Below are 57671 nucleotides of genomic sequence, written 5' to 3' on the forward strand. Positions count from 1 at the left end.
GCTCATCATCGAGGCGTCCATGCCCCCATACTTTGCCCGCCACTTGTAAAAACTGGCACTGCTGATGCCATGCTCCCGGCAAAGCTCAGGTACGGGGACACCGCCTTCCGCCTGGCGCAACACAGCCTTGATTTGGGCTTCGGTAAATCGGCTCTTCTTCATCAAAATCTCCTCGAGCATCTTGCCGAGAAAATTCTACTTTTGAAGCCCCTTATTCGCGGGGAGGACTACCACACGACAAGCCACGCCAGCCTTCTCATCGCGGATCCACTAGGTTTCATGCTCGAGAATTGCTTCGGCGGCGTTACGCCGGCTTAGGAAATTCAAAATGCTGACCGCTTTTTAGGATCGGGTATTTCACTGTTTGGGTATCCTTCACCGTTTGTCCCGAGTCCGTGGTAGTAATGATTGTTGCTGTTACCGTGATCAAACCGGGCGGTTCAGGTGGTTTGCTCTTCTTGTCTTCCCTGACGGAGAACTCGTACTCTTCATTTTTACCGGCTCGGCCGCAGATTTGCCCGTCATCGTCCTCACACAGACTTGAAGCATACTCGTCAAAGATCGATAGCTGCTCGTATTCGTCCGGTATTTTTACGTAGACCACGAATGCCATGATGCTCTCCATCAATGCTTGATTAGTCGCGGGTAAGACGGCCGTCACGATGGGCCATCCTAAGGGTGATTGCGTAAGAACTTGGGGATCGCTTTCCTGGTAGATTGGCGTCTAGTATGAGTGTCTTTGCGTCGCCGAAGTTTGTGCATATCTCAAGCAACATATCGGATGCACGGATCCTCCACATCATATAGCCAAGATCATCAAATCCACATCCGACGGCGTCCCGGGGAGGATCACCCGTAACGAGAAATACGCGGTTTGAATCGAACCTGTAGCAATGCCCCTCAAAAGCATAACCATAGGCTAAAACGACTGAATATTCTCCGGACGCACTTCCGACATCGCCATGGAACAATTGCATTCGAAGATCGGTTAGGGATCCCTCTCCAACATCGAAGCGAGCATAATCGTTTCTGTCGTTGAGCTTGACGCCGTAAAGGATTAGGGCATCAGCTTCGTAGCGCTCGGTCGCCGGAGCGGGGACGCTGTCATTTATCATCGATACCTCCCGTCGTCTGGTTAAAGAATTCCACGCCACCTCATGCAATCTTCAAGTTGGTCAATATAAGCGACACCCCGCCCCTGACTGGCAGCTTCGAGGAAAGCCACTGCCGCAGCTTCAAAAGTCAGACTGTCCGGTTCGAGATATCTCCAGGAACGCACAACGGCTTCACCCACAATATCCCGTGCATCCTGCAGGGCCGCCTTCGTGGCGAAGTGCTTCAATTCATAGGATGCCTTCGGCGCTCGCAGGCCTTCTTCGATAAGCGCGGGCACCATTTGCCGACGAAGATCGCTGAATTCCCTGGGATTGATATTCGACGTTCCGCGTTCGAACTGCAGCGACTGGAAGACTTCGATCAGGCAATCGAAAAGGCCCGCCGCGAACGGCTTGGACTGGTCGTGAACATCGCTGCCGACATCACCGATACGAAGCGAGTTATTGAACGATCGCAATTGCTTCTCGTCGCTGAGTTCGGAAAATTTATCGAGTTCATTGTGCAAGAGCAGATTTCCGCTGGTGCGGCGAAGGAGTCGATCGACAGCAGTATCGAATTGCAGCAATCCCAGCAGCGATATGAAATCGGCTATCGCTTCGTGGTAGGAAAAGAAATCGGTGTCACGTCCGTCGCCCTGGAGGACTCCGAGTTCGCTCAACAGAATGAGATGTCCCATTTCGTGAGCAACGGCGTCGAAATTCAGCGCGAAACATGATGCCGAGTTTCCCGGCTCGCTTTCACCCAGTTCCAGAAAGCCAAAGCCGGATTGTGCATTCTCCCAATCGGGAATGCGGGGAACAATTTCCAACCGTTCCAGCGTTGGTTCGAAAAACCAGGGGATCGAGCGCCCGACATAGCTCTCACAGATATCGAGAACCCGGTGTGCGCAGGCAAAGCTGTGCGTCGAAAGGAATGCCGGCGAACCAGGCCCGATGTGATCGAAATGACCATCGGGACCGGGCTCTACAGGGGGCTGCAAAAGGCCGGCATAAGGAGGGATATATGGCGCGGCATAGGGAGACTTCGGTTCAACGGGGTTTGCCACATACATTCGGCTGTCCGATGGCCCCGCCAGGATCGGCCCGGCTGAAGCTCCGATCCACACTACTTCGGGCTTTTCATAGCCGGGGATGAAGGGGGGCTGGGGAAAGACAAGGAAACGGACTCCCAACGGCTGCCCTGAAGCTGCCCCGCTGCCTGCGCCCTCCGGATGTGTGATGGCATCCAATGCTGCCCCCACCGCTCATTGCCCCACGCCAAGCGAATTTTCTAATATACCAGTACTACGCGCCTTTCGACAATAGTGTATCGAGCAGATTGTAGTACTCCATGTCGTTGGCAAACGATTCCGTAAGTTTAAACTCAAAAGGAAAGCTCTCGTTTAGATTGCTGATATTTTGATTGGCCAGGTATTTCAGGAGATTTACCGCGTCGGTTCGCTTCTGGTTTGCAACTCCAGCTTTCAGCCACGCCTTTAGTGCTTCGAGCTGGTCGATAGGGCTGCGACTGTTTTCAGCCGCCGCAAAGAGCTTGGGAAACGACCTTTGGCTGAAGTGAAGCGAGCGTGCCAGTGACTCAAGGTCATGCCTGAGCCATTTTTCGATGACCCCAGCGCGTTCCGCGTTTCTCAGAGAGAGCCTGATGTCTATGAGAGCATCACCCAATGCGCTTGATCCCAGTTCAACGGGCGCCATTGGCACTGTGACGTCGGCATCATCGGCGAGCGGTTGCCTTCGGTACCACCGGTAGATCAGCCCATGCCCAATCATTCCTTGGGGAGCGAGTTCCGCGGCTCGTAGCGCGCCTATGCTTGACGCACCGTAGACGCGGACTCCTCGGGCCATCGCCCACAGAATTTCCTGGTGGCGAACAGCCGGAAACTGCGCGAAGACGCCGTCGATCAGCACGATCGCCGAGGGAGCGTATTGTGCCACGGCCCGTACGACATCTCCGCATCCGACGGGAGGAAGATAAATCGCGTCCAGGTGCCTCCGCGCTTCCGTCTCGGAGAGAGTGGGGCCGAGAAAAACCACGACGTCATCGCGCAAGGTCTGCCTCCGGATTTGTTTCCAATGGGGGCGCAACCACGCGGACGACATGAAGGGGTATGCGATCAGCCGAATGAAGAACCACAAGGATAGCCGCAGTCGCACCCGCCAGCTTTAACGCCTCAATGATCGATCGGATGGATTGGTCGTTGGCGGGAGGACACTCCTTCGCGACATATGAACTGCCTCCCTTTGCGAGTTGACCGCGCCATGCGGCCAGTTCCGCGGCATCCGGGTATCCATAAAGTTCGGTCCTGATATCTTCCCGCGCCGCTGAAATGACTCCCAGTCGAGATTGGCAGGCTTCAAGCAATGCACTCGTCAGCGCGCGGTCGTGGCTGAAGTCGCATCCGAAGCCTTCGGCTGGCAAGGGCGCGAATGGGGCTCTGCTTGCATCTTCCATGACATGGCACCAGTAGATCGGTAGCGCGTGCGGCGCCGGAATCTGCCAGATGCCCACGACAAGACCTGCCTTGGATAGTCGTCGCATGATTTCCCCAGCACTTCCCGAGTGAACTGACCGGCTGTCGATCTGAAAGCGGTCAAAGAAATGAGGGGTCTTCATTGCCGTGCATCGAGCCTGCCGTTCCAGAATCTCCAGGCAGGCATGGACTACGGCACTTTGAAGGCTCGTGCCGGCTGCCAGGCCCGTTGTGTCTCTGGCTATCCAATGTGGGTGAGGCGATGGGATGGTGTAGGCTGTGTCGACAAGGGCAAGTGGAACAGAGGTTTTCCGACCCGAAAAGAGATCCAATCCGTCAATCCAGGAAAGCGGCTCATCGTCTCGGCCGCCGCCAAGGTGCGACCAGTATTTCTGTTCGTTCATTTCGCGGAAGGTCGCCGTGAAGACGCGGTCCGGGGCAATCCGCTCCGAGGCCCATCCCTCCAGGGATTCCATCAGGCCCGATATCGCCGCAACTGGAAACGTCAAACCTTTCCCTTGGCTGACCGTGACAGAAAGCGACCGCGGCCGCACGACCTGGACAACGGGAACTCCGATCCAGTCGAGTTGCGTGACCGAACCGAGCCTGGTGATCCCGTATTCGTATTTACGCGCGAGGATGCGCCGCACCGTCTGCCACGGATCAGGGGGCGAGGGGGGAAGGGTATCGAAGATATTGTCGAGCATCCCTTCGTCCACCGCATCCTCCTGTCCCTGGGGCTACAATCTTGGCAGTCCGTCCAGGGCGCGCTTTGCTCTTTCTGCCAGCCAGGCCGCTTTTTGTCCTTCGGCGATCTGGATGGCTTTCGTCAGGTCTCTTTTTATCAATGAGGGAGCGTCGTTCAGATCGCGTCTCAGTTTTGCGCTGAGGTGATACAGTTCGGCGAGCCAGAACCACTGGCCGCTATTGCGGCCAACGTTGATCGCATTGTGAACGGTTGCGAGAGCTTCGGCAGGCTTGCCAAGCCGCCGCAGCACTTGCGCATGCATATCACTGTGTATGGAAAAATTGTCGTCGGTGCCCAATTGCTGCTGGAGCAGGAGGCCTCCTTGGAAGCGCTCTTCGCCGCGTTCTGCGGACGACGTCATCAACTCCGCCCAGCCGCAGTACATGTTGGCACGCGCCTGGCTTGCGGCGAGATCGTGTCGCTCGGCAAGCGATAGCATTTGTTCGCCGAGGGCATGGACATCGTCATATCTGCCTTGGCAGCGACGAAGGACTATTGCGTAATAAAGTGCATGAACCATGCTGCCTGCATGATCAGTCGAGGTTGCCCATTCCAGGCACTGTTTGATCGCGTTTTCACTGGCGTCGAGATCGTTCAGAAGCAGGTAGGAAAGGGCGCTCTCACCCAACCCGCATACCTTGGCATCATGTCCACCGAAGAAGGCTCGATTTCTTACGGCTCTTTCGGGGTCGTAGAGATCAAGGCCTTTGGCGACACAATCGAGACAGAAGTCGTGCTCGCCGGCATGGAAGCTCGTGGCCCATCCGCAGTGATAGGACTGAAGTCTCGTCTCCTGATCCTCGACGGCTTGCATGTCGCCTACCAGAATTCGCGCGCGAGACTGTTGTGTCAGAATGTTGGGCGCTGTGAACCACCATCCCCAGTAGACCGGGAAATGTTTTACCCGAACGACCGGCGATTGCTTCCTCAGCAGCTGCATTGCGCGGGAATAGATCCGCCGCGCGCTCTCCGAGCCCTCTCCCTCAAGTGCGGTCGCCACGACGCCTTGAAGTTCGAACAGGCCGAGTGCGAGTTCGGTGCGATCGGGATGGCGCTGGGAGACGCTATCGACCTCCCGCGCACAGAGTTCGAGTGACACGTTTGCCTCGTGCATGGCGGAGCGAAGAACGCTTGCTTCCGCCGCCGCCAAGGCAAACCTGGCAGCGGCGTCATGCAGGCCCGCTTCGGCGCATTGCCAGGCAGCGATCGCAGCCGGCAGGCTGGGCTCTCCTTCGCCGATCAAGAGATCCGCGATCCGCCTGTGTATGCGACGTCTGTCGCTCTTGAGAAGGCTGCTATAGGCAGCTTCTTGAGTGAGCACATGCCGGAACTGAAAAGAGCCACGCGCGGCGGAAGAACGCTCGATGATGCCTTGGGAAAGAAGCCGCTCAATGGCAACGTCAACAGTCTGCCGGCTGACCCCTTCGAGAAGGTAGGTGAGCAGCGAGATGCTGAATTCGCGGCCGATGACACTCGCAAATTGCGCCACTCGTCGGGCGGGACCGGTCTCAGCTAGCCTGGCGGAAAGCAGATCATTCAGCGACGTGACGCCACCTTCCAGCAGCAGCCCTTTCCATTCGGACAACGCCTTGCCCAAAGGCTGCCTTGTCAGGAAGAAGTTGGCCAGTTCTTCCGCATAGAGCGGCATGCCATCGCATTGATCCAGTATGAAATCCGACAGGCCGGGCGGAGGATGCTCACCCCAAATCGAGGCGACGAGATCCCGAACCGCAGCAGAGGCCAACCCGGATAATTCTATCTCGGTTGCAACTGCCAGGGATCGCCTGATTCTCGATGTCTGAATCACAAGGATCGGAAGCTTCTCGGCCAACAATCCCAATCGATCCATCAATTCCAACGTCATGCCGTCAGCCCAGTGAACATCCTCGAAGACGAGGAGCGTCGGAACAGCTGTTGCTTTGCATGTCAGGATGTGAGCAGCGGCTTCGATGACCTTCCGCCTGAACGCGCCCCCTGATAAATCGGGCACCCGGATATTGCGCGACGTTGCCGAGGACCGGTCGGCGGTAAATGAGAGAATTGTGTCGACTGTATCGGCCTCTACGTCTCGGCCGGATGCTTGAAGAGCCTCGGCAAAAGCGCCGTTGTCGCCATCCTTCAGAACCGAAGGTTCGGCGACGAGCCTCTCGAGAAATGCGACAAACGGATGCAGAGGCTGACTCTCCAAGCGCCTGCCGCACTGGAAGACCAAGGTCTCGTGCGTCGTTTCCCCTAAGTTTCGGGCGAATTCGCCAAACAGTCTGGATTTGCCGATGCCTGCCTCTCCAACCAGGGCGATCGAACACCCCTTGCCATCGAGAGCCGAATTCCAGGCACTCGAAAGAGCGGCAAGCTCTCTTTCTCTGCCTCTGATTGGCCTGTCCCACTCATGGGGTGGCGATGGCTCCAACGTTGATCGCTCACGCTCTTGCGGGCGCCAGAGCGCAATCGGCTCTTCAAACCCTTTGAGCCTAGCCTCTCGAAGCAGGCTATAGTCGAATTTGTGGCGGGTTAGTTGAACAGTCGAATCTGCGACAAGGACGGAATTGGGCTCGGCCTCTGCTTGCAGGCGAGCCGCCAGAACGGGTGCCGTGCCGACAATCTCATCACCTTCCGTGGAGAATACGACAAGGCCGGTGGCAACCCCGATCCGCAGCTTGAAAGGCGTCCGAGCTTTGGCTTTGGTCTTGGCGGCAATGCGCACGAGTTCCAAAGAAGCCTGCACCGCACTTTCAGCGGCATCTTCAGACTGGTCGGGATACCCGAAGAAACAGCATCCGCCGTCTCCGAGCCGCTGATGAAGAAACCCTCCATGCTCTTTTATGATAGCTTCGGCACTCTGATGCAGCGCTGACACCGATCGGAAGAATTGTTCCGGCTCACTGCGCAGCAAGATCTCGGTGGAGCCCACGATGTCATAGAAAAGGGCAGTGACCTGTCGCCGCTCACCCGTGAATCGAAATCGCGCGTCGAGGGTTTTCATAATGGGTCGCCCAACACCACAGAAGCCTTGTTAAGGACATCCGATTTATAGCGTTGATGCAAGCTTTTCGTGCAGCGATGCTAATATAAGACAGCTATATCGTGCGCCGCTTGATAGTGAACTATACTATTCGGCATCCAGCCGCCTGACCTGGCAATGGGCACCGGCCGATCGCCGTGGCGGCTCTTTCACCACCGCGGCGAGCGCCGGCCTTGCGGTGCCAGATGGCCTTTAGCCCCGATCAGCCAAAGAACGCACGAAGCTGAGCGAAGAACCCGCCTGGATTGTAATTTGCCATCTTTCGCAGACGGCGAGCGATGACTGCCGCGCTGACCTGTTCACCGAAATGGCAGAAGCAGACCAGATCATGCAGTTGCTCGTCGCTGAGTTCGAAGAAGCGTTTGGCCTCTCCATAGCTGTCATTTTCCATTCCTGCCGCCCGCAGAATGGGATCAGCGAATGCAACAGAGAGCGGCGTGCCGTCATCCCGCAGAGCAAGCCGATCTGCAATCGGCTTATATTCGGTTTCATGAAGCGTCCTCAGAAACGGCCTGGGACTGTGTTCAAGACTTTCGGCCCACCGTTCAAGCCGTTCGCGCCGCGTCAATTCGAGGCGCTTGCAGGTCGTGCTGACCTTTGCAATGTTTTTCAACTGATCGAGTGCGTACTGTTCCATCTCGGCCTCCTATCTCCGGAAAAATAGATGGTCCGCTCCCAAAAACAGCGTGGCTCAGGTGGCCGCCGATGTCCAATCACGATTGGGCTCGGCGTCTCGTTGGCGTTTCCGTAATCACTGGAGGCGCCTTTACTTGCTGACTGGCTCTTTTCTCATAGGATTTCTGCGCCATGTCATGCCAAGGCAACCAGACAGGTTCGGTATGGACGAGATATTCGAACAGCTTCTGCACCTTTCCGCACACACCGATACGCTCATTGCGGTCTACGATAGTAGTGACCGGCTCCAATATGCCAACAGCGCCTTTCGTTCGGTCTATTTCATCGAGCCGGATGAAACTCCCCTCTGGCCGGATCTCATGCGGCGCAACTTCCAGCTGCGGCAAGGCACAGTCATTCGGACGAGCAATTTCGAGGAGTGGCTGCGGTCGACACAGTCGCGCCGTGGCAAGATCGGTTATCGCGCCTTCGAGACGGATCTGTGGGATGGCCGATGGCTTTGGATGACCGAGGCGGTCCAGAAGAACGGTTGGATGTTGTGCATTGCGAGCGACATCACCAGTTTGCGAGCGCATGGCAGGACTGTTCGGCAAGATCGCGATCAGGCGATCAAGGCGTCTTACACCGATGAACTCACGGGTGTCGCCAACCGCCGCTTTGTGATGGCACGCGTCGATGACATGCTGGCAGCCGCCCGGCAAGGAAACGACGGGTGCCTTGCCGTGTTCGACATCGACAATTTCAAACACATCAACGATCGGCTCGGCCACCACGCAGGCGATGTCGTCCCGCGCGATTTTGCTCATCGCATTCATCAGAATGTGCGCCGCAACGATTGTTTTGGGCGGGTCGGCGGAGAAGAGTTCCTTCTCGTGATGCCGGCAACCGGGCCGGAAGACGCCATTGCCATAGTCGAGCGCATGCTGATGGTGATCCGGTTCTCCCGGCCCCTGCCGGAATCTCCCGACTTCGGCTACACCTGTTCTGCCGGCATCGCCGCTTGTGTCCCGTCCGACAGCGCGTCGGACCTTTACCGACGCGCCGATCAAGCACTCTATGCCGCCAAGCTAAGCGGCCGCGACAGGGTGCGCGCAGCGTAAGGCTCAGGCTGTATGGTTGAACCTCAATTTGGTGCGTCGGCGCGATTTCTCAGATCCCAGATCCGTGGAGCTCATGGTCATCGTCGCCCTCCCAGGGTGAGGGCATTGAGGTGCTAGTGCGGTTGGCCGCGGGCATAGGCATCCAACACTTCAATTCCGGCTCGGCATATTCGATGATGTGCCCGGGCGAGGAATCGGAGGCGCGCCAGCCTTCTCCACCGAACTGATCGCCATGCGACCAATAGGCGAGGTCAACTTCTGCCGGCCCCTGTTCGGACTGGCGGATCGTGACGAGGATCCGACTACCGTCTTTCGGAGCGCTTGCCATAAGGCGCCAGCGATCTGGCTCGTCCATTGTTCTTTCTCCTCCCTTGCCGTGGGGTTGAGTGTCGCCTCGGCATCGGAAGCGGTCAACTCAAACTTTGTGAGAACCATGTTCGGCGACACATCCTGAGGACGGCTCACTTGCAATTAAGGGATGGCGAGGACGGGAGCGTCGACATTGCGTCGCCATTTTCTTAAATACCTGCATCAGTCCAACTAAAGGCGCATCAAAATCGGGTCAGCGGCTATGTCGTCTGACAAGCGCAATGGACATTTTTCCCGGCCGATCGCACTAGATACTTTTCCGCCACCTTTCAGCCCATCCCGTTTGCCACCTGGTTGCCAAAAAACCATGATTGCCTCACATAGATCACATATCCACGCTCAGCCTAAAGAATTGGATCAACGCTGAATGCGCATACCCTATGTTTTCCTTGGTGCATTTCTTGCAATCGCACAGTCCGCATATGCTGAAGTCGCGCCATCGCCTGTTTTGGCGCCGCTGAAGCGACAGGCGCAGGCCGCTCAGTTGAGCGCGCAATTTCTATCGCGGTATACCTACAAGCCGGTTCCGCTCGACGACGCCTTGTCGGCGAAGATCATGGATCGGTTCGTCAAGTCGCTTGATCCCGACCGCATGCTCTTCCTGCAGACTGACGTCGACAAGTTCATGGCTGACCGCAGCGAGATCGACGATGCCATCGAACAGAAGGACTTGAAGATCCCGTTTGCGATTTTCAACGCCTATGAACAGCGCGTTGTCGACCGCATGACCTATGCGCGCAGCCTGCTGAAGCAGGGCTTCGATTTCAGCGTGCAGGAAAATTTTTCGGTGCTGCGCGATAAAGCGCCTTGGCCGCAGTCGGAAGCCGAGAGCAATGAGCTTTGGCGCAAGCGCGTCAAAAGCGACTGGTTGCGGCTGAAGCTCGGCGGCAAGACCGACGCGGCCATTCGCGAAACGCTCGACAAACGCTATGAAAACACGCTCGAGCGCGTCGGCAAGTTTAAAAGCGACGACGTTTTCCAGTCGTTCATGGATGCCTATTCAACATCGATCGATCCGCACACGGACTATTTCGGTGCGGCCGCTTCTGCCGATTTCAATGTCTCAATGAAGCTTTCGCTGTTTGGCATCGGCGCCGTTCTGCAGGAACGCGACGACTACACGACGATCCGTGAACTCGTGCCTGGCGGGCCGGCGCAGCTCTCCGGCAAGCTTGCGGTCGGGGACCGCATTACCGGCGTCGGTCAAGGCAAGGATGGGCCGATCAAAGAAGTGGTGGGCACGCGCCTTGATGAAGTCGTGCAGATGATCCGCGGGAAAAAAGACTCCGTCGTGCGGTTGGACATCCTGCCGGCAGACGCCGGAGCAGATGCCACGCATCGCGTCATCAGCCTGGTGCGCGATAAAATCAGTCTCGATAAGCAGGCTGCCAGGAAGACTGTGCTGTCTGTGAAGGTGGGCGACGCCACGCGTAAAATCGGCATCATCACGCTGCCGGTCTTCTATGAGGATTTTGAAGCCAAGGGCAAAGGCGACAAGGATTACAAAAGCGCAAGCCGCGATGTCACCAAGCTTCTCGACGAGTTGAAGGAAGAAAAGGTCGACAGCGTTCTCATGGACCTGCGCAACAATGGCGGCGGCTCATTGGACGAGGCGATTGATTTGACTGGTCTCTTCATCGGCAAGGGCCCGGTCGTGCAGCAACGCGGCAGCAACGGCAGGGTCGAGGTCAAAAGTGCTGACCTTGCAGAGCCTGTCTGGACGGGCCCGATGGGTGTCCTGATCAATCGCGGCTCGGCCTCGGCTTCGGAGATCTTTGCCGCGGCAATCCAGGATTACGGTCGAGGCGTGATCGTCGGCGAACCCAGTTTCGGCAAGGGCACCGTTCAAACCGTCGTCGATCTTGACGAGATGGTGCACAACAGCAAACCCGAATTCGGCGAGCTGAAAGTGACGATTGCCCAGTTTTTCCGGGTCAATGGCGGTACGACGCAGCTGCGCGGCGTGACACCTGACATCAGCTTGCCTGGGCTGTCCGATCCGACTGCTTTCGGCGAAACCAGTTATGACAATGCCCTGCCATGGGCTGAGATCAAGCCTGCGAACTACACGCCTTCCGACACGGTCACGAAGTTGCTGCCGACATTGCAAAGCCGCCACGACGCGCGCGTTGGCAGCGATCCGGACTTCCAAAACCTGTTGAAAGACGTTGCCGACCTGAAAGCGCAGCGCGAGAAAGGGGTTATCTCCCTCAATGAAGCCGAACGCCGCAAAGAAGCGGCGGCTCGGGAAAGTCGGCTCAAGGCCCGCGCGGAGGCTGGCGATGGCGACGATTCTGGTAGCGATGATGGCCTGGAGGCAGACGAGCGCAGCCTGAGCGCTGATATTGCCCTCGAAAATGCCCGCAAGAAGGCCAAGGATGTCCTGCTGAACGAGGCAGCCGCCATTCTTGCCGACGAGGCGGTTTTGCAGGGAGACGTGCTGAAGGCAGTCACGAAACAATAGGCAAGCGCGGACGGGAAATAGCCACACCCGGAATGCGGGGTGTGGCTATCGGCCTGCCCCTGCAATTCCTTTGTGCTTGACACGGCAAAATTCGATCAACTGCTCCGAGGTCATGGGTCGCGCCAGGGCGTAGCCTTGCAGTATATGGCAGCCGAGATCTTTCAGGATCTTCGCATGCTCCATTGTCTCCACGCCCTCGGCAACGATGTCGATGTTCTGCGATCGGCCGATTTCGATAATTGAGGTGACCAGACGGCGTTGGGATGGAGACGCGATAATCGGCTTGATGATTTCGCGATCGATCTTGAGCCGTCGCGGCTCAAATCGAAGCAGACTGACGATGCTGGCATGTCCGGTGCCGAAATCATCGATCTCGATTTCAATGCCAAGCTCTTTGACGGCTGGAATGATCTCATTGAGAACAGGTTGAAGATCGTCGAAGGAGATTGTTTCAAGCAGCTCGAAACACACGCGCCCCCGCGCCAAAGGAAGCTCGGAGAGTTCAGCAAGCAGATTTGGCTGCGCCAGTCGACGCGCTGAAATGTTGACGGAGACACGTGGGATCTGCATTCCCAGGCGGTCCCATCTTGTCAGCTCGAACAGGGCCTTTTGCAGGATCTGCCTGTCCATGTCGCCGGTACGCCCCAGCCTGTCCGCGACATCAAGAAATTTGTCCGGGGCGAGCAGGCCTTTTCGCGGGTGATTCCAGCGGGCAAGGGTCTCCACGCCGACAATTTCCAGCGTTTTGGCATTGAACTGCGGTTGGAAGAAAGCAACCAGTTCATCGCGATCGAGCGCCTGATTGAATTCGTCCGCCAATTCTTTCGAATGGATCGCGGCGGTGCGAAGCTCCTCGGTAAAAATGGCCGCTCGGCCGCGGCCGGTCTTCTTCGCCTCGTAGAGGGCCAAATCGGCGTTGAGAAGCAATTGACCGAGGTCCCGCTCACCAGCCCGTTCGGTCTCCCAGGCGACGCCGACGCTTGCACCGACCATGCACTCCGCGCCGTCAACGACAAGGGTCTGCTCGAGCGTATCGACGATTTGTTGGGCCAATGCGTTGGCCTTCGGCTCGGGATTGGTGCTCCAGCTGGCGAAGATGAACTCATCTCCACCGATACGAGCCGCAACGTCGTTCGGACCAGCCAGATCGGCAAGGCGCGAAGCCGTTGCCTGCAAGACCGCGTCGCCTCCGGCATGCCCTTTCGTATCGTTGATCTCTTTGAACCGATCGAGGTCGATATGAAGGAGTATCAGGCAATCTTCCGGGCTGGGTCTCGGCGGTTGCGAGATCATCCGGTCGACAAATCGTCGATTGGGAAGCCCCGTCAGGGCATCATGCAAGGACAGGTACTCCAGCCTTTGCTGCGCGCGAACGAGCTTTTTCTTGTGAAGGCGAAGCTTCTCAATCGTTCCTTGGCGTGATCTTGTGAGGAAACCGACCCAGACAATCGGCGCAACGACACACAACGACAACAGGATCGCATAGAATTCAAAAGTGCCGATCCCGTTATTTTGACCCCATCCTTGCTTTGGCCGTGCGGCAAGCGTCCATCGGCCATACACCATGTCAACGGATGTCTGGACCGGCTTCTTTGAAAAGGTTTCCAGGCTACCGAAGAAAACCTGTTCGGGCGTGGTCGGATCCGGGACGTTGCTGATGGCTATCTCAAGCTCGGTCGAGCCAAGGCCACTTTCCTGGTAAAGCTTTGGTATGTCTACGATTCCAGAAAGCAGTCCCCAAAAAATCTGGCTTGTTCCCTCAGAGATATAAATCGGGCACCGGACCACAAAAGCGGTACCACCTTGGACAAGCTCCACCGGACCGGTCAGAACGATATTGTGGGTGTTGCGCGCCAGCATCGCGGCAGGCCGTTGCTTCTCATTCGTTCGGTAGTCGAGCCCGATGGCTTTTTCGTTTCCCTTCTCCGGGTAAACCCACCTGACGACCATGCCGGGCGCGGCGGCGAAGCTTCGCAATTGTGAATCGGGCTGCAGGATCTGTGCGGCAAGTTTGGAAAATCCGCTTTGGTCCATCGTCGGATTGACCGCGATACCGGCCGCCAGCCCTTGCAACAGCTTCACATTGCTATTGAGGTTCGTCTGAAGCCGGGATGATATGGTGGCAAGCTCGCCGGCGACGATCGAGCGCTCATCGGCGAGCGATTTCTCCAGTCGCCAGTTCGTTGCTACCCAGACGACGATCAAAGCAATCGTTGCCGCAAATATTGCCGGAGCGAATGCGCTGGTATGGCTCATTGCTGAGCGAGCTATATTTCTTCGAAACTTCATCGGGTCGCCGGCGTGAATGACAGGCCATTACCCTTGCACAGCTTCTTTAAGGCAACGCTAAACTCGAAGAGATGGCGACAGGTGCAGATGCAGGCAATTTGCCGCATCTTGCCCCAGCGCTATGTTGCCGCACTAAAATCCGCCGCCAGCACCGCATCCTTCAGCGCTCTTGAATACGGATGCTGCGGATCATCCAACACCGCCCGCGCCCGTCCGCGCTCGACGATTTCGCCTTTGCGCATGATGATGATGTTGTCGCTGACGTAATAGGCGGTGGCGAGGTCGTGGGTGATGTAGATGATCGAGAGACCGAGCTCGTTTTTCAGCCGGCCGAAGAGGTTGACGATCGCCATTCGCAGCGAGGCGTCGACCATGGAGACCGGTTCGTCAGCCACCAGCAGGCGGGGTTGCGGGATCAGCGCGCGTGCAATCGCGACGCGCTGAAGCTGGCCGCCCGACAATTCGTGGGGAAACCGGCCTTTCACTTCTTCGAGCGTCAGGCCGACATGCACCAGTGCGGCATCCGCCATCCGCTCCGCCTGCTGCCGGTCCGGCCGTTTTCCCGCCGAGAAATTGCGGGCGGTCTCGAAGAGATAGCGGTCCACCCGCTTCAGCGGGTTGAAGGCTTCGAAGGGGTTCTGCAGAACCGGCTGGACCTCCTTCATGAAGGCCGTGCGTTCGGCTCGGTTGTGGATCGCGACGGTCTTGCCGGCAAATTGCAGCTCGCCTTCCGTCGGCACGGTCTGGCCGAGGATCATCGCCGCGACCGTCGATTTGCCGGAGCCGGATTCGCCGACGATCGAGAGGATCTCCGGCTCCTCGCCGAGCTCGAAGCTGACATCCTTAACCGCGGTGATCAGGCGCCGGCCGAGCAGGCCGCCCTGGCGGTAGACCTTGGTGACATGCGAGAGGCGAAGCAGAGCACTCAAACCGGATCTCCCGTGACAGCAAAACACGCGACGCGCCGCCCAGGCTCGACGGTGACCAGCGGTGGAACCTTCTGGGAGCAGATGTCCATCCGTTTGGGACAGCGCGGGTGAAAGCGGCAGCCTTCCGGCGGCATGGCAAGGTTCGGCGGGCGGCCCTCCAGCGAAGGCCTGGTTCTGGGATCTCCGATGCGCGGCAGACTGCCGACCAGGTGCTGCGTATAGGGGTGGAGCGGCATGCTGAAGAGCTTGGCGGTCGGGGCCTCCTCGACGAGACGCCCGGCATAGACGATGCCGATGCGGTCGGAGACGGTCGCATGCACCCCCATATCATGGGTGACGAACAGAAAGGACGAGCCCATCTCGCGCTGGATTTCGCGGATCATCGAAAGCACGTCGCGCTGCACGATCACGTCAAGTGCGGTGGTCGGCTCGTCGGCGATGATGAATTCCGGCGTCAGGATGGTGGCGAGCGCAATGGTCATGCGCTGGCGCATGCCGCCGGAGAGTTCGTGCGGATAGGCGTTCAGCAGATGCGGATCGAGCTTCAGCCGCTGCAGGTGGGCGGCGACCTTCTCGAAAAACACCTCTTTGCTGACCTTCATGTGGCGAAAGGCGAAATCGGTGAAGGAGTGGCGGATCCGGCGCACCGGATTGAGCACATTCATCGATCCCTGCATGATGTAGGACAGGTACTGCCAGCGCAGCGCCATGCGCTCTTCCGGCTTCATCGCGTAGATGTCCTGGGTGCCGCCGGCGAAATGGAATTTGACGGTGCCGGAGACGACCCGGAGCGGCGGCCGGATGGCGCCGGCAATGGTCTTGATCAGCGTCGTCTTGCCGCTGCTCGATTCGCCGGCGACGCCATAGACCTCGCCGCGGCCGATCGTCAGGCTGATATCGTCGACAGCCCGCACCTCGCGATCGACGCCATAGAGGAAGGCGCGGTAATAGGCTTTCAGGTTCTGGATTTCGACCAAATTCTCCATGCTAACTTCCCATCCGGTTGAGCCGGCTGCGCGGATCATTGTATTCATTCATCGACATGGACAGCAGGAAGAGCGCCAGGAAGAGAATGACGATGACGGCGACGGGGGCGGCCACCCACCACCATATGCCTGATATCAGCGCCGAATGCGCATTGGCCCAGTAGATCATCATGCCCATGGTCGGCGTCTCGATATCGGTGAAGCCCAGCACCGAAAGGGTGATCTCCATGCCGATCGACCAGATCATGTTGTTCATCGTCGTGGCGAAGACGATCGGCAGCACATAGGGTAGGTGCTCCTCGACGAGGATCTTGCGCATCGTCATGCCGGAATAGACGCTCTGGGTGGTGAACGGCCGGCTCTTCAGTCCGATCGCCACCGAGCGGATCAGCCGCGCATCGTAGGACCAGCCGAGCGACGCCATGATGACGATCAGCACGGTCCAGGTCATGCTGTCCTTCAGCACGAAATAGAACAGGATCAGCAGCGGAAACTGCGGGATGACCATGACGCTGTCGTTGATGGCCATCAGCACTCGGTCGACCGTGCCGCCGGCATAACCGGCGACGAGACCGACGACCAGCGAGATGATGCGCGACAGGAAGGCGACGCCGATACCGAAGAACAGGGTGTTGCGCAGCGCCGCCGTCAACTGCCAGAACACGTCCTGGCCGCGCGAAGTGGTGCCGAGCCAATACTCGCCGTCCGGCGGCATGTCGGGCGGCAGGAGATAGATGTCGGTCGCGCCATAGGGCGAGAAATACGACAAGACGACAAAGCCGACGATGACGGCAAAGAGCAGCAGGCCGCAGAGGAATTCCATGTTCTGGCGTGCGAGGTCACGGATGATGGTAAACATGGCCTATTCCACCTTGATGCGCGGATCGATCAGCGGGCTCAGAATGTCGATGATGAAGACGGCGGCGGCGACGCCGACGATCGACAGGGCGCTGAGGCCGAGCACCAGGCTGTAGTCGCCGGCATGCACCGCCGAGATCAGCAGGTTTCCGATGCCGGGATAACCGAAGACGATTTCGGTGATGACGGTGCCGTTGAAGATCGCGCCGAGCGACATGGCAAGCCCGGTGAATTGCGGCACCATGGCATTGCGGGCGATGTAGGAGCGCAGGATCTTCCGCTTCGGAACGCCGCCGAGTTCGGCGAAAACGACGTAGTCGTCGGTGATGATGTTGGAAACCAGCGCCCGCATGCCGATCAGCCAGCTGCCGGCGCCGACAAGGATCAGCGACAGCGCCGGCAGGATGGAGTGTTTGAGGATATCGAAGACGAGGGCAAAGGAGAGATCCAGATTGGCGTTCATCTCATAGCCGCCATTGATCGGCAGCACCGGCCAGAGATAGCCGAAGACGATGAGCAGCACGAAGGCGAGGATGTAATAGGGAATGGGCAGCAGCGCGATGAAGACGAGGCTGACGGCCTTCAGCACCATGTCCTTGCGGTAATAGCCGGCGAGCGCGCCGATCGCATTGCCGAGCACGAAGGTGATCAGCGTCGACACCGTCATCAGCCCGATGGTCCAGGGCAGGGACCGCAGAATGATGGTGGAAACGGGCGTGGGAAAGGCCGAGAGCGAGGGACCGAGATCGCCGGTCGCCAGCCGCAGCCAGAAGTGCAGATATTGCTGCCAGATCGAGCCCTGCATTCCGTACAGCTCGCGGAGCGACTGACGCATCAGTTCGATTGCGTTCGGATCGGACTGTCCCATCTGGGTGATGGCGCCTATGCTTTCTTCGACCGGGTCGATCGGGGTCAGGTGGGTGACGAAGAATGTGATGGTCACGCCGAGAAAGACGACGAGCAGAAACTGACCGAACCGCTTCAACACAAAGAGCAGGTAGGACGTCATAGAGCAGTGGTTCCTCTCTGTTTTCCCTTCCGGAAAGGATCGACGAGCATGACAGCTGGGCACATGCCCGTCGATAAGGGGCCGGCGCGATGGCTGCGCGCCGGCGTTGGGAGGGTTATTTCGGTTGAGCCGGCTTCAACTTGACCATCATCAACCTGGAGTTCGCCCAGTTCGGCACCGGATCGGTATAGGGGTCCTTGATCGTCGGGTAGCCGGTCCAATAGGTCGTATCCATCGAGGTGAAGACGTTATAGGACATCAGCGGGATCGTCGGCATTTCGCGGGCGACCAGCTTCAGATAATCGTTGCCGAGCTCCATGCCCTTGGGATCGTCGGCGCTGATGCCGCGGATGCTTTCGATGATCTTATCGAGCTCCGGATTGCTCCAACGTTGCCAGTTGCGTGGCGGCTGATTGTCACCCTTCTTTGCCACGAATTGTGAGTGCCAGCTGTCGAGGAAGAACGACAGATCGGGATCGCCGCCCCAGGTCTCGACGCTCCAGGCAATCGCCACCTGGAAATCGCCGGGCTGCAGCGCAACCTGCCACAGTTTCTCGGCGGGCACGGCTTTGGCGTCGATACCGAAAGAGGCCCATTGCTGTGCGATCAGGGTACCTGCCCGGGTGAAGACGGAGCGCGTGTCGCTCTCGACCGTAATCCGGATCTTGAACGGCTGGCCGTCCGGGGTCAGCCATTTGCCGCCGGATTTCTTGAAGCCTGCCTTCTCCAGCAGTTCGCCGGCAGCCTTCGGATCCGGTTTCCACCAGCCATAGCCGAAGGCACCGCTGATCGCCTGCGGGTCGGTCGGGATCTGGTCCTTGAACTTCGGCTGCTTGCGCAGGATATCGGCGATCTGTTGCCCGACCGTCGGGTCATAAGGCTTGATCTTGCTCTTGCCGGTATCGATCTCGAAATTCTTCAGCCAATCCTGCATCGGCGCCTGATAGTCTTTCATCGTGGCTGCCGTCGGCGGCACGCCGAGCGCCGAAAGCGTCGCTGCCCCGCGGTAGCTCGCCATATCAACGGCCTTGATGTCGATCAGGAGGGCAAGCGCCCAGCGCACATCGGCATTGTCGAACGGCGGATCCTGGGTGTTGAAGATCACCGCCGGCAGCGTCGGATCCGGATGGGCGAAGGGGAAGCCCGGGAACCAGGTATCGATCGTCTTCGATTTCTCCTTGAGGGTGAACATGCCCTCCGGGGTATTGTCGTGGATGATATCGAGATTGTGCTCGAGCTGGGCGATCGTCCGCTTATCCGGCGGGCCGGGATCGGTATAGGTCACATATTTCGGGGCCGGCTCGCCGAAGCGGGCAAGCGAGGTCCGCTGCCAGTCGTCGCGTTTCTCCCAAGTATACCATTTGCCCTGCGGATCATAGGCCTTGAGCTTATAGGCGCCGAGCGAGACGGGATTGGCGAAATCATAGCGAAGCGGATCGGCCACCTTCTCGAAGACGTGCTTCGGCATGATCCAGGCGCCGTTCCAGCGGACGGTGAAGATGGCGTGGAAGCGCGAATTCGGCTTCTTCAGCTTGAACACCACCGTCTGGGGATCGGTCGCCTCCACACTTGCCACCTGCACCGAGAAGGCCGCGCTCCAGACCATGCCTGGGTGATCCATCTGCGTCTTGACGGTATAGACCACGTCATCGGCCGTGAACTCGACGCCGTCGCTCCAGTAGAGCCCCTTGCGCAGTTTCACGGTCATCTCGGTGAAGTCAGCATTATATTGAGGCTTGTCGGCGGCGAGCGAATTGTCCCAGCTCGCCCCGCCAAGCCCCTGTTCAGGGTCGATATACCAGAGCGTATCCATGGTCAGCTGCTGCAGGCCGGTCGATACGCCGCCGCCGCCATTGACCCAGATGTTGAACCAGCCGGGATTCTTGATCGTCCCTTCCGGATTTTCGACGATGAGCGTCTCCTTGCGCGGCAAGGAGGTGTAGTCATCGGCCTTGGCCGCCGCCGTCAGGCCGAGTGCGGCCAGCGCGACGCCAAATGCGAGCCTCTTCCACTGTTGCATGAACTCCTCCCTAGAAAGCGACGATACGGCGGCCGCAAAGGCACGCATGGGCACGTCGCGGTTGTCGGTTCGCTAAAGCCAAGGCTTCGGTGAACCATCCCTCCGGCTCGCCTGCCTCCTCGCAGTGAGCCGAATACTCCTGGCCGGGGCCAATAAGGCTTACCCGGCAGCGGCTGTCACACCGACAGCCGGATGACGCTGTAGGACAGCGGTTTCAACCCTGTCCGCAACCGTCCGTCCTCGATCTTCGCACTGTCGACGTTGACGGGAGCGACCGTCCCTGGCCGCGCCGCCGTGTTGACGGCTTCCAGATCGCCGTGGGTCATCTCCACCTGCTCGATTACCCGTGCATTTCCAAACCCTTCCAGCCGCACATCGAGATCGAGCGCCGTGTTCGGATGACGGTTGACGGCAAAGAAGGTCAGCGACCTACCGTCTTCGGAATGCACCGCTGATACGTCGAGATAGGGAACGTCGTTCTCCTCGTCGCTGTCATAGGTCGGGCCATCGACGACCAGCTGGAGTGCCGTTCCACGGCCATATCTGGAGGCGTAGTAGAAGGGGTAATAAATCGTCTGGCGCCAGGCCGCGCCGCCGTCCTCGGTCATAATAGGGGCGATGACGTTGACGAGCTGGGCGATGCAGGCGATGCGCACGCGGTCGGACCGGCGGATGAAGGTGTTCAAAATGCCGCCGACCTGCAGCACGTCCTCGAAATTATAGACATCTTCCAAGAGATGCGGCGCATCCGGCCACTCGTCGCGCGCCAGGATCTCCTTGTCCTGCTGGTTGGAATGATACCAGACGTTCCATTCGTCGAAAGAAATGCCGATCGTCTTCTTCGAGCGTTTCTTCGCCTTGATGTAGTCGATCACGCCGCCGATCGTGGTGATGTAGCGGTCGAGCTTGGTGGCGCGGGCGAGATAGTTAAGGGTGTTTTTCTCGCGGTTGGCAAAATACATATGCAGCGAGATATGGTCGGCGCTGTCATAGCACTGATCGAGAACCTCAGCCTCCCAATCGGGATAGGTCTTCATGTCGGAATTGGACGAGCCGCAGACCACGAGTTCGAGCGACTTGTCGAAGCCGCGCATGGCTTTCGCCGTCTCATCCGCCACCCGGCCATATTCATAGGCCGATTTGTGACCGACCTGCCAAGGGCCATCCATCTCGTTGCCGAGGCACCACAATTTGACATCGTGCGGATTGGACCAGCCGTGCTTGCGGCGCAGATCCGACCAGTAGGTGCCGCCGGGATGATTGCAGTATTCCAGGAAATTGCGGGCGGCATCCAGGCCGCGTGATCCCAGATTGACGGCGAGCATCGGCTTGGTGTTTGCCTTCTTGCACCAGTCGACGAATTCGTTCACGCCGATCTGGTTGGCTTCACGCGTGCGCCAGGCAAGGTCGAGACGAACCGGGCGCTTCGAACGCGGGCCGACGCCGTCTTCCCAATTATAGGCCGATACGAAGTTGCCGCCGGGATAGCGGCAGTATGGCGTGTCGAGCTCACGCACCAGATCGAGGACGTCGCGGCGAAATCCGTCTTCGTCGGCACTGGGATGTCCGGGCTCATAGATACCGCCGTAGATCGCTCTGCCGAGATGCTCGAGAAATGAGCTGTAGAGCCTGGCGTCAATGGTCGCGATGCGAAAATCGCGGTGGGCAACGACATTCGTCTTCAACGGATCCTCCCGTTTATATATCAGAATTTTTGTTTTCTTGCCTCTAACTTGATATCAGGAATGTCGTTCTGTCAACCACGTTGCGCCTTGAGTTGAGGTGAGGCAATTTTCAAGAAAATAGTTTAATTACAAATAGATAATGTTATTAAGGTATCTCTAATTTTCAAAAGAAATGCCTTATTTAAATCAAGATATCCGATATTTATTGATTAGACATGCAGTCGCATGATGATGTCGCGGCCATGATTTCCGAAACCGCGGCCGAAAATATTCACGCCGCCGGTATGGCCGGCATTCTCCGCGATGCCGACCCGGAGACGAATGGAAGAGTGCTGGGCAAGCGCGAGATCGCTGAGCGTGACATTCGATGCGGCGACGCCGTCTATGAAGGTTCCGCGCGTGGAGATGCGCCAGGTCTTCATCATCCCGTATTGCGAGCCCTCGAGCTTCCACCATGCCGGCGTGAAGGCGCCGCGCTTGTCGCCGTAGTCGCCGGGGGACGTCCAGGTTCCGATGGCCATCCCATTGACCCAGAGCGTTATGTCGGAGGGCCAGTCCGGATTGGTGCCCGGCACCTCGGACGACAGCTCCAGCGAAAACTCGATGGCGCGGATATCCTTGTTCAACACCTTGGCATTATTGGGGAATTTATATTCCACATATCCCCTGCCGAACCAGACGAGCCCGGCCTGCATGCGCTGGGGATCAAGAAAATAGTCGGGAACATCGAGCGGGCCGATGACGCTCTCGGTGGAGCAGAGACCACATGGAGCATGGACGTCGCAACTGGTGTAGAGCCCGACCGGCATCTCGACTTCGATGATGTTGTTGGCCCTCTGAGCCGCGCTTTCCTCGAAGCTGATCAGAATTTCGCTGTAGATCGCAGAGCAGATCTTCTGATTTCCCTTCCGTGCCTTCGTCAGTTGGGAGTCGACAAGCCGGGCGTCTTCCAAAATCTGGATACCGGTTGCGACGGTGGATTGGGGGAGGGAAAGAGTCCGCGCGATATCGTTGATATTCATCGGTCCTTTGGCGCAGAGCAACCTGAGTATCTCAACCCGTGCCGGTGCCGAAAGCGCGCGCAATGCATCATTATTCTCGCCGGCGGCAATCGTCAAAAACGAGCGTTCCATCATTTCCCCATCATTTCCGATGAAATGATGTATATCGTAAATTATGATACATCAAGTGGGAGGCCTCGTTTTCGCCGCCGGTGCTGCGGCAATCCCTAGTGCCCGCTCGCCTCTGGCTGCAAGTCGGCATCCGTCAGCGTCCCGAGGAAGGCGACGATGTCGTCGATTTCGGGATCGGTGAGGGCAGGCGCATCGCCGGGCTTCCTGCCGAAGGGGGGATCCTGGTTGAGATTGTCCCAATAGGCTTGCGGCAGCTCGTCATATTTACGGACCGTGCCGTCTGAATTTTTCGGATACCAGCGGCCGGGATCGCTGTCGCGCGTCGCATAGAAGGAGACGACGTCGCGCAGCGAGTGGAAATAGCCGTTGTGGAAGAAACTCTTCTTCAGCGCGACATTGCGTAGCGTCGGCGTGCGGAACAGGCCGCAATAGTCGCTGCGTCCGGCAAAGTCGGTGCGCTGAGGGCCGCAGAGGCCGAGATCGTGATAGTCGGGGTCGGCGTTGGCCGGTATCGCCATGTTGCGTGGTGCGGCGAGCCCGAGAAAACCGAAATCGGAAAATTGCGGCGGCTCGCCGTCATTGGCGGGTTCGCTGAGGTGACAGCTCGAACAGTTGCCCTTGGCTGGATCTTCGAACAGCTGCCGTCCACTCAATTCCTGAGCGGTCAGCGTCGCCTTGCCGGCGAGGAAGGCGTCGTAGCGGCTGGAATAGGGATAGAAATCGGGACCGCTCTGTTCGAAGGTGCCGAGCGCCTCGACGGCGGCGTCGAAGGCCTCTTGCGGATTGTCGAACACGGTTGCGCCGAAGGCCGCCTCGATATCCCCAGCATAGGGCGCCTTGCGCAATTTCGCTGCGACCTCCGCGGCATCCTTGTTGCCCATCTCGAAGGGCGAGAGCAGCGGGAGCTTTGCCTGATCGGCGCCGTGATCGACCCTGCCGTCCCAGGTCAGGCCGCCCGTCGGGCCGTTGTCGACGCTCTCGTCGCCCTCGTCCTCGGAATCGTAATAATGCTCGGTGAAGGATGGCACCGCCTGCAGATAGCGTAGCGTCGGAACGGCGCGCAGACCCGGCCGGTCCATGTGTTCGCCGCCCATTTCGACCGGCTCGGCCGATGCCGGGCCGAAGGCATGACTGGGATCATGGCAGGAGGCGCAGGCCTGGAGCCCCGAGGCCGACAGCGAGGGATCGAAGAAGATCTTGCGGCCGAGCGCGGTCAGCGTTTCTGCCCGAGCGAAGGCGTCAGTGCGCGACATCGGCCCGGGATGCAGGCCGGCAGCGGCCGCCGCGCTGCTATGCCGCAGGGGAAGAATGGCCAGGCAGAGCGCCGCCGTGGCCATGCCGATCCCCAGACCGGACCGCGCAAGCCAGAATATCTTTGTCGTCATAATAAGGATTCCAATAGCTTAGCAATGCTTTCCGCCATGATCGAACCTCGCTGCAACAAATTGATGACGGCTATTCCGCTGCTGTCTCGCGGCAACTGCGATGTCACAAAGTTGATAGACGGCGGGAATAGCGTCGGCTCGCCCCCGAGCGTTCCCCGCTCCCTCTAGCCAACGCCCCCAGCCATGAGGTTACTAGCCGTGAAAAGATTGAAACTCCTCAACTCCATCTGCCTCGCCGGATCGGCCATCGTGCCGTTCGCCATGGTGACGGCTGCCCATGCGGCGCCGGCCGGTTACGACAAGATCGACAATATCGTCGTCATCTATGCCGAAAACCGCAGTTTCGATAATCTCTACGGCGGTTTCCCCGGCGCCAACGGCCTCGCCAATGTCAGCGCTGAGCAGGCGCACCAGCTCGACCGGAACGGCCAGCCGCTCTCCGAACTGCCGCCGGCCTGGGGCGGCCTGACCGCCAAGGGCGTGACGCCTCCCGTCACCGAGGCGCAGTCGGCCCATCTTGCCAACGCCACCTTCGCGATCGACGATCCCAAGGGCTTTGCGCAGGCGCCTTCGGTCATCACCCGCGACCTCTGGCATCGTTTCTATCAGGAGCAGATGCAGATCGACGGTGGCAAGAACGACAAGTTCGTCGCTTGGGCCGATTCCGGCAGCCTCGTCATGGGCCATTATGACGGCTCTATCCTGCCGATGTGGCAGGTCGCGAAGAAGTACGTCCTTGCCGACAACTTCTTCCAGGGCGCCTTCGGCGGCTCGTTCCTCAATCACTTCGCGCTGGTCTGCGCCTGCGCGCCCTATTATCCCGATGCCGACAAGAGCCCGGCCAAGCCTGTGATCGCCAAGGTCGATGCGGATGGCACGTCGCTTGTTGTGGCGGAGAACGCACCGAAGTCGGCGTTGGAAGGCGCACCGAAATTCGTCTCCGACGGCACGCTGACGCCCGACTTCTACGCCGTCAACACCATGCAGCCGCCCTACGAGCCGAGCGCCAACCCGCCGGCCAAGGACGGCGATCCGGCCTATGCCGATCCCGCTGCCGCAACGACACTGCCGCCGCAGCATGCGATTACCATCGGCGACCTATTGTCGCTGAAGGGGGTCAGCTGGGCGTGGTATGGCGGCGCCTGGCAGGCGGCGCTCGACGGCAAGAACGCCACGCCGGTGCCGAACTTCCAGTTCCACCACCAGCCGTTCAACTATTTCGCCAATTTCGCACCCGGCACGCCCGCGCGCAGCGAACATCTCAGGGATGGTGGTCTTGCCGGCGAAGCTTTCCTCAAGGACATCGACGACGGCAAGCTGCCGGCCGTCTCCTTCTACAAGCCGCAGGGCAACCTCAACGAACATGGCGGTTATGCCGACGTGTCGAGCGGCGACAAGCACCTTGCCGATATCGTCTCCCACCTCGAAAAGAGCCCGCAATGGGGCCATATGCTCGTCATCGTCACCTATGACGAGAATGGCGGCTTCTGGGATCACGTCGCGCCGCCGAAGGCCGACCGCTGGGGTCCGGGCAACCGCATTCCGGCCTTCGTCATCTCGCCCTTCGCCAAGGGCGGCACGATCGATCATACACAATACGACACGACCTCGATCATCCGCCTGATCACCGCGCGCTATGATCTGCCTGTTTTGCCCGGTATCGTCGCTCGCGACGAGGCGCTGCGCAACAACGGTCAGCCGCCGATGGGCGACCTGACCACCTCGCTCGACCTGACTCACTGACGATTGGGAGCACTCCTGTCACTGACCGGAGTGCTCCATCTTGAGTCCGTCGTCACCGGCGCAGCAGCGGCCGCAATGCGGCTTGCGTTTCCTTCAGCAGCGACAGGTACCGCTCCTTCATCTCCGCGGCCGGGACGAGGGCGGCCGGCGCGCCGATGTTGATCGCCGCGACCGTTTCGCCGCGGTCGTTATCGACAGGCACGGCGATGGAGCAGAGGCCGATCTCCAGCTCCTGGTCGATGACGGCATAACCTTCGGCGCGGACGCGGCGGAATTCGGCGATCAGCTCGTCCGGGTCGGTCCTCGTCTTCGGGGTGTTTTGTTTCAGCTCGCTGCGAGCAAGGATGGCGCGCGCTTCGCTCTCGGCGAGAGCCGCAAGCAGCACGCGGCCCATCGAGGCGCAGTAGGCTGGCAGGCGGCTGCCGGGGGTGAGATTAATCGACATGACGCGACGCTGCGAGGCACGGGCGATATAAACGATTTCGGTGCCGTCGAGCACTGAGGCCGAGGCGCTCTGGCCGGCTTTCTCCGAGAGAAGATCAAGATGCGGCTGAAGCAGCGCCGGCAACGGCGTGGCGGCGAGATAGGCATGGCCAAGCCGCAGGATCTTCGGCGTTAGCGTAAAGAACTTGCCATCGTAATCGGCATAACCGAGTTCGGCGAGCGTCAGCAGCGAGCGGCGCACAGTGGCGCGGTCGAGCTCCGTCAGCTTCGACGCCTCGGCGATGGAAAGCCGCTGCCGCGTTTCACCGAAAGCTTCGATCACTTTAAGGCCGCGGCCGAAGCCGCTGACGAAATCCGTTTCGCGCATGAGGTCCGATCTCCACTCTGCCTTGGCCATTGTGTGCGATATATGAACAAATGTCAAATAACGCACAAAATTCTTGCCGCATAGCCCGTCGCAGCTTATGTCTGACACCGAGGAAGGGATGAGCAGTTTCCCGACCGTAGCCAAGGGAGATCCCGCATGGACAAGACAGTCGGGAGCACGGCGGAGGCCGTCTCTGAGATCGGTGATGGCGCGACGGTCATGATCGGTGGTTTTGGTGGGTCGGGCGCGCCGATCGAGTTGATCCATGCCCTGATCGACAAGGGCCCCAGGAACCTCACGGTCATCAACAACAATGCCGGCAACGGGCGCATCGGCATCGCCGCAATGATCGATGCCGGCATGGTTCGGAAGATGATCTGCTCGTTCCCGCGATCGTCGGATCCACGCGCGTTCACGGATAAATACCTGGCAGGCGAAATCGAACTCGAACTGGTGCCGCAGGGAACGCTTGCCGAGCGCATCCGCGCCGGCGGAGCGGGCATTCCGGCTTTCTACACGCCCACGGCCTATGGCACCGAACTTGCGGAAGGCAAGGTCATCGCCGAATTCGATGGCCGCCATTATGTGCAGGAGCGCTGGCTGAAGGCCGACTTCGCGATCGTGAAGGCTGAGATCGGTGATGTCCACGGCAACCTCACCTACAACAAGGCCGGCCGAAACTTCAATCCGCTGATGTGCATGGCGGCAGCCAAGACGATCGCCCAGGTCTCATCGATCGTGCCGGCCGGCGGCATCGATCCCGAGGACGTGGTAACGCCTGGTATTTTCGTCGACCATGTCGTCGCCGTCCCCGATCCCCAGCAGGAAGAAGAGCTCATTCGAGCCGGAGTGGCCTACGTATGACCATCGATATCAGGGAAGACATCAAGCTTTCCAATGCGCAGATCGCCTGGCGCGCCGCGCAGGACATCGCCGACGGCGCCTATGTCAATCTCGGCATCGGCTTTCCCGAAATGGTCGCCCGCTACCAGCCGCCCGGTCGCGAAGCGATCTTCCACACGGAAAACGGCATCCTGAATTTCGGCGAGCCGCCAGCTGAAGGCGAAGAAGACTGGAACCTGATCAATGCCGGCAAGAAGGCGGTGACGCTGAAGCCGGGTGCTGCCTTCTTCCACCACGCCGACAGCTTCGCCATGGTGCGCGGCGGCCATCTCGACGTTGCGATCCTCGGCGCCTATCAGGTCGCAGAGAATGGCGACCTCGCCAACTGGCGGGTGGGCAGCAAAGGTGTGCCGGCCGTCGGCGGCGCCATGGACCTCGTGCACGGCGCCAAGCAGGTCTGCGTCATCACCGAGCATGTCACCAAAACAGGCGAACCGAAGCTGGTGGAGAAATGCACCTTCCCGCTGACCGGCGTCGCCTGCATCACCCGCGTCTATACGAGCCATGCCGTCATCGACATCGTCGATGGACACTTCGTCCTGCGGGAGAAGTTGGCCGCGATGTCGCTGCAGGAATTGCAGGCCATGACCGGCGCACCGCTCCATGTCGAGGGGCCGGTTGCCGACCTTGTTGTTCCCAAACTCTAAGGAAAAAGCCATGACCGAAGCCTTTATCTGCGACTATATCAGGACGCCGATCGGCCGCTTCGCCGGCTCGCTCTCCCAGGTGCGCGCCGACGATCTCGGCGCAATCCCGCTGAAGGCGCTGATGGAGCGAAACGGTGCCGTCGATTGGGACGCTGTCGATGACGTGATCTTCGGCTGCGCCAACCAGGCGGGCGAGGACAACCGCAATGTTGCGCGTATGTCGGCCCTATTGGCCGGCCTGCCGATCACGGTTCCGGGCACGACGATCAACCGGCTCTGCGGCTCCGGAATGGATGCGGTCATCACCGCGGCGCGCGCCATCCGCTCCGGCGAGGCCGAGTTGATGGTCGCGGGCGGCGTCGAGAGCATGTCGCGCGCGCCCTTCGTCATGCCGAAGGCCGAGACGGCCTTTTCGCGCGCGGCCGAAATTCACGACACGACGATCGGCTGGCGCTTCGTCAACCCGCTGATGAAGAAGCAATATGGCGTCGATTCCATGCCGGAGACCGGCGAGAACGTTGCCGAGGATTATCATGTCAACCGCGAGGATCAGGATACCTTCGCGGTGCGAAGCCAGGCGAAGGCGGCGGCCGCCCAGGCGAACGGACGGCTGGCGAAGGAGATCACCCCTGTCACCATCCCGCAGCGCAAGGGCGATCCTGTCGTGGTCGAGAAGGACGAGCATCCGCGCGCGACGACGATCGAGGCGCTGGCGAAACTCGCAACGCCTTTCAAAAAGGAGGGCGGCACGGTGACGGCAGGCAATGCCTCCGGCGTCAATGACGGGGCGGCGGCGCTGATCATCGCTTCCGAAGCTGCGGCGCGGAAATATGGCCTGACGCCGATTGCCCGCGTTCTCGGCGGCGCGGCTGCAGCCGTTCCGCCAAGGGTGATGGGTGTCGGGCCGATCCCGGCCTCGCGCAAGCTGATGGCGCGGCTCGGCATGACACAGGACCAGTTCGACGTCATCGAGCTCAACGAGGCCTTTGCCAGCCAGGGGCTGGCGGTGCTGCGCGCGCTCGGCATTGCTGATGACGACGAGCGGGTCAACCGCAATGGTGGCGCGATCGCCCTCGGTCATCCCTTAGGCATGTCGGGCGCCCGCATCACCGGCACGGCAGCGCTGGAGCTTGCCGAAGCCCGCGGAAAATATTCGCTGTCGACGATGTGCATCGGCGTCGGGCAGGGGATCGCCATCGCACTCGAAAGGGTTTGAGGTCGGTCAATCCATTGCACGCAATGCCCGGCTTCGATAGAAGTCGGGCATGCTGATCAGACCCGCAAGCAAGGACGATAAAAGCGCGATCTGGAGGATCGTCGGTCCGACGATCCGCGCCGGCGAGACCTATGCGCTCGACCGCGATCTCAGTGAGGCCGATGCGCTGGCCTACTGGATGGGGCCGGACCGCGAGACCTTCATCGCCGAAGAGAACGGCGTTATCCTCGGCACATATTACATTAAGGCCAATCAGGCAGGCGGCGGACGGCATGTCTGCAACTGCGGCTACATGACCGACCCCGCAGCAGGCGGCCGCGGCGTCGCTCGCCGGATGCATGAACATTCCCTGGAACATGCCCGCTTGAGGGGCTTTCGAGCCATGCAGTTCAACTTCGTCGTCAGCAGCAATAAACGCGCGGTTCAGCTCTGGCAGTCCCTCGGCTTCGAGATCGTCGGCCGTCTTCCCGGCGTCTTCCTTCATCCCACCGAGGGTTATGTCGACGCTTTGGTGATGTTTCGTAATCTCTAAAACAGTTCGGGCAAAAGTGTGCAGTTGTTTTGCGGCAACGACATGCGGGAAATTAAAGGCCTAAAGTGGCAAGCGAACCTGAAAGATCGCGACGCCCTCTAGCTATGCGGCGAGCCAAAAAAAGATGCGAGCGCGCTGTCGAAAACGTAGCAGCTCGAGCGTCTTTAGATCGCAGGCGCGGCGGAGAGAGCCGCTGGCGTCGCGATCACTCTGTCGGCATGGAGGTTATGGAGCCATGAGTGTTTCCTATCGATGGGTCATTGTCGCCACCGGCGCATTGATGAGCTGCGTTGCAATCGGGGCGATGTTTTCGCTGGCGATTTTCCAGGAGCCTGTCGCAACGGCGACGGGCTGGTCACATGTCGGCATCGCAAGCGCGATGACGCTCAATTTCATCGTCATGGGCTTCGGCGGATTCCTTTGGGGCGCGGCGAGCGATCGCTTCGGCCCGCGCGTCGTCGTGCTGATCGGAGCGGTGCTGCTCGGGCTGGCACTGGTCCTGGCGAGCCGCGCCCAGACGCTGCTACAGTTCCAGCTGACCTACGGCATCTTCGTCGGGCTGGCCGCCAGCACCTTCTTTGCGCCGATGATCGCGACGACCATCGGATGGTTCGACGAAAATCGTGGGCTTGCCGTGTCGCTCGTCTCTGCCGGCATGGGGGTCGCGCCGATGACCATCTCGCCTTTCGCGCGCTGGCTCATCTCGACCTATGAATGGCGTCCCGCCATGCTGATCATCGGTGTTGCGGTCTGGGTGCTGCTCATACCGGCCGCCTTTCTGGTCAGGCGTCCGCCTGCGGAGGCTGTCGAGACGAGTGCGGATTTCGTGGCGGAAGGAGCTAAGCCGCGGCTGTCGCAGGTTTTCCTATCGCCGCAATTCATCGTGCTCGGGCTGACCTTCTTTGCCTGTTGCGCGGCGCATTCCGGGCCGATTTTCCATATGGTGAGCTATGCGACGATCTGCGGTGTGGCGCCGATGGCCGCCGTCAGCATCTACAGCGTCGAAGGTCTTGCGGGGCTGGGCGGCCGGCTGCTTTATGGCAGCCTTGCCGACAGGATCGGGGTGAAGCCGGTTCTCATCGCCGGCCTGCTGGTGCAGGCGGCCGCGCTCGCGACCTATCTCTTCGTCAGCCGGCTCGGCGAATTCTATGCGCTCGCCATTATCTTCGGCAGCGCCTATGGCGGTGTGATGCCGCTTTATGCGGTGCTGGCGCGTGAATATTTTGGGCCGCGCATCCTCGGCACTGTCTTCGGCGCGGCGACGATGCTCTCCAGCCTCGGCATGGCCTTCGGGCCTCTCGTCGGCGGTTGGATATTCGACACTTTCGGCAATTATTCCTGGCTGTTCATCGGCTCGGCGATGGTTGGGCTGGGGGCTGCGGGGATGGCGCTCGCTTTCCCGCCTCTCGCCCGCCGGGAGCAGGAGGCAGTCTTGGGCATGGCGGCGTAGCGAGATCCGGTCGAGGAGCTCGGCGAGCGCGGCCCTCATCCGGCTGCCGCCACCTTTGTCGGGGGGGGGGAGCCACGTGTCTCGCCCCGTCCATCGGACCCCCGCTTGCGGGTAGAAGGGACATGTCGCGACCTCTCGATTCCTCGCCAACATCTCGCAGGGCACGTTCCCTCTCCCCGTTTTTTACGGGGAGAGGGTTAGGGTGAGGGGCAGCTATTCGTGCGAACGAGATAGCCGTGGCATTCCCCCACGACACAAATCTCCCGCTTTCGTGCATTGCCCATCATCGATTTCGACTGATAGACTTCCCCAATCTGTTTCATCACCTATGTCTTTGGTTTTTCGGGAGGCCATCGTCGCCATGGTAGAACTTGCGCAATCGCTCGCATCCATCAAACTGCCGGATCTCTCCGGCAAGGCCGTCCTGATAACCGGCGCCTCGACCGGGATCGGTGCGGCCGCCGCCCGCGCCTTTGCGGCTCAAGGGGCCAAGGTCGGCGTGCATTACAATGCCAGCCGCGAACCGGCCGAGAAGCTCGGCGAGGAGATCCGCGCTGCCGGCGGCACCGTGTATCTCATCCAGGGCGACGTCTCGCGGGAAGGCGAGACCGAGCGCGTCGTCGAAGAGACGGCCAAGACCTTCGGCCATCTCGACGGGCTCATCAACAATGCCGGCGGCATGCTCGGGCGCAAGCCGACCTCCGAATACACCGACGCGCATTATGCCGCGGTCATGGACCTCAACGCCCGCTCGGTGCTGGCGGCGACGCGTGCCGCGCATCCGTGGCTGAAGAAGCAGGGTGGCTTCATCATCAACACCACCTCGATCGCCGCGCGCAACGGCGGCGGCAACGGTGCGATCCTTTATGCGGCGTCCAAAGGCTTCGTCTCGACGATCACGCGCGGCCATGCCAAGGAATTCGTCGCCGACAGGATCCGCGTCAATGCGGTGGCGCCGGGTGTCATCGCCACGCCCTTCCATGAGCGTTACACCGATGACGAGCAGATGGAGCTGCAGCGCAGATCGATCCCGATGGGCTTCGTCGGCACATCAGAGGACTGCGTCGGAGCCTATCTCTTTCTCGCCTCGCCAACGCTGTCGGGCTACATCACCGGCCAGATCATCGAGGTCAATGGCGGCCAACTGATGCCGTAAAGGCATCCGTCAGCGAGCACCAGCGTTCCCTTTTCCCTTTCATAAGGGAACTTTCGAACCGCCGTGACGTTTCCCGCTTGGTCTTTTCAGCAAGCGGGGCATCATGAGCTTTTCATTTTCGGAACTCGACTTCCTCAAGCCGGAGCTAGGGGCGGAGTATACGGGTTCTGGCACCCATTTCGCGGTATTCTCCGCTCATGCGGAACAAATGGAGCTCTGCCTCTTCTCTCCCGACGGAAAGGATGAGATTGCCCGGCTGCCGCTGCCGAAGCGCGAAGGTGATATCTGGTCCGGCTATATCGCCGGCATCGGGCCGGGCACCGTCTACGGCTATCGAGCCCACGGTCCCTATGACCCGCAAGCCGGTCATCGCTTCAACCCGAACAAGCTCCTGCTCGACCCCTATGCCAAGCAGGTCACGGGCGAGTTGACATGGGACGACGCGCTGTTCGGTTATCAGATCGGCGAAGACGATCTTTCCTTCGACGAGCGTGACAGCGCCCCCTTCACGGTCAAGGGCGTGGTTCAGGATCCGGACTTCGATTGGGCCGGTGAAGAGGCGATCCGCCGTCCCTGGCCCGACACGATCATCTACGAGGCGCATGTGCGCGGCCTGACGATGACACATCCGAAGGTGCCCGACCGGCTGCGCGGCACCTTTCTCGGCATGTGCAGCGATCCGATCATCGACCATCTCGTCAAGCTCGGCATCTCGGCGATCGAGCTTCTGCCGATCCAATTTTTCCTCGACGATCGCTATCTCCTGGAAAACAACCTGCGCAATTATTGGGGCTACCAGACCCTCGGCTTCTTCGCGCCGCAATCACGCTACATGTCCGGCGACAAGATCACCGAGATCAAGACCATGGTGAAGAAGTTTCATGCCGCCGGCATCGAAGTCATCATGGACGTGGTCTACAATCACACCGCCGAGGGCAGCGAGAAAGGGCCGACGCTGTCTTTCCGCGGGCTCGACAATGCGAGCTATTACATCCTCTCCCCCGATGATCCGCGCCATACCTTCGATACGACGGGCACCGGCAATACGCTGAACGTCGCCCATCCTATGGTGATGCGCATGGTGCTCGACAGCCTGCGCTACTGGGTGGGCGTCATGCATATCGACGGCTTCCGCTTCGATCTCGCCAGCACGCTCGGCCGACAGGATCTGGAATTCGACCGTCAGGGCGGCTTCTTTGGCGCTATCCGGCAGGATCCGATCCTGTCAGGCGTCAAGCTGATCGCCGAACCCTGGGATATCGGCGAGGGCGGTTATCAGGTCGGCGGCTTCCCGCATCCCTTCCGCGAATGGAACGACAAGTTCCGCGACGATGTGCGCCGTTTCTGGAAAGGCGATGGCGGCATGGTGTCGGAGGTGGCGGCCCGGGTCACCGGTTCGGCGCCGCAGTTCAACCATTCCGACCGGGGGGCGACCTCCTCGGTCAATCTTCTGTCGGCCCATGACGGTTTCACGCTGATGGACACGGTGTCCTTCGACAGCAAGCACAATGAGGCGAACGGCGAGGATAACCGGGACGGCCATTCGGACAATCATTCCGACAATATGGGCGCCGAGGGCGCGACGGATAATGCCGATATCAACGTGGCGCGGGCGCGGCGCCGGCGCAATATGATGGCGACGCTGATGCTCTCCCAGGGCGTGCCGATGATGCTGGCCGGCGACGAGCTCGGCAACAGCCAGGACGGCAACAACAACGCCTATTGCCAGGACAATGAAATCGGCTGGACCGATTGGGCGGGGCTCGACGATCCCTTTCTCGGTTTCTGCCAACAGGCGGTCGCATTCCGCAAGGCTCATCCCGTGCTGCGGCAGGAGCGGTTCCTGACGGGAGAGGTCAGCGAGGACGGGCGCATCGAGATCGCCTGGTACAAGCCGGACGGCAGTTTCATGGACGACGGCGCCTGGAATGACGACGGATTGCAGGTGCTCGGCGTCTATCTCTCGAGGAGCGTGTATGCACCTGCCACCGAAACGGTGGACGACCTCTTCGTCGTCTTCAATGCCGGTGGCGACTGCAAGGTTCACCTGCCTGTGGTGAACGGGCTCAGACAATGGTCGAGGGTTCTCGACACGGGGACGGAGACGGAAGCCTTCGAGGTGCACGAGCAGGACAATCCGGTCATCGTCTATGCCCAGAGCGTGGCGGTTTTCGCACCGAAAGGACAGACCGAACCGCCGAAGGGCGCGACAAAAGCCGAGCGCCGGCGCTGGTTCCAGTTCGGCCGCAGGAGCAAGTAGCAGGTCGCCGAAAACATGAATGCCGAAGCCATCACCGAACTTGGTCTCGTCTATGTCAGCGATACCGAACCAGGCATCCGCAGACGCAGGAAGGGCAAGGGCTTCAGCTATGTGATGCCTGACGGCAAGACGCTTTCAGACCAATCGCAGCGGGCGCGCATCAGCGCGCTCGGTCTGCCGCCGGCCTATGAGAATGTCTGGATCTGCCTCTACGACAACGGCCATCTGCAGGCGACCGGCTTCGATGCGCGCGGGCGCAAGCAATACCGCTACCACAAGGAATGGCAATCCTTCCGAAGTGCCGGAAAATTCCATCAGCTGATCGAGTTCGGCCGGGCGCTGCCGAGGATACGCCGCACGGTGCTGCGTCACCTCGACACCGGTGCGGAAGATATCAACGGTGTGCTTGCGGCTTTAACGACACTGCTCGACGAGGCGCATTTGCGCGTCGGCAACCAGGCCTATGTCAGGGAAAACGACACCTATGGCGCCACGACGCTGCTGAAGCGCCACCTGAAGATCGTCGACGGGCAGATAGAGTTGAAATTTCGCGCCAAGGGCGGCAAGCGCGTTCAGCGCAGTCTCAAACATCCGAGGCTGCAGAAGATCCTGGAGGAGATAGCCGATCTGCCCGGGCGCCAACTCTTCGTCTGGAAGGATGAAAGCGGTGCGTTGAAGCCGATCGATTCCGGCCGGTTGAACAGCTATCTCGCCGAGATTTCGGGCATCCCCATTTCGGCGAAGACCTTCCGCACCTGGGCGGGATCGCTGGCAGCCTTCGGCGCGGCGCGCGAGAGGATCGCAAGCGGCAGCCGGCCGACGGTGAAGGACATGTCGGAGGCCGCGGCCGGGGCACTGCACAACACGCCGGCGATCGCGCGCTCGAGTTATATCCATCCCGCGATCATCGCGCTTGCTGGCAACGACCATCCGCTGATCGAAAGCGGCAGCGAGCCGCTGCGGGGCTTGCGGGCCGAGGAAAACAGGCTACTTGATTTCCTGACACGCGAGATCGAAGAATGAGCCCCAGAACTCCGCCGGCATCTGATGTATCGCTGACCCATCCCGACCGGCTCTACTGGCCGGACGAGGGCGTGACCAAGCAGGCCCTCGCGGATTACTATGCTGCGGTCTGGCCATTCATGGCGCCTCATGTCGTCAATCGGCCGCTGGCGCTGCTGCGTCTGCCGGACGGGATAAAGGCCCAACAGCGGTTTTTCCAGAAACATGCCTGGAAGGGCATGAATCCGCATATCAAGGAGATCGCCGACCCACAGGATCCGGACGGCGAAAAGCTGCTGCGCATCGCCGATTTCAATGGCCTGGTGGCGCTGGTGCAATCGGCCGTGCTGGAAATCCATCCCTGGGGGACGACGACCGACGATTGGGAAAGACCCGATATGATCACCATGGACCTCGATCCCGGCGAGGACGTCGCCTGGTCCGCGGTGATCGCTGCCGCATTTGACGTGAAGGCGCGGCTGGAAGCGCGTCTGGCTGCCTTCGTCAAGACGTCGGGTGGCAAGGGGTTGCATGTGGTGACGCCGCTTGCGCCGAAGGCCGGCTGGACCGAGGTCAAGGATTTCGCCCATTCACTTGCCGAAAGCATGTCGGCAGACGCGCCACAGAAATATCTGGCAACCGCGACGAAGGCAAAACGCAGCGGGCATATCTACATCGATTATCTCCGCAACGGCCGCGGCAGCACAGCGGTTGCGGCCTATTCGACGCGGGCACGAGCGGGTGCGCCGGTTTCGATGCCGCTGGATTGGCAGGAATTGCAGGAGTTAGCCGGCCCGACCGCCTTCACGCTCGCCAATGTGGCGCAGCGACTGGAGACCCGGCCGAAAGACCCGTGGGGCGATTTCTTCGATGCGGCGGTGCCGCTCGCATAAACGGCTCTTGCCTCATCCCGTGCTGTCGAGCTCGGGATAGTGCCGAAAAATCCCTTCCTCGTTGAAGGCGAGGCGGCGGGGGGAGGCGAGATAGCGGGCGATATTCGGACGCTTCGCCACAGCATCATGCAGGGCCAGCAGGGCGGGATATTCAGCCTTGCGGTTCGCCATGGCTTTCGGGAAGGCATAGGCCAGGCCCTCGATCACCTGAAAGAGCGAGAGATCGCATAGGTCAGCGCATCGCCGACTATATGGTTGCGGCCTTTCGGGTTCTGCCGCAACACGCGCTCGAAATAACCGAGGAATTTCGGGATGCGTTCGCGGATGAAGGCGGCTGAGCGGGCTTTTGCTTCCGGCTTCTGGTCCTCGTAGTAGAGCGAGGTGTCGATCGGGTGATGCGTATCGTGCACTTCGGCGACGAAATCGGTGATGGTCAGCTGCAGCCCGTTGACGGCATGGCGGAGCCCTTCGTCCTCAGGCGCCAGACCGAGCTTCGGCCCGAGATAGAACAGGATGTTGGCGACGTGCGGGATGATGAGGTCGCCGTCTTTCAGGAAGGGCGGCGCAAAGGGAATGTGCGGCTCGCTTTCGCTCTCCATGACGGCGAACATGGCACCCGTACCGCGCGTGGGCTGGCGGGTGACGTCGATGTAATCGGCGCCGGCTTCTTCCAGCGCAAGCCGGACGAATTCACCGCGGCCCTGGATGCCGTCCCAGTAGTAAAGCTCGTATGCCATCCGCACCTAACCCTTTGGTTCCCGACCGAAGTCTTTTCGCAGTTCGTCCTTGGCTTTTTCAAGGGTGCCTCGCCGCTTTTTTGTCAGCTGGTCGCCAGCGCGGTTGACGTAGAAGGTGAGCATCGACATCGCGGCGCGAAAGGGGCTCGATTTGCGGCGATGGCTTTCCTCCGCGGAATGCTTGACGGAGCGGGCAATCTTCTTCGGATCATCCGGTGTGAACACGCCTTCCTTCAGGTCCATCGCGTCGCTGTGTTCGGTGACGTCCTGCGACCATTTCTTCTTCGATTTGGCCATGTCGAAAATCCTTTTGCCGGATGCGGCCGGCGGTAAGTCACCGTCGCCTCTTCTGGCTTGCAAAGAGATCGAACCAGTCAGGAGCTCAAAAGTTCCGGCCATATGGTCATCGATCGCAAAGGTGTGGATTCGGAGAAGGGCCGCGAGAGCATCGGATAACACATCGTCAAAGCCGATGGAAAAGGCGCGATCGACATCAACGGCAAGGGATCGCCGGTCTGTGGGCGTGCCTGTGACCTCTATTTTCGATAGAGTTTTTGCGATGCAGCGAAGGCGCGGCTGATGTCGAAGGAGGGCAGTTGCAGCGGCGCGCGCGGATCTCGGAAAACCAGGCCGACGAGATTGTCGACGATAAGAATGAACCCGACTGCAAGACCGAGATAGAGCAGGGCGGCGATGAGCAGGAGCGACATCTCCATCCCTCACACGATCCCGGCCGGAAGGCGGCCGCTGGCTCTAGAGGGCGGAAGGAAATGAATATTGGCGTGGACGTCGTTCATGGCAACTTCCCCTGTTTCGCCATAAACAATCCGTGCATCTTCTGGTTCCCGGAACAGGCTGTGTTCTCGGGATCGTCGCGCGGGCGCAAATTTTTGGAGAAGCCTCAAAGCATGCAGTATCATCCGGCCTCTGTTCACCCCCGCATAAAAAGCCGCCCTCACAATTCAATAAAGCACAACTAATTCAGGCATATGACAAACCAGGTTGAAGGGCGTCGCGAGGGCGCCCTTTTTTAGTCGACTTGCTCGATATGCCTGTGCTCAGGACGCCGTCTTGCGGCTCGCGGTCCGCTTCGGCGCCGGTTTAACGACACCGTTGGTCGTCTTGCTGCCCGTCACAGTGCGTTTTGCCTTGGCCTTGACTTCCTTGCCGTTGGAAGTTGCTGCCGAACCCTCGAGCGTGTCTCGCTCGTGTCGTGCCTGTTCCCAATGGATGGAATCTCGCCCTGTCGGGTAACCCTCTTCTTCCCAGAGGGCGTATGCACGTTTTTTGATCCACTCTTCCCGAGTTTCTGCCATCGCTGATCTCCAGTCACATGATGCCGTCGTTCGAACGCGATACTGCCGAGATGGTTCCAGAGGAGGGGAACTCTTTCAAGCGAAATCGCGCTACAACCGTAAATATTTCGCGTTGCAGCATATCAGGGTTGAGAATCGCCCTTCATTCAGCCCGAAACTCGACAGCCTTGTGCAGATCTGAGACGAAATCCCGGCGTTGTCGGCGCTGGTCCGCCTCGTCGCGGATGCGCAGCAGATAAGAGGGATGGATGGTGACCAGAACAGGCGGACGGTTTGCCGGATGGAGGATATGGCCGCGCTCCGGCGTCAACTTCACCTTCGGCCCGAGCAGCGCATAAAGTGCGCTTGCGCCGAGCGCCACGACGAGTTTCGGCTGCAGGATATTGAGTTCGGCGCCAAGCCACCAGGCGCAACGCCTGATCTCGCCCGCATTCGGCTTCGAATGCAGCCGCCGTTTGCCGCGCGGCGTAAATTTGAAATGCTTGACCGCATTGGTGACGTAGCAGCGCTGACGATCGAGGCCGGCCTCATCAAGGCAGCGATCAAGCAGGCGTCCGGCCGGGCCGACGAAGGGCCTGCCGGTCAGATCTTCCTGGTCGCCCGGCTGCTCGCCGACGAGGACGATCTCGACGGTACCGGGGCCTTCGCCGAAGACGATCTGCGTGGCATGCCTGTAGAGGTCACAGCGGGTGCAGCCTTCTGCCTGATGCCGGAGCTCGGCGATGTTTTCGGCATCCGCGACGTCAAGCGCGAGGGCGGGACCGGCGCTTGCGGCGATGTTCATGGTGCGATCCTTATCTCCTCGGGATCAATCGATCGCATAGGGAATTGTTCCGGCGGCGGAGCGGCTGACGTGGGCGGCAAAATAATCACGGCGAAAAATTTCGCGTCATGGGAGAACGGCGGTGTGATTGAACGCCGCCGTTTCGCGGCTATATTCGCCAGCGATGTTCTATCTCTTGTCGACCTACTGGCCGCATATCCTCTTTGTCGTTTCGATCGCCATGGGGACCACGGCGGCGATCCATGCCGCCATGACCAAGGAGGAGGTGCGTGCCGCGACTGGCTGGGTCGGCGTCATCATCCTGTCTCCGATCATCGGGGCTCTGCTCTATGCGATTGCCGGCATCAACCGCATTCGCCGGAAATCGCTGAGCATCCGTCGCGACGCGCTGCTGCGCGCGGCCGAGATCGACGAGCTTGAGACTTTCGATGCCGAGACCGAGACGGTGATCAGCCAGTTCGGCCGCCGCTTTGCGGCGCTGCAGACGCTGGGCGACCGGGTGACGCGCAATCCGCTGACATCGGGCAACACCATCGACATGCTGGAGACCGGCGACGAGGCCTATGCGGCGATGAAGTCGATCATCGACGAGGCGACGCGCAGCATCCTGCTCGAAACCTATATTTTCGATCGTGACGCGATCGGTCTTCGCATCGCCGATGCGCTGATTGCGGCGGCGCGGCGCGGTGTGGAGGTCCGAGTGCTGATTGATGCGGTCGGCGCGCGGTATTCGGTGCCGAGCATTCTCGGCCACCTCAAGGAGGGCGGCGTCACCGTCGCCGTCTTCAACGGCAACGTCATCATGGGTTTGCGGCTGCCCTATGCCAACCTGCGCACCCACCGCAAGATCCTGATCGTCGACGGTAAAATCGGGCTGACGGGCGGAATGAACATCAGGGCAGGCTTCAGCGAAGAGGCGACGGGCGAGAGCTTTGCCCACGACACGCATTTCAGCGTCACCGGCCCTGTCGTGGCTGACCTTTTCGACCTTGCCGCCGAAGACTGGCGCTTCTCCACCCAGGAACTGTTGAACGGTGAGGTCTGGCGCATCGAGCCGCCGCAGCGCAGTCCCGGCGATCCTATCCTGATGCGTGTCGTCGCCTCGGGGCCAGACCGGAGCGTGGAAACCAACCACAAGATGCTGATGGGCGCCTTTTCCGTGGCGCGCCGGTCGATCCGTATCATGTCGCCCTATTTCCTGCCGGATCGGGAGCTCATCAGTTCCCTGGTGACGGCGGCGCGGCGCGGCGTCGAAGTCGACATCGTCGTGCCTGATGTCAACAACCTCATGCTGGTCGACCGGGCGATGACGGCGCAATTCGACCAGATCCTCAAGAATTACTGCCGCATCTGGCGCTCGACCGGCAGTTTCAGCCATTCGAAGCTGCTGACGATCGACGGCACCTGGGCCTATGTCGGCTCCTCCAATCTCGACCCGCGCTCGCTCAGGCTGAACTTCGAGGTCGATCTCGAAGTGCTGAACGAGGGCTTTGCTGCCGAGATCGACGAACATATCGAGGAAACCCTGAAGTCGGCAACGCCGGTGACGCTGGAGGGGCTGCGCGCGCGGCCTTTCCCGGTGCGACTGCTCGAGAAGGTGCTATGGCTGGGCTCGCCCTATCTCTGAGCGGATTTTTCTGTGATCGGACATGGCAAGTTCTGCCGTCATGCCTATACTCCGAGAGAAGCCTTTTTGATCAACGGAACAAGTGCGCCGTCCGATGCTCGCCAAAAGAGACAGTCTTCCCTCCAGCATTCTCGCCTCGATCAGGAGCAGGAAAAAGCGGCTCGATCCGGCCTACACCGAGGCAAGGCCGCGCAGCGCGGGAACGCTGATCGCCTCCTACAATGTGCACAAATGCGTCGGCACCGACAGGCGCTTCGATCCGGAACGCACCAGCAGGGTGATCCATGAAATCGGCGCCGACGTGATCGCGTTGCAGGAGGCCGATACACGCTTCGGCGAGCGCACCGGCATTCTCGATCTCGGCCGGCTGGAGCGGGAGACGGGACTGATCCCGGTGCCGGTGGCCGGCATGGCGAAAGCGCATGGCTGGCATGGTAATGTCGTGCTCTTCAAGAAGGGACTGGTGCATGACGTGCACCAGGTCAAGCTGCCGGGACTGGAGCCGCGCGGCGCGCTGGTCGCCGAAATCGAACTCGAAGAGGGCGGGGTGCTGCGCATCATCGCCGCGCATTTCGGCCTGTTGCGCCATAGCAGAGCCCAGCAGGCCCGGACACTCGTCGAACTCATCAACGACAAGCACGAGATGCCGACCATCCTGCTCGGCGACCTGAACGAATGGCGGCTCGGCGACAGTTCGTCGCTCAACACTTTCCAATCCGCCTTCGGAGAGCTGCCGCCCGCCACCCCGAGCTTTCCCGCCGGCCTGCCGCTGCTGGCGCTCGACCGCATCATCGCCAATCGCAAGGGCATCATTTCGGAGGTCGAAGCGCACGACACGCCGCTGGCGCGCATTGCCTCAGACCACTTGCCGATCAAGGCGCTTGTCGATCTGAAGCCGGCGGGCGGTTAGAATCCGCTGGGGTCAGCGAGTTCGTCGAGTATCTCTCACCTTGAGCGAAACAAGCCCGTGAGACGGCGAAGCCGCTGGACCCACAACAACGGATCGGTCATTTCAGAGGAGGACGACGCGGTCAGCCGGTCAAGGCGAGGCAGGAGAAATGCAGCCCAATCGTCGAGATCACTTTTGCTGAAATAAGGCAGCCAGACGTCGGAAGGAGCGTCCCATTGTTTTGGATTTGCTCGAACCAGATCGCCCAGTTTTACCAATAGGGTTCCGCCGTCCTCTCCGACAACTTCAACCTCCGGGTCAGGATCGGGCCTGGGAAGGCGCGCGATGATGCGCTCTTCCAAATCCTTGCCGATGGCTCGATCCTCTTCGTTTAAGCGACGAAGTATCCTCGTGTCGCCAGCGGGGCCAGAGCCTTGTGTCATGTTGATCGTAAATTTGCTGCCCAAAACGCTGTTGGAATGCTGGGATATTTGTAGCCAACAAACCCTTCTGCCACGGGCAAAGCTGCACTTGCCCGTTTGCGATTTCCAGCCAAGTTCCTGAAATCTCGAAGCCAGCAGCGAACGCATATGTCGATGAAAGTCCCGGCTTTTCACATAGTCGCGCATGCTTCGGCCTATCCTTGGGCTATACCCTTCCTCGGAGCATCCCATGGCATGCTCGAAGGCACAATGGACGCTTGCGTGGCAGCAAGCGTCCATTGGCGTGGGTATCTGAAAATCATGTTGCGATACCGGATTTAGAACCCTGTCGAAAGGGATTGCGTTTGTGACCCTCGATCGGCCGCGGCTGAAAGGTCGCGAGCGTGATGACGTCGCGCAGGATCTCGAATATTCGCTTACACATCGACATCTCTCCTTCGCGATCATTTGGCCCCTCTTGCCTGGCGCGTTCAAACGAGTTTATCGTCGCTTTCGAATGACTTGAGGTTATGGATGAAGCGCGGACGCTTGCCATTGACGGCCTTGCGCACATTCGAGGTCGCCGGCCGTCTCGAAAGCTTCACGCTGGCTGCGCAGGAGCTGTTCATTTCGCAGGCGGCGGTCAGCCGGCAGATCCGCGAGCTGGAAGCGCTACTGGGCGGAGCGCTTTTCGAGCGGCGCCATCGCAGCGTCCATCTCACCCCCTCCGGAGCCAGGCTGCTCGCCATCCTGACGCAATCCTTCGACCGGATCGATGAATGCCTGGAAGAGATCCGCGGCAGGCCGAGGGCTGCGGCTGTGACGGTCAGCGCGGAACCTTCCTTTGCGGCATGCTGGCTCGTTTCTCGCCTGCCGGAGTTTCGCGAGCGGCATCCCGATATCGACGTGACGATCGACTCCGATCCGCGGTTGGTCGAATTCCGAAGCGGGCAGGCGGAGATCGCCATCCGCCACGGTGCTGTCGCGACCGCCTGGCCAAGGGCCGAGAGCGAACATCTTGCCGATGTCAGGATGATAGCGGTCGTAGCACCTGCACTGCTCGAGGCAGGGCCTGCGATCGAGCGGCCACAGGACATTCTGCGTCATACGCTACTGCACGAAGAAAACAGGGACGTGTGGTCGCGTTGGTTCGAGGCAGCGGGTGCTGCGATGCCGGAAACGGCGCGGGGGCCGGTCTATGCCGACGGCGGCCTGGTGATGCAGGCCGTTCTGCGCGGGCAGGGCATAGCGCTGATGGACGAGATCTTCGCCGAGGAGGAGATCAAAGCGGGCCGGCTGCTTCGCCTCTTCGATCTCGCCATTCCCCTCGGCGCCTACTGGCTGGTCGCGCGCAGTTTCGACCGGCTCAGCCCGGCCGCCTCGCTCTTCGTTCGCTGGATCAGGTCCCGGATCGAAGAGCCTTGAAGGCGGCCGCTACCGGTGAAGCTCGGCCGCCGTCGCATGACGGCGCTACGCCTCCTGAAAATAGAAACTCACCGGCGGGCTCGCGAGGTGGGACATGACATGATCCCATCCACCGTTCGCCACGATGGCCTCGACATGCGCTTGATGTTCGACCTCGACCCCCACGTCTCTATCAGCGAGACGGACGTTGGCTCGTCGATCTTCTGAAGGATGCGAATGTCCTCGCAGCCAGCGGTTCCCGGAAGCTCTGCCTTCACTGTTGCAAGAAGCTCCAGAAATGCCGTCAGCTTATCGGGTTTTGTCTCGAATGCGATGGTCAGTAATATGCTCATGTCGTTTCTCCAGTGGGTTTGTCTTCTGGAGCGGTTCTCTCAAACCAACGACGATGAAGCCATGCCGAGAGCAGCGAAAGAGCTGCTCAATCCTGCTATATAGCCCCCTTCATGAGGCAACCGCGACGTGCTCCTTGAATGACTGCACGTAGCCTGTTGGGCTGAGGCCGAATTGCCGCCGGAAATCACGTGAGAAATGGGACGTACTGGCATAGCCTGTCTCTTCCGCGGCAACGCTCACCGACAAGTCGCCTTCGAGCAGCAGGAGCCGAGCTTTTTCCAGGCGAATTCTCTTCAAGTATTGAATGGGCGAAACACCGGTAATCTCACGAAAACGATGCGCGAAATGTGATCCGCTCATCGCAACCGACTCGGCCATTGCCTGGACCGTTATTCCGGCATCGGCGTTTTCTTCGATGAAGCGGATGGCTCGCAAGACGCGTGTATGTTCGCGCGTGATGGAAGCCCGCAAGAGGCTGGCAGCATCCGAACGCAGCAGCCGGAATGCAATTTCCCGCAGATATAAGGGCACGAGCATGCGCCGCTCCAGCGGATGATCGAGACATGTGAGCAACCTGCAGAGCGGCTCGGCGAAGGTGTCTTCAACCGGACCCACGAACACCGGCGGCGGTGGTTCAAGGGCGCCGTCTCGAAGTCCGCCCAGATCGGCAAGTTCGAGCAGGGTGGGACCCAGAATGCCGGGGGAAAGTTGCAGTTTCAGTGCGATGTAAGGGGCGTCCGGACTGGCATTGACGCTTGCCTGATAATGCGTGCTTCCATGCATCAAAAGATAGTTCTTCGGATCATTGACCTTGATATGATTGCCTATCCGAACGGTCTTTTGCCCGGACACTGCGACTGCGATATTCATCATCGAGGAGTAGCTGCGGACATAGGAGATGGGCGAGTCCGACCGGAAAACCCATATGTCGGGCGATGGGGTAACGATCTGCCCCGCGCATGTGGCGAGCGTCCGCACTTGCTCCACGAGCTTGCCGAAAGAGCCGGTCTCGATTTGCACAGACTCAGGATTGGCAAAGGATGACGAGAGAATGGTTTGCTCCATTGGTTCGCTGCGACGTGAAGATCTAAATACATGCCCGGGATCGACAAGCACTTAAAAATGTCGAGCAGAGCCGAGACATCTTCGTCTCGCCTCCGTCTGTTATGCGCTCATCGTGACGCACGATGGGCTGAACGACAGCGAATTCAGGATTGAGGAAGCGCGCGTGATGTCAGCGAGCCGCGCAGATTTGACCCAGACCCGCTTGCGTCGAAGCCTGAGCGAACTCGTCGAGTTGGAAATGGAACGTGCCGGGTGTGCGTAGCCGGTAGGTTCCAAACTTGAAATACGGACCTACCAGTGGCCGGGGATCGTTCTTCTTCAGCGTGGCGCCGATATTGCCTCTGACGGACACAATCTTCTGACCATTCGCCCAGATGTCGATCTCGCCGGGACGCCGCGGTCCATACTCGTTGTCGGTGCGTCCCGGCTTGATGCGATAGACCATGTCGACCCAGTCCTTGCGTGGGTCCGGAAGCGGGCGGTTGTCTTCCGTCTCTATGTCGATTTCTGCCCTGCCGATGTATTTTCCAGGTTCCGCCACGAAGGAAAGAGCGTTGAATTGCCCTACCAGGGCGGGATCACCCAGTCCGAGCGCCTGCGACAGCTGCTGGGAGTCGGATGGTTGCGCCTCGGGGCCGAGGCTGTCCATCAGGTTCTGCTTGAAGAACTGCTGCGAAAGGTCCGGCTGCGTTTTTGTGAAGAGATCGAGGGACTGCAGCGAATTGATCGCGTTGACTGTCTGCTCGTCGCGATGGAGATTTCCGAGCAAGGCCTGAGCCGAAAGCGAGGCATCCGGGTCGCCTTCCGCCCTTGCGACCACGCGTCGGACGTTGTTGTCCTGAACGGTGATGTGGAACACTCCATTGTCAAACCGCTGAGCAATCATCGGGCTGCCGTCGCCCGGACCCTTCCACTGACCAATCACCGAACGGGCGCTTCCTGTCGATGGTATGTCGCCGGTGATCTTGAAGCTGAAACGGTACCAAACCTCGTCACCGAAAATCGGCCACGTCTTTTTGGTTGTTCTCAACTCGGCGCGCTGGCAGTCGTCTTCGCATTCGAGGCCGTTGTCGCCGTCCGTCGTGACGATGTCGATGGCGGCGCTTCCGCAGCGTCCAGGTTTCTGGAACTGGTATTGCCGCGACAGAATCTGCTGCGTCGTCCAATTTGTCGTATTCAGCCTGCCTGAATCGAAGTTGTCCTTGAGCCCTGCTGCGCAGGCGGCACCGCCGGAAAGAGCGATGACGAATGTCAGAAACGCACCTCGCATGCTGATCCCCGGTCAACGAGCCAAGGTGAATTATTATCACATGCTCGAGCGGAATGAAGTTTGGACAGAAGGCGCGCCTTCAGGTCGCCCCAAGGGTGGCGTTTCGAGACTGCGGCGGCAATGCGCCTAGCTTAGATCATGGGAAATAATGTTCTACAGAGGCGGCCGTCGTCAGGGAGAGCTTAACTTTCGTCCGCTAAGGTTCCCGTCGTCCTTTTGGTGATAACGTATGGCCGACGAAGAAATACTTCCTTCACAGGTTCTGACCTCGATATTGATGCGAATGTTCGAGTTTGCACCGATAGCGATGGCGATCTCGACCAGCGACACCGAGACATCAAGCTACCTCAAGGTAAACGATGCCTATCTCCGCCTGACGGGCCTGAAATGGGATGATATTCGCGGCAGAACGCTGACGTCAGAGGGGGCTGCCATCAGTAGCCCGGCGCGGGATCGCAGACATCGCATGCTCGAGGAGGATGGGGGCTATGTGTTGGAGGAGGTCGATATCCGGCACGCAGACGGCACAATCATTCCGACGTTGATTTCGGCGCAGCGCACAATCGTGGATGATGTCTCCTTCGATGTTGAAGTTATTCTCGACGTCTCCGCGCGTGTTCGACACCAGCATGAAATCGAACTTGCGCTGCGCGCGTCGGCACGAACCGATGCGCTGTCGGGACTTCCCAACAGGGCCTGTTTTGACGAAGTGCTCGCCCAGCATGTGGAGCGGATGCATGAGAGCGAAAAGCTCCTGGTACTGGCATTTGTCGATTTCAACGGGTTCAAGGCCGTCAACGACACGATGGGACACGCTGCCGGCGATGAAGTGCTGAGAACGATTGCCAGCCGCTTTCGCGAAAGTTTCCGAACCAATGACTTCATTGCACGCATCGGCGGTGACGAATTTGTCGTTCTGCTCGAGGTCGATCCGGCCCATTTGAGCGATGTCGAACCGACGCTCACCGACGCGATGGACCGCATTTTCAAACCGATGGCGATCGAAGGTGCCGTGGTCGAACTCGGCGCCGCAGTGGGTGTCACGATGCTGCAACCGGACGACGACGTGACCTCATTCATGAAGCGCGCCGACGGCTATATGTATCTTGCCAAGCAGACGGGCGAGCGGCTCGCCCTGGTTTGGCTTGGTCATCCCGGTATTGCTCACCCTGGCGGCCGGGTGGTCCGGAGCCGCCGCTAGGGCCTTTCCTGGTCAGAATGCTGCCATCTGACCAGGAAAGACATTGCGATTTAGCTCGCGCGGCGCGTCTGACGCGCTCGATCATTGCATCGGCCACAACGTGGTGGCCGATCCGTTGCGGCAGATGCGTTAGACGCGGTAGCGCCTTGGCAGGCTATGATTATCCGTCGGAATCGCCGTCCGAGTCATCACCGCCACCATCATCGTCACCGGCGTCGTCGCCGCCGTCATCCTCGGAACTATCGTCGCTCGCCTCGTCGCTTGTTTCCTCGTCGCTGGAAGATTCTTCCTGCGTCATTGCTTCCTCGACGGTTGTCTCTTCGCTTTCATAGGAGGACTCAATCGTCTGCGTTTCCTCGGACACATATTCGGAGTAGGAGAAAGACGTCTCCGATGTGTCGCTCTCCCAGCTCGAAACTTCCGTGACTGAGATGGCTTCGTTGTACTCCTCAAGCGTGATGACGGCGGCGACAGCCACCGGCGCACCATCCCGAAGGACGGCCAAGGCGATATCGGATTTACCCGCTTTCAGATCGCGGCTGACAGCGACGTCGACGTCGACAGCTTTGTGAACCTTATGCCCGTGAACCTCCGACAGCACATCGCCCGGCTTGATTCCCTGCTTGTCGGCGACGCCGCCCTTCTTGACCGAGAGCACCAATACGCCGTGTTCGCCCTTGGCAAGCTTGAACTTCTTTATGACCGCCTTGTTGACGGGCAACAGCAATGCATCGAGCGCCTTGGAAATCTGAGGCGAAGGAAGATCATGCGTCGGCGGCGCCGCGGCGTGCCCAGCCAAAGGCGATGCGATGTTAGCAACGATAAGTAATGCGCGTAGCGCGTTATATGAGGCCTTCAATGTTTTTCTCCACACAGTGCATGCAGGCTTTGCCTGGGTGCGAGGAATAGCAGTCTAGTTTTAATGGATCTCTAATTTATCGGAAAAAGCGAAACATGATCCTCGCATGCATGCGTGTTCTATAGGCTGCGCTACGTCATTTATGACTATGGGAGGATCTGAAGACACGATTCAGTTGTTTATACACAATTCTTAACTCCGGCCAACGTGGCGCCATTCGGAATCATTTTTCACCCTGTCGCAAACACCGCTTGACGCCTTCCCATCTTTGCTAAATGCTAAGATGTCAGACCAATTTCAAGGTCGGTTGCCTGAACAGAAAATGGGGAACCATGAAGGCAAATAGCGGCGACAGGCCGGTGATCCGGCCGCTTCCTGTCATGGACCGGGCGCGTCAGGTGACTGATGCGTTGGCGGATTATGTCGAGGAAGCCAGGTTGAAGGCGGGGGACCGCCTGCCGGCCGAGCGTGAGCTGATGGCGGCACTTGCCGTCGGCCGTTCGACCATCCGCGAAGCGATACGCCATTTCCAGGCGCTCGGCGTCATCGAGACGCGCAAGGGCAGCGGCACCTATCTGCTGAAGCCTGTTTCCAGGGCGACGATCCATATGCCGCGGTCCTTCGATGCGGTCCATTTGCGCGATGCGCTCTTACAGACGCTGGAGGTTCGCCGCGGCATCGAATGCGAGGCGGGCATGGTCGCGGCTCGGCGGCGCACAAGGAAAGACCTCGTCATCATCGAGGAAAAGCTGAACGAGATGGAGCGGGTGCACCTGGAGAAAGGCACCTCCGGGCCGGAGGATCTGGCCTTCCATCTTGCCGTCTACGACGCCACCCACAATCCGCTGTTTCGCCAGCTTCTCGAGCAGATGCGCGAGACTTTCGAGCGCTTCTGGGAGCACCCTTTCGACCGGCAGGATTTCGCCCGCCGGTCCTTTCCCTTTCATCGCACGCTTTTCAACGCGATCGCCGCAGGCGATCCGGAGGCCGCGCGCGCCGAAACATTGAAAATTCTCGACATCGTCGAGGAAGACATCAAGGAAATGTCCAAATGAGCAGCGGCGCAGAACCGTTCGATCTCGCTTCCCTGATCACGGCTCACGATGAAGGCAACTTCGCCGAGGCCGTCGTTCCGCCGATTTTCCAGACCTCGCTTTTCACTTTTTCCGATTATGACGAGATGATCGCCTGCTATCGCGGCGAGAAGCTGCGGCCGATCTATACACGCGGGCTGAACCCGACGGTGCGCGCCTTTGAGGAAATGCTGACAAAGCTCGAAGGCGCGGAGGATGCGCTGGGTTTTGCGAGTGGCATGGCGGCGATTTCGTCGGCCGTTCTGAGTTTCGTCGAGCCGGGCGACCGCATCGTCGCGGTCAAGCATGTCTATCCCGATGCCTTCCGCCTGTTCGGCACCATTCTGAAACGAATGAAGATCGAGGTGACCTATGTCGACGGGCGCGACGAGGAAGCGGTCGCGAGAGTGCTGCCTGGCGCCAAGGTCTTCTACATGGAAAGCCCGACGAGCTGGGTGATGGAGGCGCACGACGTCGGCGCGCTCGCAGCGCTCGCCAGGCGGCACGGCGTCGTCTCCATGATCGATAACAGCTGGGCGAGCCCGTTCTTCCAGCGGCCGCTGACCCTCGGCGTCGATCTCGTCATCCATTCTGCCTCGAAATATCTGGGCGGCCACAGCGATGTGGTGGCCGGCGTCGTTGCCGGCTCGAAGGAGATGATCGCGCGTATCAAGGCCGAGGCCTATCCCTATCTCGGCGGCAAGCTTTCGCCCTTCGATGCCTGGCTTCTGATCCGCGGCCTGCGCACGCTGCCGCTGCGTATGAAAGCTCACGAGGCCTCCGCCCTCGAAATCGCCCGGCGCCTGCAGAAGCTCGACGTGGTGGAGACGGTCTGCCATCCCGGCCTCGCCAACCGTCTGCCCGCTGGGTTGAACGGCACCTCGGGCCTGTTTTCGTTCATCTTCCGTGAGGGCGTCGACATCCGCGCTTTCGCCGATCACCTCAAGCTCTTCAAACTGGGTGTCAGCTGGGGTGGACATGAAAGCCTGATCGTACCGGGCGAGGTGGTGCTTCAGCAGAAGGCACAGCCGAATTCCGCGCATGCCTTCGGCATCCATGCGCGATCCGTACGCCTCCATGTCGGCCTCGAAGGAACCGAGGCGCTGTGGAGGGACATCGAGGAAGCGCTCGCCGCCGCCTCACAATCCTGAAACCAGAGAGAAACCTAACAAGGGGGAACTGAGCATGAAAAAACTAATAATCTCAACGCTCTTTGCTTCGATGATGGCGGGCACGGCCTTTGCCGATACGACGCTCAAGCTTGTCGAAGTCATCACCAGCCCGGAGCGCACCGAAACGCTAAAGTCGATCGTCGGTAAGTTCGAAGCCGCCAATCCCGGCACCAAGGTCGACATCATCTCGTTGCCCTGGAACGAGGCCTTCCAGAAGTTTGCGACTATGGTGTCCGCCGGCGACGTGCCCGATGTGATGGAAATGCCCGACACCTGGCTGTCGCTCTATGCCAATAACGGCATGCTCGAGAGCCTGGAGCCCTATCTCGAAAAGTGGGAACACACCAAGGAACTGACGCCGCGTGCGCTCGAACTCGGCCGCGATGTCAAGAACACCGCCTACATGCTGCCCTACGGCTTCTATCTCCGGGCGATGTTCTACAATAAAAAGCTGCTCTCGGAAGCCGGTGTCGCGGCACCGCCGAAGACGCTTGATGAATTCACCGCCGCGTCGGAAAAGGTTTCCAAGCTCTCCGGTAAATACGGCTACTGCATGCGCGGCGGACCGGGCGGCCTCAACGGCTGGATGATCTTCGCAGCCTCCATGGCCGGCTCGAACAAGTACTTCAACGAGGACGGCACCTCGACGATGAACAGCCCCGGCTGGGCCAAGGGCATCGAATGGATGGTCGATCTCTACAAGAAGGGCTATGCGCCGAAGGACAGCGTCAACTGGGGCTTCAACGAAGTCGTCGCCGGCTTCTATTCCGGCACCTGCGCCTTCCTCGACCAGGATCCGGATGCACTGATCGCCATCGCCGAACGCATGAACAAGGACGATTTCGGCGTCATGCCGCTGCCCAAGGGGCCGGACGGCAAGTCCTTCCCGACGATCGGCTATGGCGGCTGGTCGATGTTCACGACCAGCGGCAACAAGGATCTCTCCTGGAAGCTGATCGCCACCCTCGAAGGGCCGGAAGGCAACATCGAGTGGAACAAGCGCATCGGCGCCCTGCCGGCCTATACGGCGGCCGAGAAGGATCCCTTCTACGCCGGTGACCAGTTCAAGGGCTGGTTCGAGGAACTGGCGGATCCGAATACGGTACCGACCGTCATGCCGACCTATCTCGAGGAATTCGCCTTCTTCAAGGATTCGCTGGCGATCAAGACCTCGCAGCAGGCATTGCTCGGCGATATCTCCGCGAAGGATCTGGCCGACCAGTGGGCGGAATATCTGACCAAGGCGCAGCAGAAGTTCCTCACTAAGAAGTAAGGGGTGGGCTCCGAGTGCGGAGCCCCTCATCCGACCCTTCGGGCCACCAACCGGGGTCGAGCCACCGGTCTCGACCCGTCCTTCGGACCCCCGAGGGACAGGGAACGGAGAGGTTGCGGCATATCCCCTTCTCCCCTGCGGGGAGAAGGTGCCGGCAGGCGGATGAGGGGGGCACACCCGCTCGAATTCGCGGGTCGGCCAGGAACTCCAGTGATACACCTATGATGGAAACTGCAACCCGATGACCATTTCCGCCGATACGCTCGACATGCGTCGCGACCGCAGGCCATGGCTGCGTCGCCTTGCCGATGCTTCGGAGCCCTATCTCTACAGCGCGCCGTCCCTGATCCTGATCATCGCGGTGATGCTGGTGCCGCTGACGCTCGGCGTTTCCTACGCCTTTCGGGATATCCAACTGCTCAATCCCTTTTCCGGCGGCTTCATCGGGCTCGATCATTTCCGCGAGCTTTCCGGGGATGCGGCCTTCTACGGCGCGCTCAGGAACACCCTCTGGTGGACGGGCGCCTCCGTCGTCCTGCAGTTCGTTTTCGGGCTGACACTGGCGCTGCTGCTCGACAAGCCATTCCCGGGCCGGGCGATTGCGCAGGCGCTGGTCTTCCTGCCCTGGGCCGTACCGTCCTTCCTCGCCGGCCTCAACTGGGCCTGGCTGTTCAATCCGGTGATCGGGCCGATCCCACACTGGCTCTTCGCGCTCGGGCTGATGCATGAGCCGGGCAATATCCTTTCCGATCCCAATTATGCCATGTGGGGGCCGATCGTCGCCAATGTCTGGTGGGGCATTCCCTTTTTCGCCATCACGCTGCTGGCGGCTCTGCAGGCGATCCCGCGCGATCTTTACGAAGCTGCGTCGATCGACGGTGCCGGCTGGTTCCAGCGTTTCCGCTCGATCACCCTGCCGTTTCTGGCGCCGACGATCGCCATCACCGTGCTGCTGCGCACCGTCTGGATTTCCAATTTCGCCGATCTCATCGTCGTCATGACCAATGGCGGGCCGGCCGACCGCACGCAGATCGTCGCGAGCTACATTTTCACGACGGCCTTCAAGCGGCTCGACTTCGGTTACGCCTCGGCGATCGCGCTGGTGCTGCTCGCGCTGCTGCTTGCCTATTCGATGTTGATCATCCTGCTGCGGCAAACGCTGCTGAACAAGGATTGAGACCATGAGACGATCCGTCATGCCCACGATCGCGCACCGTCTGGCGATCCTCTGCTACATCGCCTTCGCGCTCTTCCCGCTGTTCTGGCTGCTCAAGGTCTCGGTGACGCCGAACGATCTGCTCTACACCGAAGGGGTGCGCATGTGGCCCTCGCGCACGACATGGGATCACTATGCCTTCGTGCTGCAACACAGCGCCTTTCCGACCTTCTTCAAGAACAGCCTGATCGTCTCGACCTCGACGGCAGTGACGGTGACGATCTGCGCCTCACTCTCCGGTTATGCGCTGTCGCGCTTCAATTTCCGGGCGAAATACTGGATCGTCGCGCTGATGCTGCTGACCCAGATGTTCCCGCTCGTCATGCTGGTCGCGCCGATCTTCAAGATCCTGTCGCCCTTACATCTGACGAACAGCCTGACCGGGCTCGTCATCGTCTACACCGCCTTCAACGTTCCCTTCGCCACCTTCCTGATGCAGTCCTTCTTCGACGGCATTCCGCGGGATCTCGAAGAGGCGGCGATGATCGACGGGGCGACGCAGTTTACCGCCTTCCGTCAGATCATCCTGCCGCTGACGCTGCCGGGCATCGCCGCCACGCTCGGCTTCGTCTTCACCGCCGCCTGGAGCGAGCTGCTTTTCGCGCTGATGCTGATCAACGGCAACGACGCGGCGACTTTCCCTGTCGGGCTTCTCACCTTCGTTTCGAAATTCTCCGTGGATTTCGGGCAGATGATGGCGGCGGGCGTCATGGCGCTCATTCCGGTCGGCCTCTTCTTCCTGCTCATCCAGCGTTATCTCGTCCAGGGCCTGACGGCCGGCGCGGTCAAGGGTTAAACAAAATGGCATCGATCGATATCCGGAATATCCGCAAAGCCTATGGTCACGTGCAGGTGCTGCATGGCGTCGATCTCGAAATCCAGGACGGCGAATTCGTCGTGCTCGTCGGCCCGTCCGGCTGCGGAAAATCCACGCTGCTGCGCATGATCGCCGGGCTGGAGGATGTTACATCAGGCGAGATCTGCATCGCCGGCAGCCGGGTGAACGAGCTGCATCCCAAGGATCGCGACATCGCCATGGTGTTCCAGTCCTATGCGCTCTATCCGCATATGAATGTCGCCGGCAATATGAGCTACAGCCTGAGACTTCGGAAGACGGCGAAGGAGAAGATCGCAAGCGCGGTGGCGGCCGCTGCCGGTAAGCTCGGCCTCGATCCGCTGCTCGAACGACGGCCGAAGGCGCTTTCCGGCGGCCAGCGTCAGCGCGTCGCCATGGGCCGCGCCATCGTGCGCCAGCCGAAAGCTTTTCTGTTCGACGAACCGCTTTCCAACCTCGATGCGCGCCTGCGCGAGCAGATGCGCGCTGAAATCAAGAAACTGCATGGCGACCTGAAGGCGACCTCGATCTACGTGACTCACGACCAGATCGAGGCAATGACGCTGGCGGACCGGATCGTCGCCATGCACGGCGGGGTGGTCCAGCAGGTCGGCAGCCCCCTGGAACTCTATGACCACCCCGCCAACCTCTTTGTTGCCGGTTTTATCGGCTCGCCGGGCATGAATTTCCTCGACGCCACATATGACGCCGACGGCGTGCGGCTGAAGGATGGAACGATCGTGCCACTCGCCAAGCCGCTGCCGCTTGCCGATGGCGCGAAGGTGACGCTCGGCATCCGGCCGGAGCATGTGGTGATGAGCGACAACGGGGCGGGGCTTGCCACGGATGTAGAACTCGTCGAACCCACAGGCTTCGGCATTATTGTGCACCTTGCCCTGCACGGCCTGCCCTTCAAGATCTTCACGCTAGACCGCGGCGCGCTGAAGGCAGGTCCCAAAGTCAAGGTGGCCTTCCCGGCCCAGTATCTGCATGTGTTCGATGGCGAGGGGAAGCGCGTCGATTGAACTGGATCTTCAGGCGCTGCGAGCGGAAAAAACTTTTGCCGCATCGCCCATGAGGGCTATATCCTCCGCGTGATCTTGCTGGGATGAAATTATGACCGATACTGTTCTCGACCGCTTTCTCCGTTATGTCGTGATCGACACGCAATCCGATCCATCCTCGTCGACGCAGCCGACCACCGAAAAGCAGAAGGATCTTGGACGGGTTCTGGTCGATGAACTGCTGAAGATCGGCCTTGCGGACGCCCATCTCGATGAGCACGGTTATGTCTATGCGACCATTCCGGCCAATAGCGACAAGACGGTTCCGGTCATTTGTTTCTGCTCGCATATGGATACGGCGCCCGACTTCAGCGGTACTGATGTCAAGCCGCAGCTCGTCAGGAACTATGCGGGCGGGGACATCGAGCTTGTCGGTGATCGGAGCCGGGTGATCCGCGTCAGCGAGCATCCCGAGCTGAAGAACCAGATCGGCAACGACATCGTCACGACCGATGGAACGACGTTGCTCGGCGCCGACGACAAGGCGGGACTGGCGGAGATCATGACCGCTGCCCAGATCCTCGTCGACAATCCTGATATCAGGCACGGGACGATCAAGATCCTGTTCACGCCGGACGAGGAAGTCGGGCGCGGCGTCAACAAGGTCGACCTGAAGAAACTCGGCGCCGACTTCGCCTATACGATGGATGGCGAGACTGTGGGCCATATCGAGGACGAGACCTTCTCGGCCGACGGCGTCGAGATCGGCATATCGGGCGTGGCGATCCACCCGGGCTTTGCCAAGGACCGCATGGAAAACGCCATCAAGATCGCCGGCGCGATCATCGATCGCTTGCCGAGGGATATCGCGCCCGAGACCACGGAAGGCAAACTGGGCTTCATCCATCCGGTCGGCGTGACCGGTGCGATGGAGAAGGCTTCGCTGAGTTTCATCATCCGCGATTTCACCGAAACGGGGCTCGGGGAAAAGGAGGCCATGCTCGAAGCCATCGTGCAGGAGGTGATGTCAGCCTATCCCGGCTCGAACTATCGGTTCGAGGTGAAAGAGCAGTATCGCAACATGAAGGCGGTGCTCGACCGTCACCCTGAGATCGTCGAGAATGCCATTGAAGCCGCGCGTCGGGCAGGCATGACGCCGGTGCGCGGCAGCATCCGCGGCGGCACGGACGGCTCGCGCCTTTCTTTCATGGGCTTGCCGTGCCCGAACATCTTCGCCGGCGGCCATGCCTTCCACTCGCCGCTGGAATGGGTCAGCCGCCAGGATATGGAAAAGGCCGTCCAGACGATCGTGGAACTTGCCAAGGTCTGGGAAGAGCGTGCTTAGACACTCTTCCTTGTCCGAATTGCGGGAAAGGCTTTAGCCGCCATTCGCCGGAATGCTCCCGCGCAGCATCACGCTGTCATAGGCGGGGCGGGGAATGGGAATGGCGATCGGCATTCCCGGCTCGGGCTCGATCGCGGTTTGCGGCGACGTGACCGGTGCGGTCACCGGTGCAGTTATCTGCATCGACGCCGTGCTCGCCGTGGCCAGGGGATCGGGAGCGGGTAGAGGAACGGGAACGGCCGAGGGAATCAGGGCCTCGAATTGCGGCGGCAACATGCTTTCGCCGGGCACATAATTCATCGCCACCTCATAGGAGGGTAGCGGAGGCGGCGTTTCGAGCGTGCCGTTGGAGTCGCGCTTCTCATAGAAGGCGTTACCGCCGGCGACCGTCACATAATGCATGTTGTCGTAAGGGAATTTCAGCCCTTCGGTGTGGAAGAACATCGCGTCCTTCACCGCCGGATGACGTGCGCCCTTCACGAGGATCGCATCGGCGGCGGTCGCAAGCTCCGTTTCGGCCTGCGGCTTCACCTCGCGCGTCATCACGCCCGGTGCAAACTGTCTCTCCTGAGCGACGACGCCGCAGATGGAAGGAGGATAGGCGCCTGATGTGAGCCTGTTCATAACGACGGTGCCGACGGCCAGATAGCCGTCCTCATCCGAATGCTGCGATTCGAAATACATCGCGCGCTTCAGACAGTCGCGATCCTTGGCCGTATAATTGAAGGTGACCTTCGCCGGCTGAACTTGCTTCGTCTTCGCCGCCGTTGCCGCCGGTTTCGATGTCGTTGTGCAGCTTGCCGCTGCCAGTCCCACGAGCAAAATCCCGATCAGGGATCTTCCAAAGGAAATCTCCGCCCTCAACGCCAGGTGCCTCCGTTTGGATAAGTCCAGCCCCTTATGCTTAACGCGAAAACGTTTTACCCGGCATGTGACAAAAATACAAACAACCTGGGATCACAAAAAGCCTGATGGACTCTCGCCAAATACGAT

The 57671-nt window shown here is 59.9% G+C and carries 53 protein-coding genes and 1 pseudogene; 23 read left to right on the forward strand and 31 right to left on the reverse strand.

What is annotated here, in order from left to right:
- The 8 genes from EFD55_RS24470 to EFD55_RS24505 form a co-directional block, all read right to left on the reverse strand.
- On the reverse strand, window positions 1-162 hold a 162-nt coding region (locus tag EFD55_RS24470), incomplete at its 3' end, for a transposase (protein ID WP_148102910.1).
- Window positions 163-304: 142 nt separating this feature from the next.
- Window positions 305-613 (reverse strand): hypothetical protein, encoded by a 309-nt coding sequence (locus tag EFD55_RS24475; RefSeq protein ID WP_125848282.1) that lies wholly within the window; start codon window positions 611-613, stop codon window positions 305-307.
- 22 nt (window positions 614-635) lie between these two features.
- The gene (locus EFD55_RS24480) at window positions 636-1115 is read right to left on the reverse strand and encodes a hypothetical protein (RefSeq protein ID WP_125848284.1); all 480 of its coding nucleotides are present in this window, start codon (window positions 1113-1115) and stop codon (window positions 636-638) included.
- Between the two features lie 20 nt (window positions 1116-1135).
- Window positions 1136-2344, reverse strand: a complete 1209-nt coding sequence (locus tag EFD55_RS24485; RefSeq protein ID WP_210276335.1) for a gluzincin family metallopeptidase — start codon at window positions 2342-2344, stop codon at window positions 1136-1138.
- A 55-nt stretch (window positions 2345-2399) separates the two neighbouring features.
- Window positions 2400-3164 (reverse strand): TfuA-like protein, encoded by a 765-nt coding sequence (locus tag EFD55_RS24490; protein WP_125848288.1) that lies wholly within the window; start codon window positions 3162-3164, stop codon window positions 2400-2402.
- A complete protein-coding gene (locus tag EFD55_RS24495; RefSeq protein WP_125848290.1) occupies window positions 3154-4305 on the reverse strand; it encodes a YcaO-like family protein in 1152 nt (383 codons plus the stop codon). The genes EFD55_RS24490 and EFD55_RS24495 overlap by 11 nt, the downstream gene beginning before the upstream one ends.
- 21 nt (window positions 4306-4326) lie before the next feature.
- Entirely contained in the window at window positions 4327-7317 is a 2991-nt protein-coding gene (locus tag EFD55_RS24500; RefSeq protein ID WP_125848292.1) for an ATP-binding protein, read from the reverse strand.
- Window positions 7318-7558: 241 nt separating this feature from the next.
- Window positions 7559-7993 (reverse strand): hypothetical protein, encoded by a 435-nt coding sequence (locus EFD55_RS24505; RefSeq protein WP_125848294.1) that lies wholly within the window; start codon window positions 7991-7993, stop codon window positions 7559-7561.
- A 202-nt stretch (window positions 7994-8195) separates the two neighbouring features.
- On the opposite strand from EFD55_RS24505, the gene EFD55_RS24510 reads away from it, so the two are divergent.
- Complete coding sequence (locus EFD55_RS24510; RefSeq protein WP_125848499.1) at window positions 8196-9092, forward strand: GGDEF domain-containing protein; 897 nt, start codon at window positions 8196-8198, stop codon at window positions 9090-9092.
- 49 nt (window positions 9093-9141) lie between these two features.
- Here the strand turns inward: EFD55_RS24510 and EFD55_RS24515 are convergent, their stop codons facing one another.
- On the reverse strand, window positions 9142-9447 hold the full coding sequence (locus tag EFD55_RS24515) for a hypothetical protein (RefSeq protein WP_125848296.1): 306 nt from the start codon (window positions 9445-9447) through the stop codon (window positions 9142-9144).
- Between the two features lie 381 nt (window positions 9448-9828).
- Here EFD55_RS24515 and EFD55_RS24520 point away from each other — a divergent pair, with 381 nt between their 5' ends.
- Complete coding sequence (locus tag EFD55_RS24520; protein WP_125848298.1) at window positions 9829-11925, forward strand: carboxy terminal-processing peptidase; 2097 nt, start codon at window positions 9829-9831, stop codon at window positions 11923-11925.
- A gap of 45 nt (window positions 11926-11970) precedes the next feature.
- Here EFD55_RS24520 and EFD55_RS24525 read toward each other — a convergent pair whose 3' ends face one another.
- The 9 genes from EFD55_RS24525 to EFD55_RS24565 all read right to left on the reverse strand — a co-directional run bounded on the left by EFD55_RS24525 (window position 11971) and on the right by EFD55_RS24565 (window position 24219).
- Complete coding sequence (locus EFD55_RS24525) at window positions 11971-14214, reverse strand: bifunctional diguanylate cyclase/phosphodiesterase (protein WP_125848300.1); 2244 nt, start codon at window positions 14212-14214, stop codon at window positions 11971-11973.
- 119 nt (window positions 14215-14333) lie between these two features.
- Window positions 14334-15143 carry an ABC transporter ATP-binding protein gene (locus EFD55_RS24530; protein ID WP_125848302.1) on the reverse strand — a complete coding sequence of 270 codons (810 nt, stop codon included), beginning with the start codon at window positions 15141-15143 and terminating at the stop codon, window positions 14334-14336.
- Window positions 15140-16129, reverse strand: a complete 990-nt coding sequence (locus tag EFD55_RS24535) for an ABC transporter ATP-binding protein (protein ID WP_125848304.1) — start codon at window positions 16127-16129, stop codon at window positions 15140-15142. The genes EFD55_RS24530 and EFD55_RS24535 overlap by 4 nt, the downstream gene beginning before the upstream one ends.
- A gap of 1 nt (window position 16130) precedes the next feature.
- A complete protein-coding gene (locus EFD55_RS24540; RefSeq protein ID WP_125848307.1) occupies window positions 16131-16988 on the reverse strand; it encodes an ABC transporter permease in 858 nt (285 codons plus the stop codon).
- Between the two features lie 3 nt (window positions 16989-16991).
- Window positions 16992-17996, reverse strand: a complete 1005-nt coding sequence (locus tag EFD55_RS24545; protein ID WP_125848309.1) for an ABC transporter permease — start codon at window positions 17994-17996, stop codon at window positions 16992-16994.
- Between the two features lie 115 nt (window positions 17997-18111).
- Complete coding sequence (locus EFD55_RS24550; RefSeq protein WP_125848311.1) at window positions 18112-20016, reverse strand: ABC transporter substrate-binding protein; 1905 nt, start codon at window positions 20014-20016, stop codon at window positions 18112-18114.
- A gap of 176 nt (window positions 20017-20192) precedes the next feature.
- On the reverse strand, window positions 20193-21701 hold the full coding sequence (gene arfA, locus EFD55_RS24555; protein ID WP_125848313.1) for an arabinosylfuranosidase ArfA: 1509 nt from the start codon (window positions 21699-21701) through the stop codon (window positions 20193-20195).
- 209 nt (window positions 21702-21910) lie between these two features.
- Complete coding sequence (locus EFD55_RS24560) at window positions 21911-22837, reverse strand: ArsR/SmtB family transcription factor (protein WP_183736843.1); 927 nt, start codon at window positions 22835-22837, stop codon at window positions 21911-21913.
- A gap of 92 nt (window positions 22838-22929) precedes the next feature.
- The gene (locus EFD55_RS24565) at window positions 22930-24219 is read right to left on the reverse strand and encodes a cytochrome-c peroxidase (RefSeq protein ID WP_125848315.1); all 1290 of its coding nucleotides are present in this window, start codon (window positions 24217-24219) and stop codon (window positions 22930-22932) included.
- Window positions 24220-24417: 198 nt separating this feature from the next.
- Between EFD55_RS24565 and EFD55_RS24570 the strand changes: the two genes are divergently transcribed.
- Entirely contained in the window at window positions 24418-25962 is a 1545-nt protein-coding gene (locus EFD55_RS24570) for an acid phosphatase (protein ID WP_125848317.1), read from the forward strand.
- A gap of 52 nt (window positions 25963-26014) precedes the next feature.
- Here EFD55_RS24570 and EFD55_RS24575 read toward each other — a convergent pair whose 3' ends face one another.
- Window positions 26015-26773 carry an IclR family transcriptional regulator domain-containing protein gene (locus EFD55_RS24575; protein ID WP_125848319.1) on the reverse strand — a complete coding sequence of 253 codons (759 nt, stop codon included), beginning with the start codon at window positions 26771-26773 and terminating at the stop codon, window positions 26015-26017.
- 156 nt (window positions 26774-26929) lie between these two features.
- On the opposite strand from EFD55_RS24575, the gene EFD55_RS24580 reads away from it, so the two are divergent.
- The 9 genes from EFD55_RS24580 to ligD all read left to right on the forward strand — a co-directional run bounded on the left by EFD55_RS24580 (window position 26930) and on the right by ligD (window position 36832).
- A complete protein-coding gene (locus EFD55_RS24580) occupies window positions 26930-27637 on the forward strand; it encodes a 3-oxoacid CoA-transferase subunit A (RefSeq protein ID WP_125848321.1) in 708 nt (235 codons plus the stop codon).
- Window positions 27634-28323 (forward strand): CoA transferase subunit B, encoded by a 690-nt coding sequence (locus EFD55_RS24585; protein ID WP_125848323.1) that lies wholly within the window; start codon window positions 27634-27636, stop codon window positions 28321-28323. The genes EFD55_RS24580 and EFD55_RS24585 overlap by 4 nt, the downstream gene beginning before the upstream one ends.
- Window positions 28324-28333: 10 nt before the next feature.
- Window positions 28334-29539 carry a 3-oxoadipyl-CoA thiolase gene (pcaF, locus tag EFD55_RS24590; protein WP_125848325.1) on the forward strand — a complete coding sequence of 402 codons (1206 nt, stop codon included), beginning with the start codon at window positions 28334-28336 and terminating at the stop codon, window positions 29537-29539.
- A 49-nt stretch (window positions 29540-29588) separates the two neighbouring features.
- A complete protein-coding gene (locus EFD55_RS24595; RefSeq protein WP_125848327.1) occupies window positions 29589-30071 on the forward strand; it encodes a GNAT family N-acetyltransferase in 483 nt (160 codons plus the stop codon).
- Between the two features lie 235 nt (window positions 30072-30306).
- Complete coding sequence (locus tag EFD55_RS24600) at window positions 30307-31521, forward strand: MFS transporter (RefSeq protein WP_125848329.1); 1215 nt, start codon at window positions 30307-30309, stop codon at window positions 31519-31521.
- Window positions 31522-31882: 361 nt separating this feature from the next.
- Complete coding sequence (locus EFD55_RS24605) at window positions 31883-32677, forward strand: SDR family NAD(P)-dependent oxidoreductase (protein WP_125848331.1); 795 nt, start codon at window positions 31883-31885, stop codon at window positions 32675-32677.
- 103 nt (window positions 32678-32780) lie between these two features.
- Entirely contained in the window at window positions 32781-34937 is a 2157-nt protein-coding gene (gene glgX, locus EFD55_RS24610) for a glycogen debranching protein GlgX (RefSeq protein ID WP_125848333.1), read from the forward strand.
- Window positions 34938-34952: 15 nt separating this feature from the next.
- Entirely contained in the window at window positions 34953-35960 is a 1008-nt protein-coding gene (locus EFD55_RS24615; protein ID WP_125848335.1) for a DNA topoisomerase IB, read from the forward strand.
- Entirely contained in the window at window positions 35957-36832 is an 876-nt protein-coding gene (ligD, locus tag EFD55_RS24620) for a non-homologous end-joining DNA ligase (RefSeq protein WP_125848337.1), read from the forward strand. Before EFD55_RS24615 ends, ligD begins: the two co-directional genes overlap by 4 nt.
- A 12-nt stretch (window positions 36833-36844) precedes the next feature.
- Here ligD and EFD55_RS24625 read toward each other — a convergent pair.
- From EFD55_RS24625 to EFD55_RS24645, 5 genes and pseudogenes are all read right to left on the reverse strand, one after another.
- A pseudogene (locus EFD55_RS24625) lies at window positions 36845-37569 on the reverse strand (glutathione S-transferase).
- Window positions 37570-37575: 6 nt separating this feature from the next.
- Window positions 37576-37866, reverse strand: coding sequence for a DUF3175 domain-containing protein (locus EFD55_RS24630; protein WP_125848339.1), 291 nt, complete (start codon window positions 37864-37866; stop codon window positions 37576-37578).
- A 239-nt stretch (window positions 37867-38105) separates the two neighbouring features.
- Window positions 38106-38279: a hypothetical protein gene (locus EFD55_RS33285; RefSeq protein WP_165504863.1), complete on the reverse strand. Its 174-nt coding sequence runs from the start codon at window positions 38277-38279 to the stop codon at window positions 38106-38108.
- A gap of 348 nt (window positions 38280-38627) precedes the next feature.
- Window positions 38628-38885, reverse strand: a complete 258-nt coding sequence (locus EFD55_RS24640; RefSeq protein WP_125848343.1) for a DUF2934 domain-containing protein — start codon at window positions 38883-38885, stop codon at window positions 38628-38630.
- 142 nt (window positions 38886-39027) lie between these two features.
- On the reverse strand, window positions 39028-39669 hold the full coding sequence (locus tag EFD55_RS24645; protein WP_125848345.1) for a UdgX family uracil-DNA binding protein: 642 nt from the start codon (window positions 39667-39669) through the stop codon (window positions 39028-39030).
- Window positions 39670-39832: 163 nt separating this feature from the next.
- On the opposite strand from EFD55_RS24645, the gene EFD55_RS24650 reads away from it, so the two are divergent.
- Both EFD55_RS24650 and EFD55_RS24655 read left to right on the forward strand, forming a co-directional pair.
- Window positions 39833-41296 carry a phospholipase D-like domain-containing protein gene (locus EFD55_RS24650; protein WP_125848503.1) on the forward strand — a complete coding sequence of 488 codons (1464 nt, stop codon included), beginning with the start codon at window positions 39833-39835 and terminating at the stop codon, window positions 41294-41296.
- A gap of 94 nt (window positions 41297-41390) precedes the next feature.
- A complete protein-coding gene (locus tag EFD55_RS24655; protein ID WP_125848348.1) occupies window positions 41391-42206 on the forward strand; it encodes an endonuclease/exonuclease/phosphatase family protein in 816 nt (271 codons plus the stop codon).
- 35 nt (window positions 42207-42241) lie between these two features.
- On the opposite strand, the gene EFD55_RS24660 is transcribed toward EFD55_RS24655, so the two are convergent.
- Both EFD55_RS24660 and EFD55_RS34140 read right to left on the reverse strand, forming a co-directional pair.
- Window positions 42242-42814, reverse strand: coding sequence for a hypothetical protein (locus EFD55_RS24660; protein WP_125848350.1), 573 nt, complete (start codon window positions 42812-42814; stop codon window positions 42242-42244).
- A 112-nt stretch (window positions 42815-42926) separates the two neighbouring features.
- Window positions 42927-43052 carry a hypothetical protein gene (locus tag EFD55_RS34140; RefSeq protein WP_281039995.1) on the reverse strand — a complete coding sequence of 42 codons (126 nt, stop codon included), beginning with the start codon at window positions 43050-43052 and terminating at the stop codon, window positions 42927-42929.
- An 89-nt stretch (window positions 43053-43141) separates the two neighbouring features.
- On the opposite strand from EFD55_RS34140, the gene EFD55_RS24665 reads away from it, so the two are divergent.
- Window positions 43142-44032, forward strand: a complete 891-nt coding sequence (locus tag EFD55_RS24665) for a LysR substrate-binding domain-containing protein (protein WP_125848352.1) — start codon at window positions 43142-43144, stop codon at window positions 44030-44032.
- 68 nt (window positions 44033-44100) lie between these two features.
- Here EFD55_RS24665 and EFD55_RS34345 read toward each other — a convergent pair whose 3' ends face one another.
- The 3 genes from EFD55_RS34345 to EFD55_RS24680 form a co-directional block, all read right to left on the reverse strand.
- Entirely contained in the window at window positions 44101-44364 is a 264-nt protein-coding gene (locus EFD55_RS34345) for a putative quinol monooxygenase (protein WP_125848354.1), read from the reverse strand.
- A 109-nt stretch (window positions 44365-44473) separates the two neighbouring features.
- The gene (locus EFD55_RS24675; protein ID WP_125848356.1) at window positions 44474-45430 is read right to left on the reverse strand and encodes an AraC family transcriptional regulator; all 957 of its coding nucleotides are present in this window, start codon (window positions 45428-45430) and stop codon (window positions 44474-44476) included.
- Between the two features lie 169 nt (window positions 45431-45599).
- The gene (locus EFD55_RS24680) at window positions 45600-46700 is read right to left on the reverse strand and encodes a heparin lyase I family protein (protein ID WP_125848357.1); all 1101 of its coding nucleotides are present in this window, start codon (window positions 46698-46700) and stop codon (window positions 45600-45602) included.
- A gap of 229 nt (window positions 46701-46929) precedes the next feature.
- Here EFD55_RS24680 and EFD55_RS24685 point away from each other — a divergent pair, with 229 nt between their 5' ends.
- A complete protein-coding gene (locus EFD55_RS24685) occupies window positions 46930-47901 on the forward strand; it encodes a GGDEF domain-containing protein (RefSeq protein WP_245438540.1) in 972 nt (323 codons plus the stop codon).
- A 160-nt stretch (window positions 47902-48061) separates the two neighbouring features.
- On the opposite strand, the gene EFD55_RS24690 is transcribed toward EFD55_RS24685, so the two are convergent.
- Complete coding sequence (locus tag EFD55_RS24690; RefSeq protein WP_245438541.1) at window positions 48062-48700, reverse strand: PDZ domain-containing protein; 639 nt, start codon at window positions 48698-48700, stop codon at window positions 48062-48064.
- 392 nt (window positions 48701-49092) lie between these two features.
- Here EFD55_RS24690 and EFD55_RS24695 point away from each other — a divergent pair, with 392 nt between their 5' ends.
- From EFD55_RS24695 to pepT, 7 genes are all read left to right on the forward strand, one after another.
- Complete coding sequence (locus tag EFD55_RS24695; protein ID WP_125848361.1) at window positions 49093-49815, forward strand: FadR/GntR family transcriptional regulator; 723 nt, start codon at window positions 49093-49095, stop codon at window positions 49813-49815.
- On the forward strand, window positions 49812-50984 hold the full coding sequence (locus tag EFD55_RS24700; RefSeq protein ID WP_125848363.1) for a PLP-dependent transferase: 1173 nt from the start codon (window positions 49812-49814) through the stop codon (window positions 50982-50984). The genes EFD55_RS24695 and EFD55_RS24700 overlap by 4 nt, the downstream gene beginning before the upstream one ends.
- 34 nt (window positions 50985-51018) lie before the next feature.
- Window positions 51019-52278, forward strand: a complete 1260-nt coding sequence (locus EFD55_RS24705; RefSeq protein WP_125848365.1) for an ABC transporter substrate-binding protein — start codon at window positions 51019-51021, stop codon at window positions 52276-52278.
- A 241-nt stretch (window positions 52279-52519) separates the two neighbouring features.
- A complete protein-coding gene (locus EFD55_RS24710) occupies window positions 52520-53455 on the forward strand; it encodes a carbohydrate ABC transporter permease (protein WP_125848367.1) in 936 nt (311 codons plus the stop codon).
- A 4-nt stretch (window positions 53456-53459) separates the two neighbouring features.
- Entirely contained in the window at window positions 53460-54290 is an 831-nt protein-coding gene (locus EFD55_RS24715) for a carbohydrate ABC transporter permease (RefSeq protein WP_125848369.1), read from the forward strand.
- Window positions 54291-54295: 5 nt separating this feature from the next.
- On the forward strand, window positions 54296-55354 hold the full coding sequence (locus EFD55_RS24720) for an ABC transporter ATP-binding protein (RefSeq protein WP_125848371.1): 1059 nt from the start codon (window positions 54296-54298) through the stop codon (window positions 55352-55354).
- A gap of 91 nt (window positions 55355-55445) precedes the next feature.
- A complete protein-coding gene (gene pepT, locus EFD55_RS24725) occupies window positions 55446-56678 on the forward strand; it encodes a peptidase T (protein WP_125848373.1) in 1233 nt (410 codons plus the stop codon).
- A 33-nt stretch (window positions 56679-56711) separates the two neighbouring features.
- Here pepT and EFD55_RS24730 read toward each other — a convergent pair whose 3' ends face one another.
- Window positions 56712-57542, reverse strand: a complete 831-nt coding sequence (locus tag EFD55_RS24730) for a cell wall hydrolase (protein WP_125848375.1) — start codon at window positions 57540-57542, stop codon at window positions 56712-56714.
- Window positions 57543-57671 lie beyond the last annotated feature (129 nt).

The organism is Rhizobium pisi, assembly GCF_003938655.1.
GTDB lineage: Bacteria > Pseudomonadota > Alphaproteobacteria > Rhizobiales > Rhizobiaceae > Rhizobium > Rhizobium pisi.

Bases quoted from the DNA above. Each gene is read 5' to 3' on its own strand.
- EFD55_RS24535 (WP_125848304.1), bottom strand. From the start codon at position 16,129: ATGGAGAATTTGGTCGAAATCCAGAACCTGAAAGCCTATTACCGCGCC.
- EFD55_RS24580 (WP_125848321.1), top strand. From the start codon at position 26,930: ATGGACAAGACAGTCGGGAGCACGGCGGAGGCCGTCTCTGAGATCGGT.
- EFD55_RS24650 (WP_125848503.1), top strand. From the start codon at position 39,833: ATGTTCTATCTCTTGTCGACCTACTGGCCGCATATCCTCTTTGTCGTT.
- EFD55_RS24500 (WP_125848292.1), bottom strand. From the start codon at position 7,317: ATGAAAACCCTCGACGCGCGATTTCGATTCACGGGTGAGCGGCGACAG.
- EFD55_RS24520 (WP_125848298.1), top strand. From the start codon at position 9,829: ATGCGCATACCCTATGTTTTCCTTGGTGCATTTCTTGCAATCGCACAG.
- EFD55_RS24605 (WP_125848331.1), top strand. From the start codon at position 31,883: ATGGTAGAACTTGCGCAATCGCTCGCATCCATCAAACTGCCGGATCTC.
- EFD55_RS24595 (WP_125848327.1), top strand. From the start codon at position 29,589: ATGCTGATCAGACCCGCAAGCAAGGACGATAAAAGCGCGATCTGGAGG.
- EFD55_RS24505 (WP_125848294.1), bottom strand. From the start codon at position 7,993: ATGGAACAGTACGCACTCGATCAGTTGAAAAACATTGCAAAGGTCAGC.
- EFD55_RS24475 (WP_125848282.1), bottom strand. From the start codon at position 613: ATGGCATTCGTGGTCTACGTAAAAATACCGGACGAATACGAGCAGCTA.
- EFD55_RS24715 (WP_125848369.1), top strand. From the start codon at position 53,460: ATGAGACGATCCGTCATGCCCACGATCGCGCACCGTCTGGCGATCCTC.
- EFD55_RS24675 (WP_125848356.1), bottom strand. From the start codon at position 45,430: ATGGAGCAAACCATTCTCTCGTCATCCTTTGCCAATCCTGAGTCTGTG.
- EFD55_RS24515 (WP_125848296.1), bottom strand. From the start codon at position 9,447: ATGGACGAGCCAGATCGCTGGCGCCTTATGGCAAGCGCTCCGAAAGAC.
- EFD55_RS24695 (WP_125848361.1), top strand. From the start codon at position 49,093: ATGAAGGCAAATAGCGGCGACAGGCCGGTGATCCGGCCGCTTCCTGTC.
- glgX (WP_125848333.1), top strand. From the start codon at position 32,781: ATGAGCTTTTCATTTTCGGAACTCGACTTCCTCAAGCCGGAGCTAGGG.
- EFD55_RS24565 (WP_125848315.1), bottom strand. From the start codon at position 24,219: ATGACGACAAAGATATTCTGGCTTGCGCGGTCCGGTCTGGGGATCGGC.
- EFD55_RS24545 (WP_125848309.1), bottom strand. From the start codon at position 17,996: ATGACGTCCTACCTGCTCTTTGTGTTGAAGCGGTTCGGTCAGTTTCTG.
- EFD55_RS33285 (WP_165504863.1), bottom strand. From the start codon at position 38,279: ATGTCGCTCCTGCTCATCGCCGCCCTGCTCTATCTCGGTCTTGCAGTC.
- EFD55_RS24645 (WP_125848345.1), bottom strand. From the start codon at position 39,669: ATGAACATCGCCGCAAGCGCCGGTCCCGCCCTCGCGCTTGACGTCGCG.
- EFD55_RS24615 (WP_125848335.1), top strand. From the start codon at position 34,953: ATGAATGCCGAAGCCATCACCGAACTTGGTCTCGTCTATGTCAGCGAT.
- ligD (WP_125848337.1), top strand. From the start codon at position 35,957: ATGAGCCCCAGAACTCCGCCGGCATCTGATGTATCGCTGACCCATCCC.
- EFD55_RS24560 (WP_183736843.1), bottom strand. From the start codon at position 22,837: ATGATGGAACGCTCGTTTTTGACGATTGCCGCCGGCGAGAATAATGAT.
- EFD55_RS24685 (WP_245438540.1), top strand. From the start codon at position 46,930: ATGGCCGACGAAGAAATACTTCCTTCACAGGTTCTGACCTCGATATTG.
- pcaF (WP_125848325.1), top strand. From the start codon at position 28,334: ATGACCGAAGCCTTTATCTGCGACTATATCAGGACGCCGATCGGCCGC.
- EFD55_RS24510 (WP_125848499.1), top strand. From the start codon at position 8,196: ATGGACGAGATATTCGAACAGCTTCTGCACCTTTCCGCACACACCGAT.
- EFD55_RS24665 (WP_125848352.1), top strand. From the start codon at position 43,142: ATGAAGCGCGGACGCTTGCCATTGACGGCCTTGCGCACATTCGAGGTC.
- pepT (WP_125848373.1), top strand. From the start codon at position 55,446: ATGACCGATACTGTTCTCGACCGCTTTCTCCGTTATGTCGTGATCGAC.
- EFD55_RS24480 (WP_125848284.1), bottom strand. From the start codon at position 1,115: ATGATAAATGACAGCGTCCCCGCTCCGGCGACCGAGCGCTACGAAGCT.
- EFD55_RS24660 (WP_125848350.1), bottom strand. From the start codon at position 42,814: ATGCGCGACTATGTGAAAAGCCGGGACTTTCATCGACATATGCGTTCG.
- EFD55_RS24575 (WP_125848319.1), bottom strand. From the start codon at position 26,773: ATGCGCGAAACGGATTTCGTCAGCGGCTTCGGCCGCGGCCTTAAAGTG.
- EFD55_RS24550 (WP_125848311.1), bottom strand. From the start codon at position 20,016: ATGCAACAGTGGAAGAGGCTCGCATTTGGCGTCGCGCTGGCCGCACTC.
- EFD55_RS24525 (WP_125848300.1), bottom strand. From the start codon at position 14,214: ATGAAGTTTCGAAGAAATATAGCTCGCTCAGCAATGAGCCATACCAGC.
- EFD55_RS24540 (WP_125848307.1), bottom strand. From the start codon at position 16,988: ATGTTTACCATCATCCGTGACCTCGCACGCCAGAACATGGAATTCCTC.
- EFD55_RS24720 (WP_125848371.1), top strand. From the start codon at position 54,296: ATGGCATCGATCGATATCCGGAATATCCGCAAAGCCTATGGTCACGTG.
- EFD55_RS24710 (WP_125848367.1), top strand. From the start codon at position 52,520: ATGACCATTTCCGCCGATACGCTCGACATGCGTCGCGACCGCAGGCCA.
- EFD55_RS24680 (WP_125848357.1), bottom strand. From the start codon at position 46,700: ATGCGAGGTGCGTTTCTGACATTCGTCATCGCTCTTTCCGGCGGTGCC.
- EFD55_RS24640 (WP_125848343.1), bottom strand. From the start codon at position 38,885: ATGGCAGAAACTCGGGAAGAGTGGATCAAAAAACGTGCATACGCCCTC.
- EFD55_RS24600 (WP_125848329.1), top strand. From the start codon at position 30,307: ATGAGTGTTTCCTATCGATGGGTCATTGTCGCCACCGGCGCATTGATG.
- EFD55_RS24705 (WP_125848365.1), top strand. From the start codon at position 51,019: ATGAAAAAACTAATAATCTCAACGCTCTTTGCTTCGATGATGGCGGGC.
- EFD55_RS24630 (WP_125848339.1), bottom strand. From the start codon at position 37,866: ATGGCCAAATCGAAGAAGAAATGGTCGCAGGACGTCACCGAACACAGC.
- EFD55_RS24585 (WP_125848323.1), top strand. From the start codon at position 27,634: ATGACCATCGATATCAGGGAAGACATCAAGCTTTCCAATGCGCAGATC.
- EFD55_RS24700 (WP_125848363.1), top strand. From the start codon at position 49,812: ATGAGCAGCGGCGCAGAACCGTTCGATCTCGCTTCCCTGATCACGGCT.
- EFD55_RS34140 (WP_281039995.1), bottom strand. From the start codon at position 43,052: ATGTGTAAGCGAATATTCGAGATCCTGCGCGACGTCATCACGCTCGCG.
- EFD55_RS24655 (WP_125848348.1), top strand. From the start codon at position 41,391: ATGCTCGCCAAAAGAGACAGTCTTCCCTCCAGCATTCTCGCCTCGATC.
- EFD55_RS34345 (WP_125848354.1), bottom strand. From the start codon at position 44,364: ATGAGCATATTACTGACCATCGCATTCGAGACAAAACCCGATAAGCTG.